The sequence below is a fragment of the Neisseria flavescens genome (assembly GCF_001618065.1).
Taxonomy (GTDB): Bacteria; Pseudomonadota; Gammaproteobacteria; order Burkholderiales; family Neisseriaceae; genus Neisseria; species Neisseria flavescens_A.
The window spans coordinates 57672-99496 of the sequence record NZ_LAEI01000055.1; the positions used below are offsets into that span (position 1 = coordinate 57672).

34 protein-coding genes, 3 tRNA genes and 3 pseudogenes (1 of these 40 only partly in view) are annotated in these 41825 nt (G+C 48.8%); 21 read left to right on the forward strand and 19 right to left on the reverse strand.

Annotated elements, in window-relative coordinates; translation table 11 throughout:
* Together TW89_RS08640 and TW89_RS08645 are read right to left on the reverse strand one after the other, a co-directional pair.
* Window positions 1-4, reverse strand: a tRNA-Glu gene (locus TW89_RS08640); it reaches 71 nt to the left of the window's first position.
* A 12-nt stretch (window positions 5-16) separates the two neighbouring features.
* Window positions 17-93: transfer RNA gene (locus TW89_RS08645), tRNA-Arg, on the reverse strand.
* A 115-nt stretch (window positions 94-208) separates the two neighbouring features.
* Between TW89_RS08645 and TW89_RS08650 the strand changes: the two are divergent.
* A pseudogene (locus TW89_RS08650) lies at window positions 209-1599 on the forward strand (exonuclease domain-containing protein).
* A gap of 198 nt (window positions 1600-1797) precedes the next feature.
* Entirely contained in the window at window positions 1798-2589 is a 792-nt protein-coding gene (locus TW89_RS08655; RefSeq protein ID WP_128581167.1) for a Cof-type HAD-IIB family hydrolase, read from the forward strand.
* Window positions 2590-2655: 66 nt separating this feature from the next.
* On the opposite strand, the gene TW89_RS08660 is transcribed toward TW89_RS08655, so the two are convergent.
* The 4 genes from TW89_RS08660 to TW89_RS08675 form a co-directional block, all read right to left on the reverse strand.
* On the reverse strand, window positions 2656-2862 hold the full coding sequence (locus TW89_RS08660; protein ID WP_003747401.1) for a DUF2788 domain-containing protein: 207 nt from the start codon (window positions 2860-2862) through the stop codon (window positions 2656-2658).
* 88 nt (window positions 2863-2950) lie between these two features.
* A complete protein-coding gene (metZ, locus tag TW89_RS08665) occupies window positions 2951-4120 on the reverse strand; it encodes an O-succinylhomoserine sulfhydrylase (protein ID WP_070615385.1) in 1170 nt (389 codons plus the stop codon).
* A gap of 143 nt (window positions 4121-4263) precedes the next feature.
* Entirely contained in the window at window positions 4264-4824 is a 561-nt protein-coding gene (locus TW89_RS08670; RefSeq protein ID WP_128581168.1) for a DUF3465 domain-containing protein, read from the reverse strand.
* Window positions 4825-4945: 121 nt separating this feature from the next.
* A complete protein-coding gene (locus tag TW89_RS08675; RefSeq protein ID WP_128581169.1) occupies window positions 4946-5746 on the reverse strand; it encodes a hypothetical protein in 801 nt (266 codons plus the stop codon).
* 166 nt (window positions 5747-5912) lie between these two features.
* Between TW89_RS08675 and TW89_RS08680 the strand changes: the two genes are divergently transcribed.
* The 3 genes from TW89_RS08680 (at window position 5913) to TW89_RS08690 (ending at window position 7413) form a co-directional block, all read left to right on the forward strand.
* The gene (locus TW89_RS08680; protein WP_070588139.1) at window positions 5913-6164 is read left to right on the forward strand and encodes an NGO1151 family protein; all 252 of its coding nucleotides are present in this window, start codon (window positions 5913-5915) and stop codon (window positions 6162-6164) included.
* Between the two features lie 76 nt (window positions 6165-6240).
* Window positions 6241-7044: a basic amino acid ABC transporter substrate-binding protein gene (locus TW89_RS08685; RefSeq protein WP_070461637.1), complete on the forward strand. Its 804-nt coding sequence runs from the start codon at window positions 6241-6243 to the stop codon at window positions 7042-7044.
* Between the two features lie 129 nt (window positions 7045-7173).
* Complete coding sequence (locus TW89_RS08690; protein ID WP_128581170.1) at window positions 7174-7413, forward strand: putative hemolysin; 240 nt, start codon at window positions 7174-7176, stop codon at window positions 7411-7413.
* A gap of 66 nt (window positions 7414-7479) precedes the next feature.
* On the opposite strand, the gene serS is transcribed toward TW89_RS08690, so the two are convergent.
* Both serS and TW89_RS08700 read right to left on the reverse strand, forming a co-directional pair.
* Window positions 7480-8775, reverse strand: a complete 1296-nt coding sequence (gene serS / locus TW89_RS08695) for a serine--tRNA ligase (RefSeq protein WP_128581171.1) — start codon at window positions 8773-8775, stop codon at window positions 7480-7482.
* Between the two features lie 124 nt (window positions 8776-8899).
* Window positions 8900-8975 (reverse strand) — tRNA-Glu (locus tag TW89_RS08700).
* A gap of 133 nt (window positions 8976-9108) precedes the next feature.
* Between TW89_RS08700 and TW89_RS08705 the strand changes: the two genes are divergently transcribed.
* The 4 genes from TW89_RS08705 (at window position 9109) to dcd (ending at window position 12015) form a co-directional block, all read left to right on the forward strand.
* Window positions 9109-10008 (forward strand): recombination-associated protein RdgC, encoded by a 900-nt coding sequence (locus TW89_RS08705; RefSeq protein ID WP_128581172.1) that lies wholly within the window; start codon window positions 9109-9111, stop codon window positions 10006-10008.
* A gap of 78 nt (window positions 10009-10086) precedes the next feature.
* Complete coding sequence (locus tag TW89_RS08710; protein ID WP_128581173.1) at window positions 10087-10869, forward strand: ADP-ribosylglycohydrolase family protein; 783 nt, start codon at window positions 10087-10089, stop codon at window positions 10867-10869.
* A gap of 22 nt (window positions 10870-10891) precedes the next feature.
* Window positions 10892-11323, forward strand: a complete 432-nt coding sequence (locus tag TW89_RS08715) for a hypothetical protein (RefSeq protein WP_128581174.1) — start codon at window positions 10892-10894, stop codon at window positions 11321-11323.
* Window positions 11324-11448: 125 nt separating this feature from the next.
* A complete protein-coding gene (dcd, locus tag TW89_RS08720; RefSeq protein WP_003680541.1) occupies window positions 11449-12015 on the forward strand; it encodes a dCTP deaminase in 567 nt (188 codons plus the stop codon).
* Window positions 12016-12070: 55 nt separating this feature from the next.
* On the opposite strand, the gene ppsR is transcribed toward dcd, so the two are convergent.
* Window positions 12071-12892: a posphoenolpyruvate synthetase regulatory kinase/phosphorylase PpsR gene (gene ppsR / locus TW89_RS08725; RefSeq protein ID WP_004520520.1), complete on the reverse strand. Its 822-nt coding sequence runs from the start codon at window positions 12890-12892 to the stop codon at window positions 12071-12073.
* A gap of 416 nt (window positions 12893-13308) precedes the next feature.
* Between ppsR and ppsA the strand changes: the two genes are divergently transcribed.
* The 5 genes from ppsA to TW89_RS08750 all read left to right on the forward strand — a co-directional run bounded on the left by ppsA (window position 13309) and on the right by TW89_RS08750 (window position 18793).
* A complete protein-coding gene (gene ppsA / locus TW89_RS08730; protein ID WP_128581175.1) occupies window positions 13309-15693 on the forward strand; it encodes a phosphoenolpyruvate synthase in 2385 nt (794 codons plus the stop codon).
* Window positions 15694-15963: 270 nt separating this feature from the next.
* Window positions 15964-16668, forward strand: coding sequence for a peptidoglycan DD-metalloendopeptidase family protein (locus TW89_RS08735; protein ID WP_128581176.1), 705 nt, complete (start codon window positions 15964-15966; stop codon window positions 16666-16668).
* A 171-nt stretch (window positions 16669-16839) separates the two neighbouring features.
* Window positions 16840-17322 (forward strand): hypothetical protein, encoded by a 483-nt coding sequence (locus tag TW89_RS08740; protein ID WP_107738035.1) that lies wholly within the window; start codon window positions 16840-16842, stop codon window positions 17320-17322.
* 205 nt (window positions 17323-17527) lie between these two features.
* Complete coding sequence (locus tag TW89_RS08745) at window positions 17528-18487, forward strand: DnaJ C-terminal domain-containing protein (protein ID WP_063068882.1); 960 nt, start codon at window positions 17528-17530, stop codon at window positions 18485-18487.
* 15 nt (window positions 18488-18502) lie between these two features.
* A complete protein-coding gene (locus TW89_RS08750) occupies window positions 18503-18793 on the forward strand; it encodes a chaperone modulator CbpM (protein ID WP_128581177.1) in 291 nt (96 codons plus the stop codon).
* Between the two features lie 119 nt (window positions 18794-18912).
* Here the strand turns inward: TW89_RS08750 and TW89_RS08755 are convergent, their stop codons facing one another.
* Both TW89_RS08755 and TW89_RS08760 read right to left on the reverse strand, forming a co-directional pair.
* Window positions 18913-19107, reverse strand: coding sequence for a YbdD/YjiX family protein (locus TW89_RS08755; RefSeq protein ID WP_070591161.1), 195 nt, complete (start codon window positions 19105-19107; stop codon window positions 18913-18915).
* On the reverse strand, window positions 19097-21178 hold the full coding sequence (locus tag TW89_RS08760) for a carbon starvation CstA family protein (protein WP_004520513.1): 2082 nt from the start codon (window positions 21176-21178) through the stop codon (window positions 19097-19099). The genes TW89_RS08755 and TW89_RS08760 overlap by 11 nt, the downstream gene beginning before the upstream one ends.
* 330 nt (window positions 21179-21508) lie before the next feature.
* On the opposite strand from TW89_RS08760, the gene TW89_RS08765 reads away from it, so the two are divergent.
* Window positions 21509-22252 (forward strand): pseudouridine synthase, encoded by a 744-nt coding sequence (locus TW89_RS08765; RefSeq protein ID WP_128581178.1) that lies wholly within the window; start codon window positions 21509-21511, stop codon window positions 22250-22252.
* Between the two features lie 59 nt (window positions 22253-22311).
* Here the strand turns inward: TW89_RS08765 and alr are convergent, their stop codons facing one another.
* The gene (alr, locus tag TW89_RS08770; protein WP_070607531.1) at window positions 22312-23370 is read right to left on the reverse strand and encodes an alanine racemase; all 1059 of its coding nucleotides are present in this window, start codon (window positions 23368-23370) and stop codon (window positions 22312-22314) included.
* Between the two features lie 216 nt (window positions 23371-23586).
* Here alr and TW89_RS08775 point away from each other — a divergent pair, with 216 nt between their 5' ends.
* Both TW89_RS08775 and TW89_RS08780 read left to right on the forward strand, forming a co-directional pair.
* A complete protein-coding gene (locus TW89_RS08775) occupies window positions 23587-24048 on the forward strand; it encodes a winged helix-turn-helix transcriptional regulator (protein ID WP_079453694.1) in 462 nt (153 codons plus the stop codon).
* A gap of 572 nt (window positions 24049-24620) precedes the next feature.
* Window positions 24621-25958 carry a GTPase/DUF3482 domain-containing protein gene (locus TW89_RS08780; protein ID WP_128581179.1) on the forward strand — a complete coding sequence of 446 codons (1338 nt, stop codon included), beginning with the start codon at window positions 24621-24623 and terminating at the stop codon, window positions 25956-25958.
* Between the two features lie 70 nt (window positions 25959-26028).
* Here the strand turns inward: TW89_RS08780 and TW89_RS08785 are convergent, their stop codons facing one another.
* From TW89_RS08785 to TW89_RS08795, 3 genes are read right to left on the reverse strand one after another with little or no spacing between them, the layout of a single operon-like run.
* Complete coding sequence (locus TW89_RS08785; protein WP_128581180.1) at window positions 26029-27435, reverse strand: efflux transporter outer membrane subunit; 1407 nt, start codon at window positions 27433-27435, stop codon at window positions 26029-26031.
* A 55-nt stretch (window positions 27436-27490) separates the two neighbouring features.
* On the reverse strand, window positions 27491-30703 hold the full coding sequence (locus TW89_RS08790; RefSeq protein ID WP_128581181.1) for an efflux RND transporter permease subunit: 3213 nt from the start codon (window positions 30701-30703) through the stop codon (window positions 27491-27493).
* Between the two features lie 11 nt (window positions 30704-30714).
* On the reverse strand, window positions 30715-31983 hold the full coding sequence (locus tag TW89_RS08795; RefSeq protein ID WP_107857487.1) for an efflux RND transporter periplasmic adaptor subunit: 1269 nt from the start codon (window positions 31981-31983) through the stop codon (window positions 30715-30717).
* A gap of 227 nt (window positions 31984-32210) precedes the next feature.
* Here TW89_RS08795 and TW89_RS08800 point away from each other — a divergent pair, with 227 nt between their 5' ends.
* On the forward strand, window positions 32211-32846 hold the full coding sequence (locus TW89_RS08800) for a TetR family transcriptional regulator (protein WP_049350579.1): 636 nt from the start codon (window positions 32211-32213) through the stop codon (window positions 32844-32846).
* Window positions 32847-32911: 65 nt separating this feature from the next.
* Here the strand turns inward: TW89_RS08800 and ettA are convergent, their stop codons facing one another.
* Window positions 32912-34588 (reverse strand): energy-dependent translational throttle protein EttA, encoded by a 1677-nt coding sequence (gene ettA, locus TW89_RS08805; protein ID WP_003747462.1) that lies wholly within the window; start codon window positions 34586-34588, stop codon window positions 32912-32914.
* 340 nt (window positions 34589-34928) lie between these two features.
* Here ettA and TW89_RS08810 point away from each other — a divergent pair, with 340 nt between their 5' ends.
* The 3 genes and pseudogenes from TW89_RS08810 to pgmB all read left to right on the forward strand — a co-directional run bounded on the left by TW89_RS08810 (window position 34929) and on the right by pgmB (window position 39291).
* Window positions 34929-36281, forward strand: a complete 1353-nt coding sequence (locus TW89_RS08810) for an SLC45 family MFS transporter (RefSeq protein WP_128581182.1) — start codon at window positions 34929-34931, stop codon at window positions 36279-36281.
* Between the two features lie 74 nt (window positions 36282-36355).
* A pseudogene (locus TW89_RS08815) lies at window positions 36356-38613 on the forward strand (glycoside hydrolase family 65 protein).
* Window positions 38614-38625: 12 nt separating this feature from the next.
* Window positions 38626-39291: a beta-phosphoglucomutase gene (gene pgmB / locus TW89_RS08820; RefSeq protein WP_128581184.1), complete on the forward strand. Its 666-nt coding sequence runs from the start codon at window positions 38626-38628 to the stop codon at window positions 39289-39291.
* Between the two features lie 120 nt (window positions 39292-39411).
* On the opposite strand, the gene TW89_RS08825 is transcribed toward pgmB, so the two are convergent.
* The 3 genes and pseudogenes from TW89_RS08825 to TW89_RS08835 form a co-directional block, all read right to left on the reverse strand.
* The gene (locus TW89_RS08825; RefSeq protein ID WP_128581185.1) at window positions 39412-40542 is read right to left on the reverse strand and encodes a hypothetical protein; all 1131 of its coding nucleotides are present in this window, start codon (window positions 40540-40542) and stop codon (window positions 39412-39414) included.
* A complete protein-coding gene (locus TW89_RS08830; RefSeq protein ID WP_128581186.1) occupies window positions 40539-41471 on the reverse strand; it encodes an ABC transporter ATP-binding protein in 933 nt (310 codons plus the stop codon). Before TW89_RS08830 ends, TW89_RS08825 begins: the two co-directional genes overlap by 4 nt.
* Window positions 41472-41642: 171 nt before the next feature.
* A pseudogene (locus TW89_RS08835) lies at window positions 41643-41825 on the reverse strand (T6SS immunity protein Tli4 family protein); the annotation flags it as partial.

A 41825-nucleotide genomic window follows, 5' to 3' on the forward strand; every position in this document is an offset into this window, starting at 1 on the left:
GCGCGGAGATTTTCTGTGGCGCACCCGGAGCGATTCGAACGCCCGACCCTCTGGTTCGTAGCCAGATACTCTATCCAACTGAGCTACGGGTGCATCAAGAAAGATTTGAATTATAAAGAGAGGGCTGTTTACTGTCAAGCGTTTTATTTGGAAAACTTGCAGACAGCGTGTAAAATGCGCATTTGCTATTGAATTTACAGAGAATAAAATGTCAGATTTCGCACGCTGGCCGCTCTTATCCGAAGCATTTTCCCGTTTGGGACGGCCTGTGGTCGTGGTGGATTTGGAGACGACCGGTGGAAATTTCTATCAAGACAGGATAACGGAAGTCGCCCTTGTTCGTTTTGAGCAAGGACGCGCCACATATTACGAGCAATTGGTCAATCCTTGCCGCAGCATTCCCGAATTCGTTGCCAGACTGACCGGAATTCATGATGAAACGGTGAAAAACGCGCCTGTCTTTGCCGATATTGCAGGCGATTTGTTGCCGCTATTGCAAGGTGCTGTGGTTGTTGCCCACAACAGCCGCTTTGACTACACCTTCCTGCGTCACGAGTTTGCCCGTATCCATACTGACTTTGCCGCACCCTCGCTCTGTACGGTTCAACTGTCACGCCGCCTGTATCCTGAGTTTTACAAACACAGCCTCGACAGCATTATCGAACGCACCGGCATTCAGACGGCCAACCGCCACCGCGCCATGACCGATGTTGCCGCATTGTGTGATTATCTCGAATTAAGTCTGGCAGAAAAAAATCATCAACAATGGGACGAACATGTCCGTGTATTGATGAATCCGAAAATGTTGCCTACTTGGCTGCCTGATTCGCTTGCCCAGCAACTCTATGCCCTACCCGACAGTTACGGCGTATTGGTTTGGTTTGATCATTTCGGCAAAGCCCAAGCCATTGAAGCACACGAACGCACATACAGTGAAACCGCCACCCTGCTGCACAGCAAGAAACTGCCGCCGTACATCAAAGCCGCAGCCTCCATCCGTTTTATTCCGGCAGTCGGGCAGCTCCATACATTATGGCTCAAAGCCCAGACCATGCAGGAATACCAACTGATGCCGTCTGAAAAGTCCACATCGTTTTCTACCGTCCGCTTTATCGCGGACGAACACGGCAGCCTTCAAGCACGCATTGTCTTGTTAAACAGCGGCACCAGAAACTGGCGCCCATACGGTTTGTTTGCCCACAAAAAAGCAGCCAAACGTGCCTTGACGCAATGGTCGCAAGAACACAGGCTCTGCCCAGATTCGCTCAATATTTTGCCGACCAGCTACGCAAAGGGCGAACCCTGCCCCGTTGAGGCTGTCGGAAAATGCAACGGCAACTGTCGCCAGCCAAACGGCATCAAACATCAAAACCAACGCATTACCGAGCTGGCCGCCCTACTCCCTGTAACCGATTGGGGTAAAGCGCACGAAATTGAAATTACCGAAACCGACCCCCTGACCGGAAACAGCATTACCCTGCACTGCGCCGGCGGCGCGTTGGCTTTGCCTGATGGAAGCTGGTATTTCGACAGCAGCCTGCCTATCGTGATTAAAAACAATTCAGGCAAGACAAAGAAAATATCCGTTTGATTGCTTAAAACAAGGCCGTCTGAAAACCAAATTTTCAGACGGCCTGATGTGGATAACTTGCCGCTTTATTCTCAAAACAAAAAACTGTCTAAATTTTAATCATAGCTTATTTTTATAATAGCAATCAAATACTAAACCAATTTATACACAAGCTGTTCACACAATTTTCAATGAAAGCTGTGTATACCCAGCACAACGAGTAAATCATGAACAACCCTGAAATCATCTTCTTTGACATCGACGACACCCTCTACCGCAAATACACGGATACCCTGCGTCCTTCGGTTGCCCAAGCCATGCGCGCATTAAAAGCCAAAGGCATTTTGACTGCCATTGCCACCGGCCGTCCGGAAGCCGCCATTCCCGCCAAAGTCAAAGCCTTGATTCAAGAATGCGGTATCGACATGCTCGTTACCATCAACGGCCAATATATTTCCTTTCGCGGCAAACCCCTGCAAAGCTACCCATTGGACATTGCCGACATCGAAACCGCCATCAACCTGCTTGAACAACACAAAATAGACTACGCATTCGTCAACAACCAAGAAATTGCCGTTTCCTCCCATTCGCCGCGCGTTGTCGAAGGCTTATCGCATATCCTGCCCAACTTTTTAACCGACAAAGAATATTTCCGCAAACAACCTGTTTATCAAATGTTGGTCTTTGTGGATAAGGAAGAAGAAAAAATCCTGCACCCACTAACCCAGCAACAAGGCTTCAAATCCGTCCGCTGGCATGAATATGCTGTGGACCTGTTGCGCAAAGAAGGTTCAAAAGCACGTGGCATCGCCCACGCAGTGGAAAAACTGGGGATCGATATGAGCAAAGTGATGGCATTCGGCGACAGCTTCAACGACTTGGAAATGCTGTCAACCGTCGGCTTTGGCGTTGCCATGGGCAATGGCGAAGAAGTTGCCAAAGCTGCCGCACAATTCGTCTGCCCAAGTGTCGATGAAGATGGCGTCTTGCGCGGCTTGCAAGAATTGGGCGTAATTTAAATTTCAAATCAAAAGGCCATCTGAACATTTTTTCAGACGGCCTTGTTCTATCTATAAACTTTCTGCTTACTTTGGCAATACCAAAAAGCTAATCAGCAACTCTTTAAATACGAATCCAAACACACCCAAGCCCAAAACCAAGAAGAGCATGGCAATGCCGAATTTGCCGGCTTTGGATTCTTTACCCAAGTTCCAAACGATAAAGCCCAAAAAGATAATCAGGCCGGTGAGGAGGATTTTCATTGCCCACGAGGCGAATTCTGCTTCAGACATTATTTTTTCCTTTTATTCTTAAGATGTGTGTTTAATTGCTTTCAGACGGCCTATTAAAATTTAAGGCCGTCTGAAATTTGTTTTTAGATTATTTGTTCAATGCTTGTTGCAAATCATCAATCAAATCGTCGATGTGTTCCAAACCGACAGAGAGGCGGATCAAGCCCGGGCGGATATTCGCGGCGAGTTTTTCTTCAGGCTGCATCCGACCGTGCGTGGTTGTCCACGGATGGGTGATGGTCGAGCGCACATCGCCGAGGTTGGCAGTACGGGAGAAAAGCTCCACGCCGTCCACGACTTTCCATGCTGCTTCTTGGTCGGCGACTTCAAAGCCGATGACGATGCCGCCACCGTTTTGTTGCTTGCGGATAAGCTCTGCCTGAGGATGGTCGGGCAAACCGGTGTAGTACACAGCTTGGACTTGCGGCTGTTGTTGCAGCCATTGGGCGATTTTTAACGCATTGTCAAACTGTTTTTCCATACGCAGCGACAGGGTTTCCACGCCGCTCAACAACTGCCATGCGTTAAACGGAGACATCGCCAAACCGCAAGAGTTGCAATATATGGCAACTTGCGTCATCAGCTCTTCCGAACCGGCCAATACGCCGCCCATCACGCGGCCGTGGCCGTCGATGGCTTTGGTTGCGGAAGAAACGGAAATATCCGCACCGTGTTTCAAAGGCTGCGAACCGACGGGCGACAAGAGGCTGTTGTCCACCACCAAAAGCGCGCCGATGCTGTGCGCCAGTTCAGCCAGCGCTTCCAAATCGGCAACTTCGCCCAATGGGTTGGACGGAGTTTCCAAGAAAAACAGTTTGGTATTGGGCTTGATGGCCGCTTTCCATTCATCTACATCAACCGGCGATACATGGCTGACTTCGATGCCGAACTTGGTAACGATGTTGTTGATGAAACCGACGGTCGTGCCGAACAGGCTGCGGCTGGAAACAACGTGGTCGCCTGCTTGCAAGAAGGTAAAAAACGCTGCCTGAATTGCAGACATACCGGTCGAAGTGGCTACCGCGCGTTCCGCGCCTTCCAATGCGGCAATGCGTTTTTCAAAAGCGGCAGTAGTCGGGTTGGCTGTACGGGTATAGGTAAAGCCTTTAATTTTTTTGGAAAACAAATCTGCCGCATGTTGCGCGCTTTCCCACATGAAGCTACTGGTCAAAAACAGCGCCTGATTGTGTTCGCGATATTCGGTCTGCTCTTTGCCGCCCCGGATGGCCAGCGTTTGCGGATGAAGTTTTTTGTTCATTTATTCTCCAATCTACTGTGTATTCCAATGGACGGAACAATATTTTCCGTCTGTTTAACTTGTTAACATTTTGCGCCGATTTCTACCATCTTTCAAGCCGAAGGCCGTGTTTCGGGCCGTCTGAAAAAACAGGAAAACCGTTTTTACTGATAAAGGCGGCCATCGTGTTTCAACCAGCCGTCAGTATGCCGACCTGATGGGTCATGATGCGTCCAATGGATAACGCCGCCCTGCTCCGACCATTCATATTCGCCGTAAAACGCTACTTTATCACCTTTTTTCAAGCCTTTGATTTTGTCGGCCAAATCGATATTGTGTGCTAATAAAAGCGTTTGACCGCTGGAAAGCTTCAAGATAAAGCGTTGATGGCGCGTGCCTTTGTTGTCATCCGACAGGGTTTTCCATACCGTGCCTTCGCCCTCAACCTGAATATCGCTTTGCTCATTTTCAAACGCCTGTTTCAAAACCGCTTCGGCTGATTCTTTACCCGAACCTATTTGCTGCTGAGCCGCATCGGTATTCTTTTTGCCCGCATTATTTTGTTTTTGAACAGCTTCTATTTTCTGCTGATTCTGCGATTGTACCGGCTGCTTGTTTTGCATTTTGTTATAGGCAAATACGGCAACCAAAGCAATCAGCAATACAATGATTTTGTTTTTATTCATAACAATCTCAAAAAAAATGCCCGATTCTGCATCGGGCATATCAACTATTTAGAAAGGATATTTATCACGAAAACGTGAGCCGCTATTATACACGCTTCGCAAAATTTTAAGGGAATTTTACGCCGAAGGCCGTCTGAAACTTTTCAGACGGCCAGGATACTCAACGGCGGTATTTCATTTCAGTCTTCATATCGTCCAAAATACGTTTGACGTTGTGTTCCAATACATCCTCCACCAAACCCGGCGCCTGCTCGTTGAGCATTTGCTGCAACTGATAAGTGAACAAGGCCATTTGTTTTTGCACGGTAATCCGAATCATGCCGTTGACTGCATCGGCCACATGGGGGCGCAAACGCTTAATCAGGCGCTCGGTCAAATCTTTTTCAGAAACGCAGAATACTTCCCGACGGCCAATCGCTTGCGGGTTCAATACATTGATATGGACATTGATGGCCGGTTCTTTTTCAAGGCCGTCTGAAACCGCCTCTTCAGCCGCTTCCGCATCATCATTTTCCGGTTTTTCAGTTTCTTCCACTTCAGGCGCATCAAAATCTACGGCACCTGATTTCGGATTCAGTCTGACGGTGCGCGTTGATTCGATATGACGCTCTGAAGCCGCGGCCTGCAATGCCGATTGCGCGCTCAACCAGTTGTCCTGCAAAACCACCATCGCATCGGTTTCCACTGCTTCGCCATCGTCGGCCAAGGCAGTATTGTGTTCCAACTGCCAACGGTACAAATACTCTTCCAATACTTTTTCACGATTGCCTGCATCCAATTTATATTCTTTTTTAGACGTGGTTTTAGACACGGCATCGACAGCGTCGTCCGATTTTTTGACCAATGGCGCATGAGTCGGCGCGGTATTGAATTGTCGTGCCTGACGCAATCTTTCCAGGCGTTTTTCCCAATTCAGGTCTTCTTCCTCGAGGGTTGCGGGGTCAAGACGGTTGTTTTCCATAATAATCTCTTTTTTTCATTTTTATTGTGAACCGCATTCAAACCTAAAATCACTTGACATACGGCCGATGGTTGGACATATCCGGCAAGCCGGCGCAAGCGTCACATTTTAATATTAATTCACTATATAATCACTATTTTATTTAATATACCCTCAAGGATACATCATGAGCAGTATCGAACAACGCCTCGAATACTTGGAAGAAGCCAACGACGTTTTGCGTATGCAAAACCACGTCCTCGCCACCGCCCTCAAAGGCCTTATCCGCTCCCTGCCCTCCGACATGGCCAACGATGCCGTAGAATCCATCCAGCTTGCCTTTGAAGACGCGTTGGCGGAATTGAGCTATGAAGACAGCCCGCACACCGACCTCTTCCATGACGTAACCTACGCATTTTTCCGAGAAAAAGACCACTGATTTCGGCTAGTTTGTTCACAAAATTATGCTAAACTAAGATTTTATCCGTTAACATTTTATTAAGAAAGCACATATCATGAACATGAAAAAATGGCTGGCCACTGCCCTCGCTTGTTCCGCCCTTGCCCTGACTGCCTGCGGCGGTCAAAGCAACAATGCCTCTGCTCCTGCCGATAAAGTGTACCGTGTCGGCTCCAATGCCGAGTTTGCCCCATTTGAATCTTTGGATTCTGCCGGCAAAGTAGAAGGTTTTGACGTAGATTTGATGGATGCCATGGCCAAAGCCGGCAACTTCAAAGTCGAATTCAAACACCAGCCTTGGGAAAGCCTCTTCCCTTCTCTGAACAACGGCGACGTGGACATCGTAATGTCCGGCGTAACCATCACTGACGACCGCAAACAAAGCATGCTCTTCAGCGATCCATACTTTGAAATCACCCAAGTTGTCCTCGTTCCAAAAGGCAAAAAAGTGGCTTCTTCCGAAGACCTGAAAAACATGGCCAAAGTCGGCGTAGTAACCGGCTACACCGGCGACTTCTCTGTTTCCAAACTCTTGGGCAACGACAATCCGAAAATCGCCCGCTTTGAAAGCGTTCCCCTGATTATCAAAGAATTGGAAAACGGCGGTTTGGATTCTGTAGTCAGCGACAGCGCGGTTATTGCCAACTATGTGAAAAACAACCCGACCAAAGGCTTGGATTTCATCTCCCTGCCTGACTTCACCATCGAAAACTACGGTATCGCTGCACGCAAAGGCGACGAAGCCACCATTAAAATGTTGAACGATGCACTGAAAAAAGTACGCGAAAGTGGCGAATACGACAAAATTTACGCCAAATACTTTGCTAAAGAAGGCGAAAAAGCCGAAGCAGCCAAATAATCTGGTTTGACTTCCTAAACTAAAGGCCGTCTGAAAACTTTTCAGACGGCCTTTAATCTGGTTAACTCAATTAAACGCAATCATCCCCTATAATCCGCTTGTTTTTATCTTTCAAATGAAAGACACGCCATGATCAAACCCATCATCCTCAGCCTCGCTGCCGCAACCGCTTTGGCCGCCTGCTCCGCTTCTGAAAAACAAGAATCTCCTAACGTCGGCGTGGCCAATCCGGCTTCCGAATTCTGCGTCAAACAAGGCGGCAAATCCGAAATCAAAAAAGATAAAAACGGTGGCGAATACGGCGTGTGCCACTTACCTGACGGTAAAGTCGTTGAAGAATGGGAATATTTCCGTCAACACAACAAATAATTACTCAATCATAGAAAAGGCCGTCTGAACCCAAGTTTCAGACGGCCTTTTTCTTTTAAACAGCGATTATTTTACTTCCAATTTGGTCACACCACCCATATATGGTTGCAACGCAGCAGGAACATTAATGCTGCCGTCGGCATTTTGATGGTTTTCCAATACCGCCACCAAAGTACGGCCGACAGCCAAGCCTGAGCCGTTCAAAGTATGTACCAAACGGTTTTTACCGTTTTCATCTTTGAAACGCGCTTTCATGCGGCGAGCTTGGAAATCTTCGCAGTTGGAGCAGCTGGAAATTTCGCGGTAAGTATTTTGCGCAGGAACCCAAACTTCCAAGTCATAGGTTTTGGTTGCGCCAAAACCCATGTCGCCGGTACACAAAGTGATCACGCGGTATGGCAGTTCCAACGCTTTCAAAATATTTTCAGCGTGTCCAACCATTTCTTCCAGCGCTTCGTATGATTTTTCCGGATGAACGATTTGCACCATTTCCACTTTGTCGAATTGGTGCTGGCGAATCAAACCACGCACGTCTTTACCGTATGCTCCTGCTTCGGAGCGGAAACATGGGGAATGCGCAGTCAATTTCAACGGCAAGTCGCTGCCGGCCACGATGCTGTCGGCAACAGTATTGGTCAGCGTCACTTCGGCGGTCGGAATCAGATATTGCGTTTTTTTGCTCTCATCACCGCCGCGGGTAACGTGGAACAAATCTTCTGCAAATTTAGGCAGCTGGCCCGTACCTTGTAGGGTCAGATCATCCACGATGTAAGGCGTGTAATGTTCGGTATAGCCGTGTTTTAGCGTGTGCGTGTCCAGCATGAACTGAGCCAAAGCGCGATGCAGACGGGCGATTTGGCCTTTCATCACGGTAAAGCGCGCGCCGGAAAGTTTCGCACCGCCTTCGAAATCCAAGCCCAAAGGCTCGCCCAAATCAACATGGTCTTTGATTTCAAAGTCAAATTCGCGCGGTGTGCCAACTTTGCGGACCTCAACGTTTTCAGTTTCATCTTTACCGGCAGGTACGCTTTCGTGCGGCAGGTTCGGAATGGTCAACAACCATGCGTCCAATTCCTTCTGAACGGCATCCAAATCAGCGGCAGCCTGCTCCAAATCCACTTTGATTTGAGCAACCTGATCCATTGCAGCTTGAGCCTCTTCGTGTTTGCCCTGTCCTTTCAACGCGCCGATTTGTTTGGAAATACTGTTGCGTGAAGCCTGCAACTCTTCTGTTTTCACTTGAACGGCTTTGCGTTGCTCTTCCAAAGCGTTGAAACGCGCGGTATCAAACTCATAACCGCGCTGCGCCAAACGTTCGGCGACGGCTGCGGTATTGCTGCGGAGCAATTGGATGTCTAACATTGTTTTCTCTCGTTAAGATTCAGAATGGCATTATTGTAAACCAATTTAAAGATATTTTCACAGCGACAGGCCGTCTGAAAACAAAAAACGCCCCTACAAAAGTAGGAGCGTTTTTTAAGAATTTTGGCACGCCCACGGGGATTCGAACCCCGGTTGCCGCCGTGAAAGGGCAGTGTCCTAGGCCTCTAGACGATGGGCGCGTAACCGAAGCGCGAACTATACAGAAAGCCTTTTCTTCTGTCAACGCCTTTACTGCTTTTTTAAAGGTGCTGCCGATTTCCGTATGTTATTTTCCCTGTATAATGCCGGTTTTAATAAAAAGGAAAACTCGCCATGTGGTTTAAGCAAATCAGTTTTTATCCGCTCAATAAAGACAAATTGCCCGAATTGGAAGTCCTTGCCGACAAATTGGCGCAATCCGAATTTGCCCATTGTCAGGGTTTGGACTGGTTTAGCGAAGGCTTTGCCACGCCGGTTTCCTTTTCGCCCGAGCTGGTTTTCCCTGCCGATTACACTTGGCGTGTGGCCCTGAAAAAAGAAGAAAAAGTTCTGCCTGCCGGCGTCATCCGCGATATTTTGGATGAAAAGGTTTTGGAAATCCAAAACAACGAAGCGCGCAATGTCGGCCGCAAGGAAAAACAAGAACTGAAAGAACAGATTACTGACGACCTGCTGCCTCGTGCCTTTACGCGCAGCAGCCGCACACAGGCGATTTTCGACACGCACCACGGGTATCTTTTGGTCAACAATGCCGCATCTGCCAAAGCGGAAAATATCCTGACCAAACTGCGCGAAGCCTTGGGCGGTTTGGAAGCAGCCCTGCCCAACACCAAACAATCGCCCTCCTCCCTGATGACCAGCTGGCTGCTGCAAGGCCACTGTGAAGGCGGTTTTGAATTGGACAGCGATTGCGAGCTCAAAGGCGTAGGCGATGTTGTCCCGGTCGTCAAAGTTTCCAAACAAGACCTGACCGCCGATGAAGTGGTACAACACGTCAAAAACGGCAAAACCGTTACCCAACTCGGCTTGGTATGGCGCGAACAAATTGCGTTCATCCTCACCCAAGACTTTACGCTCAAACGCATCCAGTATCTGGACGTGTTGCAAGAAGAAGCCGAAAGCAACGGCGACGATGCCGCCAGCCTCGCCTTTGCCTCGCAAATCCTGATGACCGAAGCCATCAGCACCATGTTGGAAGAACTGGTTTCTTATTTGGGCGGCTGGCAAGAATAATTTTTCAGACGGCCTTTTGATTGGGAAATATCAAAGGCCGTCTGAAATATAAATAGAAGTATCAGAAAGGATGTTATGATGTTGGGCGCAGTCATCGGCGATATTGCCGGATCACGATTCGAGTTTGACAACTACCGTCACACCGATTTTGACATTTTCAGCCCCGACAGCGACTTTACCGATGATACGATTTGCACTGTTGCCATTGCCGATTGGGTTTTACAAGGCTGCAACGATCATTTGGCCTCTATTTTACAAGGCTGGTGTAGGGCATATCCCTGTCCGAAAGGCGCATATGGCGGCCGCTTCTCACAATGGATAGAATGGAAAGATCCAGAACCTTATAATAGCTGGGGCAACGGCTCGGCCATGCGTGTTTCTGCCGTTGGTTGGACATTTGCCACATTGGAAGAAACCCTGCATTTTGCCGAACAATCCGCTATCGTAACGCACAACCACCCGGAAGGCATTAAAGGTGCACAAGCCGTAGCCGCCGCCATCTTTTGGGCGCGTACCGGTATGGGCAAAGCGCAAATCAAAGAAAACATTACACGACAATTCGGCTACAACTTGAGCCAAAGTTGCGACCAAATCCGCCCGCATTATCATTTCAACGAAAGCTGTCAGGAAACCGTACCTCAAGCAGTTACCGCCTTTCTTGAAAGCGATGATTTTGAACACGCCATCCGACTGGCGGTTTCCCTGGGCGGAGACAGCGATACCTTGGCGGCCATTGCCGGCAGCATTGCCGAAGCCTACTACGGCATCCCTGCATCCATGCGCGAACACGCTTTAGCCATATTGCCACGCCGTATTGCTGAAACCCTGCTGACTTTTGAATCCCAATATCAGGCCGTCTGAAACTGCCTGCAAAAAGGAATGAATGATGAAATACCTCGCCCTACTTCCCGTCGCCTTCATGCTGGGTACGCCTGCCATTGCCGAAACCATCAATCCTTATCAGGAAAAAGGTTGCATTTACGATGGCGATGTCGGCAAAGACGGCAAACCATCTGGCAAAGGCACATGGAAATGCCAAGACGGCCGCAGCTATGTCGGAGCCTTTAAAGACGGCAAATTTGACGGCAAAGGCGTATATACCGTTTCCAGCAACAGCGAAACCTTTATCGAACCTTTCTCCTCCAACAGCGCCAAATTACGCAATATGACGCTGGAGGGTGTGTTCAAAAAAGGCAGGGCGCACGGAAACTTTACCGCCTCCCAAAACGGCACACCAGTCTTCATCATGAAATGCGAAGACGGTATGATTAAAGAAGTCAAACTGCCTAAGAAATCTGCTTCCAAAACCAAATAAACAGCCTTTCAGATGGCCTTATCTATATTTTAGGCGGTCTGAAACATCAATTAACAAGCCCGCCTAAAGGCTGTCGTGTTGATTTTAAAGAATTTCCAAACAACCCTTACCCCAGGACAACCACCATGAGCATTAAATCCGACAAATGGATACGCCGCATGGCCGAAGAACACGGCATGATTGAGCCGTTCGAGCCCAACCAAATCAAAGAGGCCAACGGCCAACGCATCATTTCCTACGGCACATCCAGCTACGGCTACGACATCCGTTGTGCTAATGAATTTAAAATCTTCACCAACATCAACAGCACCATCGTTGACCCGAAAAACTTCGACCCGAAAAACTTCGTTACAGTCGAAGACGACTGCTGCATCATTCCGCCCAACTCCTTTGCTTTGGCTCGCACAGTCGAATATTTCCGCATCCCGCGCAACGTCCTGACCGTCTGCTTAGGTAAATCCACTTACGCACGCTGCGGCATCATCGTCAACGTTACCCCGTTCGAGCCAGAGTGGGAAGGCTACGTTACACTTGAGTTTTCCAACACCACCCCCCTGCCTGCCAAAATCTATGCAGGCGAAGGAGTGGCTCAAGTTTTATTCTTTGAAAGCGATGAAGTCTGCGAAACTTCATACAAAGACCGCAACGGCAAATACATGGGACAAACCGGTGTTACCCTGCCAAAAACCTAATGTACAAAATAAAAAAAGGCCGTCTGAAGTTTCAGACGGCCTTTTATCATTTCATTTAGAAACGGCGTTTCAGCTTGCAAGCCTGCAAGATATGAACGGCGAGTTCTTCCACAGATTTATCCGTTGTATTGGTAAACGGCACTCCGTGGCGTTTGAACATATTTTGCGCATCGGCAATCTCGCTGCGGCAAGTATCGATTTTGGCATAGGTCGAATTAGGACGGCGTTCCTGACGGATAGCCTGCAAACGCTCGGGCTGAATGGTCAAGCCAAACAGCTTGTCTTTATAAGGTTTGACCATACGCGGCAAATCGGTCGATTCCAAGTCATCGGGAATCAATGGATAGTTTGCAGCGCGGATACCGTATTGCAGAGCCAAATAAAGACAGGTTGGCGTTTTGCCGGAACGGGACACGCCCATCAAAATTACATCCGCTTCCTGCAGGTTTTTATCACTGACACCGTCATCATGATTCAGTGAAAAATTGACCGCCTCCATACGCGCATCATAGCGTTGGGTATTGCCGATACTGTGGTGCCCCTGCTGGGCGGCAACCGCCTCCGTATTGAGTTCCTTTTCCAAAAGACCGAGAAAGGTTTCAAAGAAATTAATATGGAACGCATTGGCTTTCTTGATGATTTCACGGATTTCGTCATTGACCACACTGACAAAAGCAATCGGGCGCACGCCGAATTTTTCAGCTGATTGGTTGACTTTGTCTACAACAGCACGCGCTTTTTCAGGCGTATCGATAAACGGATAGGTATGGCGTTTGAACTCAACATTGCCAAATTGGTTCAGCAAGGCTTCACCGATATTTTCAGCGGTCAGGCCGGTTCGGTCGGAAATATAGAAGACTTGGCGTGGATCAGTCATAATGAATCCTCTTGAGGGTAACGTTTCAGACGGCAATCATAGCAGTTACAGCCTTTGCAATAAAGCGATTCCCGACAGATTACACAGGATTACAACAAATTTGAACAATTTTTAAATTGGCACAAAATTTTATTTTTTGCTATTTTGTAGAATTTTATTCTAAAATTGCAAAATAAATCTTGTTTATTAAATTTATTAACTTATTTTGTTTTCCATATTTAACAAGAAGATAACACGTAAAAACATGAATCTGATATTCACATTTCAGAAGGCTACACGCCTGAAAAGCACAATATCACAGACGAATTTGTGATTTTTAAAAAGATAAAACACATGACAGCCATCAAACGAATGGCTACAATAAGCAGGCGGATTTGTTTCTTTTTTAACATTTTTGGATTGGATTGGACACACAAATGGCCGAAAACTACGTTATTTGGTTTGAAAACCTGCGTATGACTGACGTTGAGCGAGTGGGCGGTAAAAATGCCTCTTTGGGCGAAATGATCAGCCAACTGACTGAAAAAGGCGTGCGCGTTCCCGGCGGTTTTGCAACCACAGCCGAAGCTTATCGTGCTTTCCTGGCTCACAATGGTCTGAGCGAGCGTATTTCCGAAGCCCTGAAACAACTGGATGTTGAAGACGTTGCCGAGTTGGCGCGCGTGGGTAAAGAAATCCGTCAATGGATTTTGGATACCCCGTTCCCTGAGCAGCTGGATGCTGAAATCGAAACAGCTTGGAACAAAATGGTTGCCGATGCCGGCGGTGCGGACATTTCCGTTGCCGTACGTTCTTCCGCAACAGCAGAAGACTTGCCGGACGCTTCTTTTGCCGGCCAACAAGAAACCTTCCTGAATATCAACGGCTTGGATAACGTTAAAGAAGCAATGCACCATGTATTCGCTTCCCTGTACAACGACCGTGCCATTTCTTACCGTGTCCACAAAGGCTTCGAACACGACATCGTTGCCCTTTCTGCCGGCGTACAACGCATGGTGCGCTCTGACAGCGGTGCCTCCGGTGTGATGTTCACCATCGATACCGAATCCGGTTACGACCAAGTCGTTTTCGTTACCTCTTCTTACGGCTTGGGCGAAAACGTCGTACAAGGCGCGGTAAACCCTGACGAATTCTATGTATTCAAACCTACTTTGAAAGCAGGCAAACCGGCTATCCTGCGCAAAACCATGGGTTCGAAACAAATCAAAATGATCTTTACCGATAAAGCCGAAGCCGGTAAATCTGTAACCAACGTTGATGTACCTGCAGAAGACCGTCAACGCTTCTCTATTACCGACGCCGAAGTAACCGAGTTGGCTCATTACGCGCTGACCATCGAAAAACACTACGGCCGCCCAATGGACATCGAATGGGGCCGCGACGGTTTGGACGGCAAACTCTACATCCTGCAAGCCCGTCCTGAGACCGTTAAATCCCAAGAAGGCAGCAGCCGCAACCTGCGCCGCTTCTCTATCAACGGCGAAAAAGTTGTCTTGTGCGAAGGCCGTGCCATCGGTCAAAAAGTCGGCCAAGGCAAAGTACGCCTGGTGAAAGATGCTTCCGAGATGGATTCCGTTGAAGCAGGCGACGTACTCGTTACCGACATGACCGACCCGGATTGGGAACCGGTGATGAAACGTGCTTCTGCCATCGTGACCAACCGTGGCGGCCGTACCTGCCACGCAGCGATTATCGCGCGTGAATTGGGTATTCCGGCTGTTGTAGGTTGTGGCGATGCTACCGATCTGCTTTCAGACGGCCAAGAAGTTACCGTATCTTGTGCCGAAGGCGATACCGGCTTCATCTACTCCGGCCTGCTGGACGTACAAGTTACCGATGTTGCTTTGGACAACATGCCTAAAGCCCCTGTCAAAGTGATGATGAACGTTGGTAACCCTGAATTGGCATTCAGCTTCGCCAACCTGCCTAGCGAAGGTATCGGCTTGGCGCGTATGGAATTCATCATCAACCGTCAAATCGGTATCCACCCTAAAGCCTTGTTGGAATTTGACAAACAAGACGACGAGTTGAAAGCTGAAATTACCCGCCGCATCGCCGGCTACGCTTCTCCTGTTGACTTCTATGTCGATAAAATCGCGGAAGGTGTGGCAACTTTGGCTGCTTCGGTTTATCCACGCAAAACCATCGTTCGTATGTCTGACTTCAAATCCAACGAGTACGCTAACTTGGTGGGTGGCAGCATCTACGAACCTCACGAAGAAAACCCAATGTTGGGCTTCCGTGGTGCAGCGCGTTATGTAGCCGATAACTTTAAAGACTGCTTCGCACTCGAGTGTAAAGCCTTGAAACGCGTTCGCGATGAAATGGGTTTGACCAACGTCGAAATCATGATTCCATTCGTTCGTACTTTGGGTGAAGCAGAAGCTGTTGTTAAAGCCCTGAAAGAAAACGGTTTGGAACGCGGCAAAAACGGCCTGCGCCTGATCATGATGTGCGAGTTGCCAAGCAACGCCGTATTGGCAGAACAATTCCTGCAATACTTCGACGGCTTCTCCATTGGCTCTAACGACATGACCCAGCTGACCCTCGGCCTCGACCGTGACAGCGGTTTGGTATCTGATTCCTTCGACGAGCGTAACCCTGCCGTTAAAGTGATGTTGCACTTGGCAATCTCTGCTTGCCGCAAACAAAACAAATACGTCGGTATTTGCGGTCAAGGCCCATCAGACCATCCGGACTTCGCCAAATGGCTGGTTGAAGAAGGTATCGAGAGCGTATCGCTCAACCCTGATACCGTGATTGAAACTTGGCTGTATCTGGCTAACGAATTGAACAAATAAGTTCGATGAGACAAAAATCCCCTGCCCGTTTATCCCGGCAGGGGATTTTTATTGCCTTATTCAATGCCGTCTGAAAAAACTTTCACTTTCTTTTACCTTTTCAAAAAAGTTCCTTTGCATCAAAAAGATATAAAAATATTCTGCCATACCCACAAATTCTCAATGGTACTATATTGCCTTTCCGCATTTTATCCCATGCCTTTTGAGTGAACCTTTTTTCACTCTTCTTATCTATCATACACAGCATAACGATACATTTAGAAACAACCCATGAATACAAATTTTATTTCCACCTTTCAGACGGCCTTAAAACGTCTGGTCCTCATCAGCACCATTGCCGTCTTAGCAGCCTGCGCCGGTAACAATACCTCTTCCAACCGCGCCGTACCTGACGGCTACTACAAAATCCGCCCTGGCGATACCCTGACCCAAATCGCCAAACGCTACGGACAAAATGTCAACACACTGGTTGCCTGGAATAACCTACCCAACGCCTCACAAATCGAAGTCGGCCAAGTATTGCGCGTCCGCCGTCATGTTGCCTCCCGCAATACTGCTACGCAGCAACGCCAAGCAACCGCCGTTACCCCGATCAACAGATTGAACCTGCAATGGCCGACCGATAACGCTTCATCCTCCATTATCCAACGCTACAACGGCACAACCAGCAAAGGCATAGATATTGCAGGGACACAAGGCCAACAAATCCGTTCTGCCGCAGCCGGTACCGTTATCTACGTTGGCGAAGAAGTCCGCGGTTACGGCAAGCTGATTTTGATCAGCCACAATGAATACACCATTACCGCCTACGCCCATAACGACACGCTTTTGGTACAAAAAGATCAAAAAGTCCAAGCAGGCCAAGTTATCGCCACCATGGGCAGCAGCGATTCAGACAGCGTCAAACTGCATTTTGAAGTTCGTCTAAACGGCAAAGCAGTCGATCCCCTGCCTTATTTGACCAGAACAAATTAATACCTCAATTAAAAGGCCGTCTGAAATAACTTTATTTCAGACGGCCTTTTGATTATCTTGCTATAACAGCTATTTCAACAAAATCTTTTCCTATTTAACTTATGTTGATTGAGTGTAAACACCGTTATACAATAACAACTCTTTTTAACATTCCATTTCAGGTACCCTACTATGTCTCCTAACCGTATCCTTGCAACCGCATTCTTGTTTGCATCTGCATTTGCCAGCGCGGATGTCCATATTGATGAAAGCATTCCTTACCGCGACAAAGAAGAAATCGATACCCGTATTGTTTCCGAGTGTTTAGAAGTGGGCAGCATCATGTCCAAATCTTTGCAAGAAACTGCAGCCAAAAGCGATGTAACGGTTGTCCGTGACGGTAAAAAACAAGGTACATACGCAGACATCGCCATTACTTCCGCCATGAGTGCAGGCAATGCCTTTATCGGCCACGCCAAAGGGATGGCTGTTTCTGCCACTTTGTATGTTGACGGTAAACAAGTTAATAAAAAAACCTTTACCCGCAACTCTTCCGGCGGCATGTTTGGCGCTTATAAAAGCTCTTGCGCCGTCTTGAACCGCACTTCTAAAGTATTGGGTTCTGACATTGCCCAATGGGTTGTCCGCGAACAAAAAAACGCTCAAGACAAATAAAACCCCAATTTGATAAAGGCCGTCTGAAAAACCGTATTTCAGACGGCCTTTATATTTTCTATTCCTCTAGAAATAAAGAAATAAATTACCCATTAATCATTGTCAGAAATAGAGAATTTTATTTTCAACGCCCTTGATTTTAGAATATCTACCCTCAATTATTAAGACTATAAGAATTTTGTATATGAGCAGTCAAAGGAATAACATGGCAGAAAAAAACTATTATGAAATACTAGGCGTTGCCAAAGATGCGGATGAGGCCGAAATCAAAAAAGCCTACCGAAAACTGGTGCGCAAATACCACCCCGATGTCAGCAAAGAACCTGACGCAGCCGAACGCACGGTAGAAATCAACCGTGCCTACGAAACGCTTTCCGACAAAGAAAAGCGGGCCGAATACGATGAAATGTTGGCTAATCCTTACGGACGCAGCGCCGGAGGCAATCCGTTCGGTCAAGGCGGCAATCCGTTTGGCAATGGATTTAACGGTGGCGGCTTCCACTATGAACGTCATGAAGGCGAACCGTTCGGAGCGGGAGACTTCAATTTTGAAGATCTGTTTTCATCATTCCGCCAATCCCACACTCGTTCCGAGCAACCCCGAGGCCCAATAAAAGGCGAGGATCAACATGCTGAATTGAGTATTGATATTTACGCAGCGTATGTTGGCGCAGAACGTAGCATGACTTTGAATGTGCCGACTCTAGACGAATACGGACGTGCGGTTTATCAAAATAAAACCCTCAACGTCAAAATCCCCAAAGGCATTGCAGAAGGCCAACAAATCCGTTTGGCCGGTCAAGGTTTGCCGGGATATAACGGTGGAGAAAACGGTGACTTGTACTTAAAAATCAAGTTCCACGACCAACCTGATTTATACGTCAAAAACAGGAAAGACGTATATCAAACAATAGATGTCAAACCTTGGGAAGCCGTATTGGGCGGCAAAATCATCGTCCCTACCGCCTCAGGCCGCTTGCAGGTCAACCTGCCTGCCAACAGCCAAAGCGGTAAAAGCATCCGCCTCAAAGGCAAAGGTATTCCTGCAAAAGAAGCCGGAGACCTTTATCTCAATATCCGCATTAATGTTCCGCCAGTAGAGAGCGAAGCCGACCGTGCCGCATGGGAAAAATTGGCCGAACACTTTGCCGCGAAACAAGCATAAGAGAAAGGATAAATTATGATTCAGTCCTCCGATGTTACCCTTACTTTTGAAGAAATCGTTGCTGCCAGCCGCTGCCGTCGTGATTGGCTGTTGGAACTTATAGCAGAAGACATCATCAGCATCGATGGTACGCCCGAAAAAAGCACCTTCAGTGGTTTTCATCTTGCCCGCATCCGTCGCGCACAACGCTTAAGCCGTGATTTTGAAGCCGGCATTCCCGCATTGGGGCTGATTATGCGGCTGTTGGACGAGGTGGAAGAGCTCAGAAAAATACAGCGGCCGCTGGTACTGCTCGAAGAAGAGTAAATATTGGCAAGTTGTTCGATTAAATATTGATGACAAGATAAAGTTTTTGATGTTTATTGATATTCCATAATGAAAGGCCGTCTGAAAGTATTTTCAGACGGCCTTTTTTCATGCCTTCATTAACAACAGCGTCCGCCGTTGCTACCGCAACGGCGTTTGCGGCAGTAGTCTTGGAATTGCAGCTCGGTCATGACCGGCGCATTGGGATTATGTCTGCGCTGGCGGGCAACGTAGTTTTCATAATCTGGGACACCGGCCATCAAGTTCGCTGTCAACTTGATGGTTTTCCACCAAGATGCGAGCTTATGCTTCACTCTGAGCCTCCGGCTGTTTTCCGTCGCGGTACACTGCTGGAATTTCTTTAGCAGTTGGCCAACCGACTTTACGGGCTTTCATGGCGGTACGGAAACCGTACACGGCGACAATCACGACAACTGCCAAGAACAAAGCGGTCAGACCGGCATTGATTTGGTCGTTGAAGATGATTTGTGACATTTCGCCGATGTCTTTAGCCGGAGCAAGGACTTCGCCTGAAGCCAAGGCATCGCGGTATTTGCCTGCGTGCGCCAAGAAGCTGACGCGTGGGTCGCTGTGGAACAGTTTTTGCAAACCGGCATAGCAGGTTACGAACAATACGCCGACAGCAGGAACCAAAGTTACCCAAACATAGCGGTCGCGTTTCATTTTCACCAAGACAACGGTACACATAATCAACGCTACGCCTGCCAGCATTTGGTTGGCGATACCAAATAACGGCCAGAGCGAGTTAATGCCGCCTAGAGGGTCGGTTACGCCGGTATAGAGGAAGTAACCCCACAATGCCACGGCAAAGAATGTTGCAACCAAGTTGGCAGGGATAGAGTCGGTATTACCGAATGGTTTGTAGAAGATACTGCCCAAGTCTTGAATCATGAAACGGGCAACGCGTGTACCGGCGTCAACTGCGGTCAGGATGAACAAGGCTTCAAACAGCAAGGCAAAGTGATACCAGAATGCCATCATGGCTTCACCCGGAATCAAACGGCTCATGATGTGTGCCATACCGACTGCAAGGGTTGGCGCACCGCCTGCACGGGACAGAATGGTGTTTTCGCCCACTTCTTTAGCAGTGTGTAACAAGGTTGCGGCATCAACAGAGAAATTCAGTTTAGTGGTGATGACTTCGGCAGCTGTGTTGGCATCAGTACCAATCAGCGCAGCCGGGCTGTTCATCGCGAAGTACACGCCTGGCTCAAGCGAAGCGGCGGCAGCCAGCGCCATAATGGCCACAAAGCTTTCCATAATCATGCCACCGTAACCGATCATGCGGACGTGGGTTTCGTTTTCCACCATTTTTGGTGTGGTACCAGAAGAAATCAGCGCATGGAAGCCTGAAACCGCACCACAAGCAATGGTAATAAACAAGAATGGGAACAATGCACCGGAGAATACCGGGCCTGAACCATCGATAAAGTGGGTAACTGCAGGCATTTGCAAGGTTGGGTTAACAATAACGATACCCAAAGCCAAAGCTGCAATCGTACCGATTTTCAGGAAGGTGGACAGATAGTCGCGCGGAGTCAGCAAGAGCCAAACCGGCAATACGGAAGCCACGAAACCGTAAATCATAATCGCCCAAGTCAGCTGAATGCCGTCAAGGTCAAACCAGTGACCAAAGGAGCTGTGGGCAACATCTTCACCGTAAATCACGGCCAACATCAGCAAAATAAAGCCGACGATGGAAATCTCGCCAATTTTGCCCGGACGGATGTAACGGGTGTAGATACCCATAAACAGGGCAATCGGCATAGTCGCTGCGATGGTGAACGTACCCCAAGGGCTGTGAACCAATGCTTTCACAACGATCAGCGCCAACACCGCCATAATGATGACCATAATCATCAAAATACCGATGGATGCAATCACGCCGGGAACGGTACCGAGTTCTTGTTTCACGATATCGCCCAAAGACTTACCGTCACGGCGCATAGAAACAAACAGTACCATCATATCCTGTACGGCACCGGCAAATACCACGCCGAAGATAATCCACAAAGTACCGGGCAGATAACCCATTTGCGCTGCCAATACAGGACCAACCAGAGGGCCTGCGCCGGCAATAGCGGCAAAGTGGTGGCCGAACAGTACGCCTTTATGTGTGGGAACATAGTCCAAGCCGTCATTGTGGCGTTCTGCCGGAGTCAGACGGTTAGGATCAAGCTGCATCACACGGTTGGCAATGTAAAGACTGTAGAAACGGTAGGCAATGCAGTATACCGAAATGGCGGCCGTAACCATCCAAATCGCACTGACTTGCTCGCCACGGCTGAGAGCTAAAGTAGTAAAGGAGGCCAAGCCTACCAAAACCACAATGCCCCAGATCAAAAATGATTTGAGCGATTTCATTGATTTATCCTTAAAACGTGATGCACCAAGGCTTGCTTTAGCGACAAACTGCCTTAATGCGCTTCAGAAAGACCAGTCATTATAGTCTTCATGATTTCATGAGTGAAATGTCATTTCAACCCCAATTCGACTGAAAACAAAATGATTAGTTCGTCCGTAAGGTTAACACAAACAGACAATATACCCTTCATTTTTTACTTCAAAACCAAATATTCCTTAACATATAGCAAACGAAAGGCCGTCTGAAAACCCAAATATTCAGTTTTTAGACGGCCTGACAAACGGTCAATGCTATAATCCGATATTCCCATTTCTCTATATTGCCATACCATGCAAAACAACGATTCCGAAACCATGCGCCTCTCCAAACGCATGGCGCAATTAGGCTTATGCTCGCGCCGCGAGGCAGACAGCTACATCGAGCAAGGCTGGGTCAAAGTAAACGGCCAAACCGCCGTACTCGGTCAAAAAGTCACCGAGCGCGACCGCATCGACCTCAACAAACAAGCCCATGAAAAACAAGCCGCGCGCGTAACCATCCTGCTGAACAAACCTGTCGGCTACGTCAGCGCGCAGGCAGAAAAAGGCTATAAGTCCGCCGCCGAACTCATTACCACCGACAACCATTGGGAAGGTGACGACAGCCGTATCCCTTTCAGCGAAAAGCACAAATTCGGCTTAGCCCCTGCCGGCCGCCTGGATATCGACTCTGTCGGATTGTTGGTACTCACTCAGGATGGCCGCATTGCCAAACAACTGATTGGCGAAAACAGCAGCAGCGAAAAAGAATACCTCGTCCGCGTCCGCGGCAAACTGGATGACAAAGGCCTCGCCCTACTCAACCACGGCTTGAGTTTGGACGGAGAAAAATTACGCCCTGCCAAAGTCGAATGGCAAAACGAAGACCAGTTGCGCTTTATTTTGCGACAAGGCAAAAAACGCCAAATCCGCCGCATGTGCGAACTGGTCGGCCTGCGCGTCATCGGTTTGAAACGCATCCGCATGGGCAAAGTCAAACTCGGCCGACTGCCGCCGGGCAAATGGCGTTATTTACGCGCTGACGAATCGTTTTAATTGCAGATAACAAAAAGGCCGTCTGAAAACATATTTCAGACGGCCTGATCTTTTACTGATTACTCAATATACGTAAACTTCGCACGTTTAATATTGCAAAGGATTTCGTATGGAATCATACCGGCAACTTCGGAAACTTCATTGATATTAATCACATCACCCCAAAGCTCGACTTCCGCGCCCAAGCCCTCTTTCGAGGCTTCCAGTTCAACCGTAATCATATCCATAGATACCCTGCCGATAATACGGCTACGCTTACCATCCACCGCCACAGGGGAATTAGTGGAAGCGCGACGCGGATAACCGTCGGCATAGCCGCAGGCAATCAAACCGACACGGGTAGATTTGCTGGTGTAGAACGTTGCGCCGTAGCCAATCGGAGAATGCGGTTGCAACACACGCTCGCCGAAAACGCGGGAAGTCAGACGCATAACAGGTTTCAAACGCTCATCCACGCCGCCGAAAGGCGAAATACCGTATAAAGCCAGACCGGCACGTCCCCAATCGCGCCGCGCTTCAGGCACGTTCAAAATCGCGGCGGAATTGGCCAAGCTCTCTTCGCCTTCCAAACCCTCACACGCCAAATCAAACGCTTCAAGCTGCATTTCGGTCATGCCGTTTTCCGGTTCGTCCGCGCAGGCAAAATGGCTGAATTTCACAATGTTTTCAACCGATTCGGATTGTTTCAATGCAGTATAGGCGGCGGCATAGTTATGCGGAAAGAAACCGGCACGGTGCATACCCGAGTCCATTTTCAGCCATACAGTTGTCGGACGTCGCCACTCATGATGCACAAACGCCTCCAACTGCCATTGGCTGCCGATTGCCGGCCACAAATCATAACGGTCAACATCCGCATACTCCGCAGCCTCAAACACGCCTTCCAACAAAACAATCGGGTTTTTAATGCCGTTTTGACGCAATTCCACGCCTTCATCTACCGTTGCCACCGCAAAGCCGTCGGCAATATCCGCCAACGCGTGTGCACATCTGACCGCGCCATGCCCGTAAGCATCGGCCTTAATCACAGCCAACAATTTATTGCCGTGCAACTCTTTGAGAAAACGATAATTTTGACGTAAATTATCCAAACGGATTTGCGCATTGAGCGGACGCATAATGTATTCCTCTTATCGGCATTCCGTTTCAGACGGCCTGCCCCATTACTTTGAAGTAAATATTATAGGTCAAAAACTACACAGGATTCCATGAAATACACAAGAATAATCTATTCATAATTTAGACCTCATGCGCGCCTTTAGGCATTTATGCTTCTTCTCAGCCTGTTTTAAGGTTATGATTCAATCCAAATGAAAACGACAGACATCAAGGCCATGAAAGAACTCGACAAAACCGACTTAAAAATTCTCAAGCTCCTACAACAAAACGCACGTATCCCCATGACCGAATTGGCTGAAAAAGTCGGCCTATCCACCACGCCGGTAACCGAACGCGTCCGCCGCTTGGAACGCGACAACCTTATCACCGGCTATCACGCCCATCTGAATCCTCATGCTTTAGGTCAAAGCCTCTTGGTCTTTGTCGAGCTGAAACTACGCTCCAAATCCGGTAATATTTTTGAAGACTTCAAACGCGAAGTGCTGAAGATTCCGCAAATTTTGGAATGCCACTTGGTCTCCGGCGAATACGACTACCTCATCAAAGTCCGCCTGCCCAATATGTCCGCCTATCGCGATATGCTCGGCAATATCCTGCTGCAACTGCCGGCTGCGTCCGAAAGCCGCAGTTATGTTGTCATGGAAGAAGTCAAAGAAGAAGTAGTATTAGACATCTAATTCTATTCAACACACAAAGGCCGTCTGAAAGATTACAACATTCAGACGGCCTTTATTTTAAATAGGCAAAAAAAATGCACACATCCGACAGAATGTGTGCCAAGTCTACAAAGGAGAAATAGAGGAGAAACTATTAACTGACTACTCGAACCAGCTAATGAAACGAATTATGCAACAAGATATTCAACCGCGCAAGTATTTCTCTTGTAAAGTTTCTTAATTATTCGATTTACAGATCTTAAATGTAATCATGTTTCAATGTAGATAAAAAAATGCGCATACCGTTTTGATATGCGCCAAGTCTACAAAGGAGAAATAGAGGAGAAAAATCAAGCTGCATCAAGCAACTTAACGGCGCGAATTATCCTAGCCTTCTACCCTCCTGTCAACTGTTTTCCTATCTATTTTCAAGTATTTTGCTAAAAAACAACAAATCCGCTATTCCCCTCTTTTTCTTGCTATTTTCGCCCATATATAAAAAATTTAAGGCCGTCTGAAACATATATTGCCACTAAAGATAAACGGCTCCATACTCACACTTTCATAGTCCATATCAACCCAACCCAAAGACCATGACCACCCCACTTTCCCTTGCCGTCGTCGGCCATACCAACACAGGCAAAACCTCGCTCTTACGTACGCTTTTGCGCGACAGCACCTTCGGCGAAGTGAAAAACGCGCCATCTACCACGCGCCATGTCGAAGAAGCCCTTATCAACGACGGCGACGACAGCTTGGTTTATCTCTACGACACACCCGGCCTTGAAGATGCCGGCGGCGTGTTGGACTGGCTGGAAACCCACACATCCGCACGCGATGACGGTATTGAGCGCATTCAGCAATTCCTCAGCAATCATGAAGCGCATCACGAATTCAACCAAGAGGCCAAAGTGCTGCGCCAAGTCATGCAAAGCGATATGGCCATGTACGTCATCGATGCGCGAGAACCTGTCCTCGACAAATACAAAGACGAGCTGACCATTTTGTCTTGGTGCGCCAAGCCCATCATGCCCGTGTTCAACTTCACCCAAAATCAAGACCTGACCGCTTGGACCAATATGCTCGCCCGCAGAAATCTGCATGTTTACGCCGGTTTCGATACCGTTGCCTTCGACTTTGAAGGCGAAATCCGATTGTGGGACAACCTTGCCACCATGTTACCTAAGCGCGACATCCTCGACCGCCTCATCAATATGCGCCGTCGTGAGTGGCAACGGCTGGATACGGAAGCGCGCCGTGAAATTGCCGATTTTCTACTGGATGCCGCCGCATTCACCCAAGAAATTGCCGAAAACGACGACCCTGCCCCGACTTTGGAGGTCATGCAATCAGAAATCCGACAACTTGAGCGGCAAATGCAACAACGCCTATTCACACTTTACCGCTTCTATCACGACGAAGTCGGCAGCGACAGCACATGGATGCCCAAAGCCTTCAAACAAGATCCGTTTGACAGCGAATTGCTCAAACATTACGGCATCCGTACCGGTACCGGTGCAACCGCAGGCGCGCTCATCGGCTTAGGCTTGGATATTGCCACGCTTGGCGGATCGCTTGGTTTGGGTACGGCCATCGGCGGACTATTGGGCGGTATTTTGCCCAATGCCCAAGACATCACCGACAAAATCAACGGCCGACAAACCCTGCATACCGATCCGGAAACCCTTACCCTGCTCGCCGCACGCGCACTGGATTTGTTGCACGTCTTGCAAACGCGCGGCCATGCGACTCAATCACATATCGAGCTAAAAGAACGCAAAGCGCCATGGAATGCGGCCAAATTACCTAGCGAACTCAACAAAGCGCGCAGCAACCGCAAATGGTCTTCGCTCAACACACACCAGCCCGAAGCCAGCCGTAACGAACGCGCAGCCTATGTCGCCACTTTAAGCGAGAAATTAAAAGCTTAGAATTGCCGCATAATAAAAAGGCCGTCTGAAACCTAAATGTTTCAGACGGCCTTTTAATCTTAGCAAATACTTATTCAGCAGCTTTAGTTTCGCGTTTCAAACCGCCGCCAAGTGCTTTATACAAGTCGGCAAGGTTTTCCAAACGGGTCAGCTGATTGGCCAAAAGAGCAGTTTCTGCGCTGTAACTGCTGCGCTCTGCATCCAGCAAATCCAATGCGCTGGATACGCCATGTTTGTAGCGCAGGCTGATGAGGCGCAGGCTGTCGTTGTAGGCGCGGCTTTGTTTGCTCAAAGCGGCATAGCTTTTATCCAGCTGTTCGCGTGCAACCAACGCATTGGAAACGTCTTTGAATGCGGATTGAACAGCGGCCTCATAAGCAACGATTTGTGCCTGTTGGCGTAGTTTGGCTACGTCAAGATTGGCTTTGTTTGTGCCCCAGTCAAAGATAGGCAGGGTGATGGACGGTGCAAAAGCCCAAATACCCGTGCCGCTCTTAAACAGGCCGCTTAACTCGCCGGAAGCTGTACCGACAGAACCGGTCAGGCTGATGCGTGGGAAAAACGCCGCACGAGCCGCGCCGATATTGGCATTGGCTTGTTTGAGCGCGTGTTCGGCCGCACGGATATCCGGACGATTGAGCAACACGTCCGAACTCAAACCGGCAGGCAGTTTGGTCATTTTGAACTGTTTGCTCAAAGGCAAACCGGCAGGCAGGTCTTCGGGCAAAGGCTGATTAATCAACATAGCCAAGGAATTGCGCGCTTGCTCGCGGTTTTTCACCGCAGATGCGTAATCCGCTTTGGCCGATTCAATCAGGGCTTCCTGTTGGCGCAAATCAACGGCGGAAATCACACCGGCCTTATGACGCAATTGCGAGAGCTTGTAAGTCGCTTCACGGGTTTGCAATACGCGTTGTGCCAATGCCATGGTTTCTTCAGCGTAGCGTTCGTTAAAGTAGGCTTTGGCAACGGTAGAAATCAAGGTCAGATGCGCGGCATCGCGGTTGGCGGCCACATTGAAATAACCTTGCAACGCGGCTTCACTGGTGCTGCGGACACGGCCGAAAAGGTCAAGCTCATAAGAAGCCGCGCCCAAACCAACGCTGTATTGGCTGCTGACGCTGCCGCCGCTCAAGCTGCCTTGACGCGAACCTGTACCGCTGGCATTGACGGTTGGCAACAAGTTATTACGCGCAATCATATATTGCTTGCGGTAGATTTCCGCATTCAGTGCGGCTGTACGCAAATCGGTATTGCGTTCCAATGCGATGTCGATCAGGCGGTGAAGGCGCGGATCGGCAAAATAGTCTTGCCAACCCAATTCGGCAGCACGGATACCGTCGTCAACAGTGTCGTATTTAAACGTATCGGCAACGGCAACTTGAGGCTGCTCATATTTCGGCATCATGGTACAGGCCGACAAAGCCACAGCGGCGGCAACGGCGGTCAGTACAGATTTGAATGTAATCTTCTTCATTTTAGAATCCTTTAGCATTTTGAGGCAGTCTGAAAAATTTCAGACGGCCTTTGCTTTAGTGCTTGTCTGAATCGTGTTTACCGTCTTCAATCATGCCGGCTTCAGCGGCGTGTTTGGCGGCCATCTCATGCTCGTGTGCGGTTTCTTTAAAGAATTTGCGCACAACCACATAGAACAAAGGCACAAGGAACACGGACAGAATCGTACCGATCAACATACCCCAGAACACGGTCGTACCAATCGCACGTTGGCTGGCGGAGCTGGCACCGCTGGCAACATAGAGTGGTACCACGCCCAAGATGAAGGCGAACGAAGTCATGATAATCGGACGGAAACGCAGGTGTGCAGCGGCAAGCGCAGCTTCAAGCGCGCTCTTGCCTTGCGCTTGCAGGTCTTTGGCAAATTCGATAATCAAAATCGCGTTTTTCGCACTCAAACCCATCACCGTAACGAAACCGACTTGGAAGTAGATATCGTTGGCATATGCCGGAATACTGCCCAGCAGTGCTTCAAACATGTTACGTCCAGTTACGCCCAATGCCGCGCCAATCAAGCCCAACGGAATCACAAGGATAACCGCCAACGGGATAGACCAGCTTTCGTACAAAGCAGCCAATACTAAGAATACAGCGGCAGCGGCCAATGCGTACAACACGACAGTTTGTGAGCCGCCTTTAGCCTCTTCACGAGACTGACCGCCCCATTCCAGACTGTAACCGCCGCCCATTTCATCAACCATTTGCTGCACCGCAGCCATGGCCTGACCGGAAGATACGCCATTAACAGGCGAGCCGGAAAGCTCCATTGCCGGATAACCATTGAATCGGACGCTTTGTTCCATACCGGTTTCCCAAGAAACAGTAGCAATGGTAGAAAGCGGTACGGCAACGCCGGATTTATTCGGTACAGTCAGGTTCAGAATATCGGCAGGCTGCATACGGGCACTCGCATCAGCTTGTACCATTACGCGTTGCAGACGGCCTTGATTCGGGAAGTCGTTGACATAAGACGAACCCAAAGAAGAAGCCAAAGCAGTACGGATATCAGAGAACGAAATACCTTGCGCGGCTGCTGCGGCACGATTGATGTCGATTTTCAACTGAGGCGCATCTTCCAAACCGCTCGCACGGACGGTACTTGGGTTAAACAAACCGCTTTTGCGCATTTTGTCAATCAACTCATTGCGTTTGGCCAACAATGCAGCATGGCCGCTGTTGTTACGGTCTTGCAGGTAAATCGTCAAGCCGGAGCCTGTACCCAATTCCATAATAGCAGGAGGCACAATCGCCAAACCGAAACCGTCTTTCAGCGTAGCCATCATCATGCCGGTCAACTTACCGGAAATAGAAGTCGCATCGCTGCCCGGAGCGGTACGTTCGCTCCAGTCTTTCAGAATGACAAAGCCCAAAGCCATGTTTTGGCCGGAACCGCTAAAACTAAAGCCGGAAACGGTAATAATGTTCTCGATCTCAGGTACAGATTTCGCCAGTTGAGTGATTTGAGCCAAAGTTGCATCGGTACGCTCTTTGGTCGCGCCGGCAGGCAGCTGTACGCTCAACATCAAGTTACCTTGGTCTTCAGTCGGCAAGAAGGAAGACGGCAGACGCATAAACAGGAATACGCCCACAACAGTCAAACCAATATAGACAACCATCATGCGCAAAGTCTTGCGCAAGACTTTGGCAACCCAGCCTTCGTAGCCGTGTGTCCAGCTGTCGAATTTCTTGTTAAACCAACCGAAGAAACCTTTTTTCTCTTCGTGATGACCCTTCTGAATCGGTTTGAGCATGGTGGCACACAATGCCGGAGTCAGCGTCAAAGCAAGGAATGCGGAGAAGCCGATAGATGCCGCCATGGTCAAGGCAAACTGTTTGTAAATGTTACCGGTTGCACCGCTAAACATTGCCAGCGGCACAAATACGGACATCAACACGGCAGTAATACCGATCACCGCACCGGAAATCTGACCCATCGCTTTTTTGGTTGCAGCCTTAGGCGACAGACCTTCGCTCGCCATAATACGCTCAACGTTTTCAACGACCACAATCGCGTCATCGACCACAATACCGATCACCAACACCATCGCAAACATGGTCAATACGTTAATCGACATACCCATGTATGAGATAAAGGCAAAACCGCCCAACAGGGAAATCGGCACAACAATGGTCGGAATCAACGTATAGCGGATGTTTTGCAGGAAGAGATACATCACCAAGAATACCAATACGATGGCTTCCAAAAGTGTATGGATCACTTTCTCAATCGAAATTTCCACAAATTTGGAAGTATCGTAAGGTGTTTTCCAGCTCATTCCTTCCGGAAAATATTTTTGCAGTGTCGCCAATTTTTCCTTCACTGCAGTGGCGGTTGCCAAAGCGTTACCGCTGTTGGACAGCATCACTGCCATACCAGTAGTGTTCACACCGTTCAAGCGGGTGGAAGAGGAATAGTCTTCCATACCCAAGCCGACTTTTGCCACATCTTTCAGATAGACATTAGAGCCGTCGGTATTGGATACCAAAATGATGTTGCCGAACTCTTCAGCCGTTCTTAATTGTCCTTCCGCAGTAACGGTCGCCGAAATGGTCTGACCTTCAACAGCAGGTAGAGAACCGATGGAGCCTGCTGAGATTTGAATGTTTTGTGTCGCAAGCGCATTGGTTACCGTAGCAAAAGACAAGTTGTAGTTTTGCAGTTTTTTCGGGTCAACCCAAACACGCATGGCACGTTGCGCACCAAACAACTGCACCTTACCTACACCGTCGACACGCTGCAATTCAGGCACGACGTTGCGCTGCGCGTAGTCGTTCATTTCCTCGGTGGATTGTATGTCTGACGAGAGCATCACAATCATCAGGAAGTTTTCACGCGCCTTGGATACAGTAACGCCGTATTGCTGCACGGTGGCAGGCAGGTTGCTCAATACTTCGGAAAGTTTATTCTGCACCTCTACCTGCGCCAAATCTTCATTGGTTTCAGGCGTAAACGTCAAATTCACGCTGCCGCTGCCGCTGGAATCGGCGGAGGTGGTCATATAGTCCAAACCTTCCACACCGTTCATATTTCGTTCGATAACGGCCAGCACGCTGTCTTCCATTACCTGAGCAGAAGCGCCCGGATAAGTAGCGCGCAAAGTAATGGTCGGTGCAGCAACGGACGGATATTGGGAAATCGGCAGTTTTTGAATGCCGAAAATACCCGCTGCGATGATAAAAATCGCAATAACCCATGCAAAGATGGGGCGGTCAATAAAAAACTTAGACATTCACGCGTTCCTTATTTGGCTTCAGATGCAGCTTTAGCTTCAGGCTTGGCCTCGGATGCAGCTTGGCCGTCCGAAACTGCCGGTGTTGCTGCCGCAGCGTTTGCGGGCGGCGTCCATTCTTTCGGCGTTACTTTTTTAGCACCCGAAATACCAGCAATGCTGATGCCTTCAACAATCACTTTGTCGCCGTCTTTCAGGCCGTCTGTAATAACCCAATTGGTACCTTGCTGTTGGGCTACGGTCACGACACGCGCTTCCATTTCGCTCTTGTCATTCACCACCATCACCGTATCTTGCGAACCGCGGGTAACTGCTTGTTGCGGCACCACAAATGCATTATCCACTGCCACTTGTTCCATCAACACGCGCACATACAAGCCCGGCATCAAGATATTTCTGTCATTAGGAATGGCAGCGCGCAAGGTAATTTGACCGGTCGTTTCGTTAACAGTCGGATCTGCAAACAGCAGACGGCCTTTTTCAGGGTAAACCGTACCGTCATCAAATTTGATATCCACTGCAATCGCGCCGTTTGCCGCCAACAATTTGCCTTCGGCAACCTGTTGACGCAGTTTCATGACCTCACTCGCAGACTGGGTAACGTTGACATACATCGGATTGGTTTGTTGGATGGTGGCTAAAACGGTGGTATCGCCGGAATTCAGCAGCGTACCTTCAGAAACTTTAGATTGACCGATAAAGCCGGAAATCGGCGCAGTAATGCGGGAACGGTTCAGACTGATACCGGCAGATTTGATGGCTGCTTGAGCGGATTTGACGCCTGCCTCTGCTGAACGCTTGGCCGTTACGGCCGCATCATATTCTTGTTGGCTGATGGCATCGGCAGCAACCAGCGGTTTGTAGCGGGCCAGGTCGGCATTCGCTTTGGCCAAAGTAGCTTGCGCACTCGCCAACTGGGCGTGTGCGCTTTCTAAGTTTGCTTCATAAGTCGAGCTGTCGATTTGGTACAAAGGCTGACCGGCTTTAACATAGCTGCCCTCTTGAAACAGACGTTTTTGCAGAATACCGCCGACTTGGGCGCGAACTTCGGCAGTACGCAATGATTCCAGACGGCCTGGCAATTCAGTTGTCAATGCAACGGTTTCTGGATGCACAGTAACCACACGGACTTCAGGTGCAGGTTGTTTTTGCTGTTGCTGACTGCCTTGCGCCTGCTGGCCGGCTGCTTTTTCATCGCCTTTGCCGCAAGCGGAAAGCGCCAACGCAGTAGCTGCTGCAATTGCCGCGACACGCATCATTTTAGAAGCATAAAGAGCCATAATTTTCCTATCTCTATAAATAAATAAAGGTTTGACTAATTAAAAATTGATTACTTTAATCTCATATTCCGCAAACAGAAATTGCCTGCTTTTATGAAAAACAGGCTGATTATATAGTGTTGAGAAACACTATCAAGTATTGAATTAAATTATACATACATTCTTGCATGTTCAGAAGTAATTTTTTATAATCCGAACCATAAATTTACATTTCCTACAAAACAACTATGAGAAGAACCAAAACCGAAGCCTTAAAAACCAAAGAATATCTCATGCTTGCCGCATTGGATACGTTTTATCAGAAAGGCATTGCCCGTACTTCGCTTAACGAAATTGCCCAAGCCGCAGGCGTAACGCGCGGCGCGCTGTATTGGCATTTCAAAAACAAAGAAGATTTGTTTGACGCCTTGTTCCAACGGATTTGCGACGACATCGAAAGCTGCATAAAAGAAGACTCGAACAACAATAACGAACAGGCTTGGTCGAGCTTCCGACTAACTCTGACCCGTTTCTTCGAGCGCCTGCAACACAATGAGCTTCACTATAAATTCCACAGCATTTTGTTTTTAAAATGCGAACACACCGAGCAAAACGAGGCGGTTATTGCCATCGCTAAAAAACACCAATCACTATGGCGTGAAAAAATCGTTGCTGTCCTGACTGATGCGGTACAACAAAAAGCGTTGGCGGATAATTTGGATATCGATATGGCAGTCATCTTCATCAAGTCTTCATTAGACGGCTTGATTTGGCGCTGGCTTTCTTCAGGTCAAGGCTTCGATTTGGCACAAACTGCCCCACGCATGATTGAAATCATCATTGATACATTGGAAAACCATCCGCAATTAAGAAAACAATCATAAACATCAAAAATAAAAGGCCGTCTGAAACATTAAAAGTTTCAGACGGCCTTTTGGTTCAAACCTAATTAACGTGTTACCGGTTTGTAACGGATACGTTTCGGTTTTGCGCCCTCTTCGCCCAAACGGCGTTTCTTGTCGGCTTCGTATTCCTGATAGTTGCCGTCGAAGAACACCCATTTAGAGTCGCCTTCACAAGCCAAGATATGCGTAGCGATACGGTCGAGGAACCAGCGGTCGTGCGAAATCACCATCACGCTGCCGGCAAATTCCAACAATGCGTCTTCCAACGCGCGCAGGGTTTCCACGTCGAGGTCGTTGGACGGTTCGTCCAGCAGCAATACATTACCGCCGCTCAACAAGGTTTTTGCCAAGTGCAGACGGCCGCGTTCGCCGCCAGACAATTGACCTGCAATTTTGCTTTGGTCGCTGCCTTTGAAGTTGAAGCGTCCCAAATATTGGCGGGCGGGAATTTCAAATTGACCAACCTGCAAAATGTCGCGGCCTTCGGCGATGTTGTCGAACACGGTTTTGTCGTTTTGCAAACCTTCGCGGCTTTGGTCAATCAAGCTCATTTTCACGGTTTGGCCGATTTTCACTTCGCCGGAATCAGGCTGCTCTTTGCCCGAAATCATTTTGAACAGCGTAGATTTACCCGCGCCGTTCGGGCCGATGATGCCGACAATCGCGCCAGCAGGTACTTTGAAGCTCAAATCGTCAATCAGCACTTTATCGCCAAACGATTTGGAAACGTTCACAAATTCAATCACTTCATTACCCAAACGCTCGGCAACAGGGATAAAGATTTCCTGCGTTTCGTTGCGTTTTTGGTATTCGTAGTTGCTCATTTCTTCAAAACGAGCCAGACGCGCTTTAGACTTGGCTTGACGGCCTTTGGCGTTTTGGCGCACCCATTCCAATTCCTGCTTCATCGCTTTCACGCGTGCAGCTTCGGATTTTGCCTCGTTTTCCAAGCGTTTTTCTTTCTGCTCCAGCCAAGACGAGTAATTGCCTTTCCACGGGATACCGTGTCCGCGGTCGAGTTCCAAAATCCATTCGGCGGCATTGTCGAGGAAGTAGCGGTCGTGCGTTACTGCAACGACTGTGCCGGGGAAGCGTACGAGGAATTGCTCCAGCCATTCGACAGATTCCGCGTCCAAGTGGTTGGTCGGCTCGTCAAGCAAAAGCATATCGGGCTTGCTCAACAACAGTTTGCACAAAGCGACGCGACGTTTTTCACCGCCGGACAAATTGCCGATTTTGGCATCCCAATCAGGCAGGCGCAGCGCGTCGGCAGCGATTTCCAATTCATGCTCTGCACCGCCGCCGGTAGATGAACCCGCCGCAATAATTGCTTCCAAGCGGCCTTGTTCTTCCGCCAACGCGTCAAAATCCGCATCAGGATTGGCATACTCGGCATATACTTCTTCCAAACGTTTTTGTGCAGCAGCTACTTCGCCCAAACCGCTTTCCACTTCCTCGCGTACGGTTTTTTCAGGATCAAGCTCAGGCTCTTGCGGCAGGTAGCCGATTTTAATGCCGCCCATCGGCACGGCTTCGCCCTCAAATTCCTTATCCACACCCGCCATAATCCGCAACACGGTGGACTTGCCCGCGCCGTTCAAACCGAGCAAACCGATTTTCGCGCCGGGAAAAAATGAAAGGGAAATGTCTTTAATAATGGTTTTTTGCGGCGGCACAACCTTGCTCACGCGCAGCATAGAATAGACGTATTGTTGGGACATAGTTTTCTCGTTTTCATCAAACAAATTTCAGACGGCCCATTTTAACCTATTGCCCCAATACTTGCTTGTTCAAATGCCGTCTGAAAATAGAAATAAGCATCAAAAGATACGCCGAGCCGAACCGATACCCTCATTGCCCGACGGTATCAATGCCAAACCGCAGAAAATTTGATTTAAGCCAGTTTATCCTTGAACTGGCATTGCCAATATCCGGCGCGCTTCATAAAATGCACCTATATCCTTGAAAGTACGCACACAAACAATAACGACAGAGAACACCACACCAAGGAACCTTTCAGATTTCTCAATAAAAATACTTTTTAAAAAAAGGATTTACCTCATGTCGGAAAATACGCAAAAAACAGCAAAACAAGGTTTGCCGTCACTGGCAAAAAGTACGATTTGGATGCTGAGCTTCGGCTATCTCGGCGTTCAGACGGCCTTTACCCTGCAAAGCTCACAAATGAGCCGAATTTTTCAAACTTTAGGCGCCGACCCGCACAATTTGGGCTGGTTTTTCATTCTGCCGCCGCTGGCCGGTATGTTGGTTCAGCCGATTGTGGGCTACTACTCAGACCGCACTTGGATGCCTCGCTTGGGCGGCCGTCGCCTGCCCTATCTGCTTTACGGTACGCTGATTGCGGTTATCGTCATGATTCTGATGCCGAACTCGGGAAGCTTCGGTTTTGGTTACGCTTCTTTGGCAGCTTTGTCGTTTGGCGCGCTGATGATTGCGCTGTTGGACGTATCCTCCAATATGGCGATGCAGCCGTTTAAGATGATGGTCGGCGACATGGTCAACGAGGAGCAGAAAAGCTACGCCTACGGGATTCAAAGTTTCTTAGCGAATACGGGCGCGGTTGTGGCGGCGATTCTGCCGTTTGTGTTTGCGTATATCGGTTTGGCGAACACGGCCGAAAAAGGCGTCGTGCCGCAGACCGTGGTCGTAGCATTCTATGTGGGCGCAGCGTTGCTGATTATTACCAGTGCGTTCACCATCTTCAAAGTCAAAGAATACGATCCGGAAACCTACGCCCGCTATCACGGCATCGATGTCGCCGCGAATCAGGAAAAAGCCAACTGGTTCGAACTTTTGAAAACTGCGCCTAAAGCGTTTTGGACGGTTACTTTGGTACAATTCTTCTGCTGGTTTGCCTTCCAATATATGTGGACTTACTCGGCAGGCGCGATTGCAGAAAACGTTTGGCAGACAACTGATGCCTCCTCCGTAGGCTACCAAGAAGCAGGTAACTGGTACGGCGTTTTGGCGGCAGTACAATCCATTGCTGCCGTTATCTGTTCGTTTATTCTGGCAAAAGTACCGAATCAATACCATAAAGCCGGTTATTTCGGTTGCTTGGCTTTGGGTGCGCTCGGTTTCTTCTCCGTTTTCTTCATCGGCAATCAATACGCACTGGTGTTGTCTTATACCTTAATCGGTATTGCGTGGGCCGGTATCATTACCTATCCTTTGACGATTGTAACCAATGCCCTCTCCGGCAAACACATGGGTACTTATTTGGGTCTGTTTAACGGTTCTATCTGTATGCCTCAGATCGTCGCCTCTCTGCTGAGCTTTATCCTCTTCCCTATGCTGGGCAGCCATCAGGCAACCATGTTCTTGGTTGCAGGCGCAGTCTTGCTGCTGGGAGCCTTCTCAGTATGTCTGATTAAAGAGACCCACGGCGAATAATCCATCAACACCATCGGCAAAGGCCGTCTGAAACCTTTGCCGAACTTACAATTTTAATAACAGGAGCTTCATAAATGTATACAAGAATCATGGAAATCAGCCCTTGGACGCTGCGTTCGGCAAAACTGGAAAAAGAACACAAACGGCTGCAAGAGAGCCTGACCAGCTTGGGCAACGGCTATATGGGCATGCGTGGCAACTTTGAAGAAACCTACTCCGCCGACAGCCATTTGGGCACCTACATCGCCGGCGTGTGGTTCCCCGACAAAACCCGCGTTGGCTGGTGGAAAAACGGCTATCCAAAATATTTCGGCAAAGCCATCAACGCGCTTAATTTCAGCAAAGTCAAAATCTTTGTCGATGGACAAGAGGTGGACTTGGCGAAAAACGATGTTACCGGCTTCTCCATCGAACTCGATATGCAGCACGGTGTGTTACGTCGCTCGTTCACCGTATTCGGTGTGCGTTTCGATGTGTGCAAATTTCTGTCCGTTGCGCAAAAAGAGCTGGCTCTCATCCGCTGGGAAGCCGTATCCGTTGACGGCAAAACCCACCAAGTCCGCATCGATTCCATCATCGACGCCGACGTGAAAAACGAAGACTCCAACTACGAAGAAAAATTCTGGCAGGTATTGGACAAAGGCGTTTCAGACGACCGCTCCTACATTGCCACCCAAACCGTCGCCAATCCCTTCGGCGTGGAACAATTCATCGTCAACGCCGAGCAAACCTTCACTGGCAGCTTTAAAGCCCTCGGCGGCAGCCAAACCGATTGGCAGGTCTCCAATTCTTTCGAGGCCGAAGTCGGCGGCACGCCCGAAACCTTTGAAAAACGCGTGATTGTTACCACCAGCCGCGATTATCAGGGCTTGGAAGCAGTGAAAGCCGCAGGCCGCGCCTTGTCGGAAAAAATCGCAGGCGTTGCGTTTGAAACCTTGCTGGAGGCGCACAAAGCAGGCTGGCTGCACCGTTGGGAAATCGCCGACGTGGTCATCGAAGGCAGCGACGAAGCGCAGCAGGGCATCCGCTTCAACCTGTTCCAACTGTTCTCCACCTACTACGGCGAAGACGCGCGCCTGAATATCGGCCCGAAAGGCTTTACCGGCGAAAAATACGGTGGCGCAACCTATTGGGACACCGAAGCCTACGCCGTGCCGCTCTACCTTGCACTGGCGGAACCCGAAGTTACCCGCAACCTGCTGCAATACCGCCGCAACCAACTGCCGCAGGCGCAGCACAACGCGCGCGAACAAGGCTTGGCGGGCGCACTCTATCCGATGGTGACGTTTACGGGCATCGAGTGCCACAACGAATGGGAAATCACCTTCGAGGAAATCCACCGCAACGGCGCGATTCCTTACGCCATCTACAACTACACCAACTATACCGGCGACGAAAGCTATCTTGCCAAAGAAGGCTTGGAAGTCTTGGTCGAAGTGTCCCGCTTCTGGGCGGACCGCGTCCACTTCTCCAAACGCAACGGCAAATACATGATTCACGGCGTAACCGGCCCGAACGAATACGAAAACAACATCAACAACAACTGGTACACCAACACCCTCGCCGCATGGGTATTGGATTACACCCGCGAAGCCCTGGCGAAATATCCGCGTCCGGATTTGAACGTGAGCGCCGCCGAGTTGGAAAAATGGGCGGACATCAGCGAGAATATGTACCGTCCGCATGACGAAGAACTCGGCGTATTCGTGCAACACGACGGCTTCCTCGACAAAGACATCCGCCCCGTGTCCGCGCTTTCGCCCGATGATTTGCCGCTCAACCAGAAATGGTCGTGGGACAAAATCCTGCGTTCGCCCTTCATCAAACAGGCGGACGTATTGCAAGGCATCTACTTCTTCGGCGATCGTTTCAGCATGGACGAAAAACGCCGCAACTTCGACTTCTACGAACCGATGACCGTGCACGAAAGCTCGTTGTCTCCATGTATCCACTCCATCCTCGCCGCCGAACTGGGCAAAGAGAAAAAGCCGTGGAAATGTACCAGCGCACTGCCCGCCTGGACTTGGACAACTACAACAACGACACCGAAGACGGCCTGCACATTACTTCTATGACCGGCTCGTGGCTCGCCATCGTCCAAGGTTTCGCCCAAATGAAAACCTGGGGTGGCAAACTCAGCTTCGCACCGTTCCTGCCGAGCGCATGGACAGGCTACGCCTTCCACATCAACTACCGAGGCCGTCTGATTAAAGTCGCCGTCGGCAAAGAAAACGTTGTCTTCACCCTGCTCAAAGGCGAGCCGCTAGATTTGCAGGTGTACGGTAAAGACATCACGCTCAACGGCAGCCACACTGTCGCGTTGGAAAAATAAGGAGGGCACAAAATGACTTTTACCGCAGTCCTATTTGACCTCGACGGCGTCATTACCGACACCGCCGAATACCACTACCGCGCATGGAAAAAGCTTGCCGAAGAACTGGGCATCAGCATCGACCGCAAGTTTAACGAGCAGCTCAAAGGCGTATCGCGCGACGATTCGCTCAAACGCATCCTCGCGCACGGCGGCAAAACCGTCAGCGAAGTCGAGTTTGCCGAACAGACCCGCCGTAAAAACGACAACTACGTCGAGATGATTCAGGCAGTCAAACCCGAAGACGTATACCCCGGCATTTTGCCCCTGCTGGAAACATTGAAAGCAAACGGCAAAAAAATCGCCCTCGCGTCCGCCAGTAAAAACGGCCCGTTCCTGCTCGAACGCATGGGGCTGACCCACTTCTTCGACGCCATTGCCGACCCTGCCGCCGTCGCGCATTCCAAACCCGCCCCTGACATCTTCCTCGCCGCAGCCGAGGGCGTGGGCGCGGATATCCGCCGCTGCATCGGCATCGAAGACGCCGCCGCCGGCGTCGCCGCCATCAAAGCCGCCGGCGCCTTGCCCATCGGCGTGGGCAAAGCCGAAGACTTGGGCAGCGACATCGCGCTGGTGTCCGATACCGCCGAGCTGACCTACGCCTACTTGCAAAACGTGTGGGAACAGTCGGGCAGATAAAATTCTAAGGAAGTAAAAAGGCCGTCTGAAAAATATTTCAGACGGCCTAAGATCTTTCTAAAATCCCCTAAACTTCTACCAAGATACTTAGAGAATTTTGCAAAGCTCTTGTCGGTATTTCTAAAATGCAAGTGCCCACAGCGAACGGGCTAACAAAAACACAGATAACCCCAGTGTAATACTATTAAAGTGAGTTGCTCTCATATTGCAGCAAATTAATAGTATACAAACCAAACAACCGATTTGTATAAACGGTATCAACAGTACACCACCAGCCAACATAAACGAGGATATGATCGCCAGGGGCAACAATACCCACCAGGCAGGGATGTCATACCATCGAGCTTTCTTACTTAGCGATTGAAACCGAAAATCCTGTACAACCAAAGAAACTAAAGCCAAACCTGAATAATTGACGGATGCCATCCACCAAAATACATTTTTATCTGCTAAAGCCCACCAATATAAAATAGGCGATAAGACTGTCAAAATCAGGAACACGCGCCTTGGAGATTGCAAGTAAAGTTTCCATGCCATAGCGGCATATACTGCTATCGCTGAGAAAACTGCACCCATGCCTGCTGAAATTAAAAGTTCCAAAGGCATGTTTGTAATATCATAATTCATAAGGGCACTGTGAAATTCGCTACGATTTCCCTCAGAGTAAAATGCCTCTGATGCTGCGCTTGAAAAATCAGAGAAGAAAACCATGCATACGATATACAGTAGGATTAGCTGCAGTATTGAGCCTGTATATTGCCGTGGACCGCGCCCAAACTGTAACGCGTTGACAACGATCAAACAGGCAACCGTCCATGCAGTAAATGGGATAGTTGCAAAGGAATACAGTAATTGAGGAGTTTCTCCACTATCGAGTAGTACTCCCAAACCCAATACCAACCATCCTATCGCAAACCCCACCCATGCCAAAATGGGCGCAGCCAAAACTCGTGAATAAGCCATTTGCCATGCCGATAAAGAAGACATTCGTAACTGGTCAAATGCATTGGAAGATATATCTTGTTTAAAACTCCTTTCTATCAAAATATAACCGGCCAAAGCTGACAGAGCCAAACCAAACCCACTCGTTATGATTAAATACTCTGACCATTCAGTACCTTCTCGTTTGGTTATAGCAAACAGTCCATACAAAATAAATATACCGGCAGCCATACCCCAGTTTAAATTCAACCATAGCAATCGTTGGAACTCTGCGTTTACCATGATTTTTGGCGGTTTGATACGATTCATGCAGCCTCTCCCTGTTTTTTGACCTGCAAACTGTTTTGATAACTTTGCAGCAAAGTAGTTTTCACAATATCTGCCCCACTCAACGCCAAATCCCTCAACACAACATCACGGATAAGCCGTACACGTGCCTCATCGCCTGAATCAATTAATACCAACAATGCAGAATCATCTACTTTTACATCATAAACGTAATCCAATCCTTGCAATACACCTGCCGCAACACTGATTTCCTCAGTTGCAAAACACAGGCGCACAGTTTGACGATCAGTATTTTCATCCTGCAGTGCCTGGAACGCCTGAATTCTGCCTTGCTTAATAACAAGCATATGACTGCAATATTCGTCCAATTCAGACAAAATGTGGCTGGATACCAATATCGTCATACCTTCCTTCTGCAATTTAAGCAGCAATAACGACAACTCATGCCGTGCCTCAGGATCCAGGCCGCTAGCGGGTTCATCCAACAATAAAAATTTCGGCTTGTGAATAATGACCTGCCCAATACCTACGCGTTGCTTTTGACCTCGCGAAAGCTCACTGATAAAACTACCAAGCTTATCCTCCAAACCCAAAAGTTGGACAGTTTCACTCAAAATTTCAGGCAAATTTTTCTCTGGAACCCCGCGCGAACTGGCAGCATAAGTCAAACATTCCAAAACAGTAAGATTCTGCGGCAATCCAAAAATATCAGGCAAATAGCCTAATTTGGCATAACTCTCGCGAGGGTTTTCTAAAACAGGCTGCCCATCTAAAAGAACCTTCCCACTACTTGGATTCTCCAAACCAGCCATACATCGCATCAGCGTCGATTTGCCCGCGCCATTCGGCCCAATCAGCCCTGTAATACTGCCTTGAGGAAGCTGTACCGAAATATCATGCAGCACTTGCCGTTCATCGTAATGAAAATACAGATTTTCAATTTTTATCATCAGTTGTCCTTATATTTCAGACGGCCTTATGCCTTATAGCCGCTGACATATTCAATAATGCATCATCATAACATTGAATGCCACCAAAAATATTTTCTAGATAGCATCAAAATTATAAAAAGGCCGTCTGAAAAAAACATGGTATTTTTCAGACGGCCTTCCTTATCAAATTTACTTAATTGGTTTTAAAGTTGGCAATACGGTATCCCAGATAGCGAGGATTTCGACTTCGCTACGCTTCGTTCCGTCTTTCTTCTCGGTACCAAACTGCATCATGATGCGCGGATTGCCACCGTCTCGTTCCCAAATCAACATATATTTATTGCCGTCCCATTTGATCAGTTTTTCCGTACC

Excerpts from the sequence above, each read along its gene's own strand:
- ettA (WP_003747462.1), bottom strand. The coding sequence starts at position 34,588 with ATGTCCCAACAATACGTCTATTCTATGCTGCGCGTGAGCAAGGTTGTG.
- pgmB (WP_128581184.1), top strand. The coding sequence starts at position 38,626 with ATGACTTTTACCGCAGTCCTATTTGACCTCGACGGCGTCATTACCGAC.
- TW89_RS08675 (WP_128581169.1), bottom strand. The coding sequence starts at position 5,746 with ATGGAAAACAACCGTCTTGACCCCGCAACCCTCGAGGAAGAAGACCTG.
- TW89_RS08795 (WP_107857487.1), bottom strand. The coding sequence starts at position 31,983 with ATGGCTCTTTATGCTTCTAAAATGATGCGTGTCGCGGCAATTGCAGCA.
- ppsA (WP_128581175.1), top strand. The coding sequence starts at position 13,309 with ATGGCCGAAAACTACGTTATTTGGTTTGAAAACCTGCGTATGACTGAC.
- serS (WP_128581171.1), bottom strand. The coding sequence starts at position 8,775 with ATGTTAGACATCCAATTGCTCCGCAGCAATACCGCAGCCGTCGCCGAA.
- TW89_RS08830 (WP_128581186.1), bottom strand. The coding sequence starts at position 41,471 with ATGATAAAAATTGAAAATCTGTATTTTCATTACGATGAACGGCAAGTG.
- TW89_RS08790 (WP_128581181.1), bottom strand. The coding sequence starts at position 30,703 with ATGTCTAAGTTTTTTATTGACCGCCCCATCTTTGCATGGGTTATTGCG.
- TW89_RS08655 (WP_128581167.1), top strand. The coding sequence starts at position 1,798 with ATGAACAACCCTGAAATCATCTTCTTTGACATCGACGACACCCTCTAC.
- TW89_RS08710 (WP_128581173.1), top strand. The coding sequence starts at position 10,087 with ATGTTGGGCGCAGTCATCGGCGATATTGCCGGATCACGATTCGAGTTT.
- TW89_RS08780 (WP_128581179.1), top strand. The coding sequence starts at position 24,621 with ATGACCACCCCACTTTCCCTTGCCGTCGTCGGCCATACCAACACAGGC.
- TW89_RS08680 (WP_070588139.1), top strand. The coding sequence starts at position 5,913 with ATGAGCAGTATCGAACAACGCCTCGAATACTTGGAAGAAGCCAACGAC.
- TW89_RS08760 (WP_004520513.1), bottom strand. The coding sequence starts at position 21,178 with ATGAAATCGCTCAAATCATTTTTGATCTGGGGCATTGTGGTTTTGGTA.
- ppsR (WP_004520520.1), bottom strand. The coding sequence starts at position 12,892 with ATGACTGATCCACGCCAAGTCTTCTATATTTCCGACCGAACCGGCCTG.
- TW89_RS08745 (WP_063068882.1), top strand. The coding sequence starts at position 17,528 with ATGGCAGAAAAAAACTATTATGAAATACTAGGCGTTGCCAAAGATGCG.
- TW89_RS08800 (WP_049350579.1), top strand. The coding sequence starts at position 32,211 with ATGAGAAGAACCAAAACCGAAGCCTTAAAAACCAAAGAATATCTCATG.
- TW89_RS08775 (WP_079453694.1), top strand. The coding sequence starts at position 23,587 with ATGAAAGAACTCGACAAAACCGACTTAAAAATTCTCAAGCTCCTACAA.
- TW89_RS08750 (WP_128581177.1), top strand. The coding sequence starts at position 18,503 with ATGATTCAGTCCTCCGATGTTACCCTTACTTTTGAAGAAATCGTTGCT.
- TW89_RS08705 (WP_128581172.1), top strand. The coding sequence starts at position 9,109 with ATGTGGTTTAAGCAAATCAGTTTTTATCCGCTCAATAAAGACAAATTG.
- TW89_RS08810 (WP_128581182.1), top strand. The coding sequence starts at position 34,929 with ATGTCGGAAAATACGCAAAAAACAGCAAAACAAGGTTTGCCGTCACTG.
- TW89_RS08765 (WP_128581178.1), top strand. The coding sequence starts at position 21,509 with ATGCAAAACAACGATTCCGAAACCATGCGCCTCTCCAAACGCATGGCG.
- TW89_RS08785 (WP_128581180.1), bottom strand. The coding sequence starts at position 27,435 with ATGAAGAAGATTACATTCAAATCTGTACTGACCGCCGTTGCCGCCGCT.
- TW89_RS08735 (WP_128581176.1), top strand. The coding sequence starts at position 15,964 with ATGAATACAAATTTTATTTCCACCTTTCAGACGGCCTTAAAACGTCTG.
- alr (WP_070607531.1), bottom strand. The coding sequence starts at position 23,370 with ATGCGTCCGCTCAATGCGCAAATCCGTTTGGATAATTTACGTCAAAAT.
- TW89_RS08825 (WP_128581185.1), bottom strand. The coding sequence starts at position 40,542 with ATGAATCGTATCAAACCGCCAAAAATCATGGTAAACGCAGAGTTCCAA.
- dcd (WP_003680541.1), top strand. The coding sequence starts at position 11,449 with ATGAGCATTAAATCCGACAAATGGATACGCCGCATGGCCGAAGAACAC.
- TW89_RS08690 (WP_128581170.1), top strand. The coding sequence starts at position 7,174 with ATGATCAAACCCATCATCCTCAGCCTCGCTGCCGCAACCGCTTTGGCC.
- TW89_RS08715 (WP_128581174.1), top strand. The coding sequence starts at position 10,892 with ATGATGAAATACCTCGCCCTACTTCCCGTCGCCTTCATGCTGGGTACG.
- TW89_RS08740 (WP_107738035.1), top strand. The coding sequence starts at position 16,840 with ATGTCTCCTAACCGTATCCTTGCAACCGCATTCTTGTTTGCATCTGCA.
- TW89_RS08670 (WP_128581168.1), bottom strand. The coding sequence starts at position 4,824 with ATGCCCGATGCAGAATCGGGCATTTTTTTTGAGATTGTTATGAATAAA.
- TW89_RS08660 (WP_003747401.1), bottom strand. The coding sequence starts at position 2,862 with ATGTCTGAAGCAGAATTCGCCTCGTGGGCAATGAAAATCCTCCTCACC.
- TW89_RS08685 (WP_070461637.1), top strand. The coding sequence starts at position 6,241 with ATGAACATGAAAAAATGGCTGGCCACTGCCCTCGCTTGTTCCGCCCTT.
- metZ (WP_070615385.1), bottom strand. The coding sequence starts at position 4,120 with ATGAACAAAAAACTTCATCCGCAAACGCTGGCCATCCGGGGCGGCAAA.